Source organism: Lentzea albida (assembly GCF_900111005.1).
Classification (GTDB): domain Bacteria; phylum Actinomycetota; class Actinomycetes; order Mycobacteriales; family Pseudonocardiaceae; genus Lentzea; species Lentzea albida.
Map to the genome: position 1 here is coordinate 115,344 of NZ_FOFV01000018.1, position 54,877 is coordinate 170,220.

Here is a 54,877-nt window from a genome sequence, read left to right on the forward strand (position 1 = left end):
CGTCCTGGCGGCCGATCGCGAGGCCTGCCAGCAAGAGGCCGGCGAGTACGGCAAGGAAGCCGATCCACAGTCCGCGGTGTCGACCACGTGCGTCGTTCGCCGCATCGTCAACTACCCGCTCGATCCGCGTCACAGCTCCTCACCCCCTCGCAGTTCCTTGAGCACATCCGCCAGTTCGTCCGGAGTGATGTCGCCGTCTTCCGATGCGACGGCGAGCTTCTCGATCGCGCGCTCCGCTGCGTCTTTCCGCTCTTTCTTAGAGCTGCGGACCGTCGTCCATACGAGGACGAACGCACCGGCCGCCGCCGTGATGAGGCCGCCGACCGCTTGGAGCAGCGTCGCCACGTCACCCACCCACACCTCCTCGAATCGTCTTGTGCTGCAACGGAATGGGAGGAATGGTTGTGCGCGATGTGGACCGATCAGGGCAGGTATTCGACACTGATCTGCTGGTGGTTGATCGTGCCCGTGCCGCCGGACACCTTGAACTCCATCGTGATCAGGCCTGCCGCGTTCGGCGTGAGGCCGGTGACGATGGTCGGGCGTGCCCTGCTGCCCTCGTCGGTGCCGTTGGCGTAGATCTGTTTGTCGTCGTTGGCGGCGACTCCACCGGCAGCACCGCTGATGCTGTAGCTAGCGACGGTGTAGTTGGCCGCGGAGTTGTCCAGGGCGGCGAAGATGGTCACCCTGATCCGACCGCTTGGCGGTGCTACGAACGCCAGCGTCGCCGCGGTGGTGCCCGTCAGTGTGCTGGTGTACGTCGTGCTGGTCGTCGTACCGGCGACGACGTTGACGGTCGACTGCAGCCTCTCGGTGGCACCCATCAGGCCTGCCGCGGTGAGCGTTTCTCCTGCCAGGAACGGCATTGCCTTACCTCCTCCCCTACAGGGCGATGACGGCGCCGGGGTGCGTGTGCACCTCAGTGCCGGCCGCGTGTGCCTTGGTGAACCCGTTGACGCTGCGGGTCAGCGTGAATTGCTGCACGGTGCGCAAGCCGATCACCGCGCCCCGGCTGATCGCCGCCGCGCCGCCAGTGACGACGAACGACCCGGCAGGGTTGGTGATCGGTCGGTCGGGGTCGACGACGAGGAAGTCCCAGACGATGCCCTGGTCGTTGCCGAGCGTGCTGAATGGCTCGCCGAGCTCGGTGTAGCCGCCGATTGTGGCGACGCTGGTCCAATCGTCCTGCTTCCAGCCCAGCACAATCATGAGCGTGGCCACGGACGGCATCGCCACCTGAGCAGCCGGGTAAGCGATGTTCTGCGCCGAGCCGTTGAGCTGGGTGACGCCGGGTACCGCGATCTGCAGGCTGGTGTTGGTGAACGCGGCCAGCTGCGCCGAGCACGTCGACCCCGCGACGCTCGCAGTGAACGTCACCTGTGGCGCGACCTCCCCCGCCTCGGCGTACTTGCCCATCAGCCGCATGTTGGAGGCGTCGAGCAGAAGCGAGTAGCCCGCTGGGATGTTGGGCTCCAGGCTGCCTGAGGCGCGACCAGCGGCGAACAACAGCAGCAACTGGCCGGCGGCGAGACCGGCCGGCAGGCCGGGCGTCACGGGCGCATTGTCGGCATGCGCCGCCGTGCCGACCGAGACAAGCGCAGGTGTCGCGCTGCCGATCGCCGTGGCGGTGACCCGCTCGCCCCCGATAGCCAGAGGGATTGGCATCTGCGCCGGGGCAGTCGTCCACTTCTCCCGCTGCGACACCACCCACGCTGACGTCACACCCGCACCCAGTGCGCGGTCCAGGGTGGACGACGACGAATCAAGCTTGCCAAGGACGGTGTCGTCGAGCTTCACCACGTTGTACGGCGCAGCAGGCGAGCAGTTGAACGTGATGTCGTGCTCGACGTCTCCCACGACGTGCCCGATCGACTCGGTCCAGCCGCGGGTGATCTGCTCGATGTCGTCGTAGACGTGGATGCGGGTGTTGTTGACCATCACCACGCGGTCGTCCAGTCCCACCGACAGCAGCGAGCCGTGCAGCTGGTAGCTCGAGGCGATGGTGGGGTGGTGGAGCCTGACCGAGATCCGCGGGTAGCGGCCCCGGCGCTGGGTGCCCTCGTTGACCGCCGCGCCGGCGAGCTGCGGCAGCTGCGCGTCGTGCTCGACGTCGAACTCGTCGCTGCTGTCGTAGCGGCCGATACCACCCTGTTGCGGCGGCAGCACGCTCATCGGCCCGGTCTCGCGGATCACCCGGTACGACGAGCCGCCGGCGCGCTTGGCCACGAAGTCGTTCACGGTGAGCTGGTCGTCCGGGGCCTGCTCCGGCGCGTTGCTCACCTGGCCAGCCGACAGGTTCAGCGTCGCCACCGCCGCGGCGTTGTAGAGCGAGGCGCGCGAACGGAACACGAGCTCGTTGTGCCCGCGTGCCTCGCCCAGCGTGCCTCGTTCGGCCTTCGCGCAGCTTTGCAGCAGCCCGAGGAATGTACCGATGCCCTGCGGTCCCATGCGCTGGGTGTTGTCCGGGTTGCCCACATAGGACAACGGCTGCGCCTCCTCGGCAGCCAGTCGGATCGCACGACGACCAGCGGTCTCGCCAGTGTGCGCAGCGAGCTCGTCATCAAGCGTGAACAGGCTCGTGAGCTCGCTCTCCAGCGACACGTGGCCGATCACCACGTCGGTCATCGCCTGCTGCGGGCAGATCTGCACCTGAAGGCATCGGTCAACCAGGACGCCTGCGAGCGTGCCGCTGGTGAACCCGCCCACCGTGGACCCGACCTCCAGCACCGACATCCGCCAATCGACGTCGGCACCGTTCTGGTCGAGCTCGACGCTGACCCGCAACAGCTTGCCGTTGACGTTGAACCCGACCGTGCCGGTGTCGAGGATCGGCGTCCCGCTCGGGTTGTAGGCCTTGAGCTTCAGCCCACCGCCGGTCATGTAGACGAGCTCCCATAGCGACGCGGTGCCCCCGATGCCCATGCGGGCGATGATCCGGTCATCGACCGAACCAGAGGCCGGAACGCGCATCAGGAAACGCAACTGCACCACGCCGGTGCCCTCGTAGGCGGGCACGTCGCCGAACCAGGCGCTGCCGTTCATCTCCGGCAACGGCTGCGAGCACACGAAGTCGTCATTGGTGGCGAAGCGCGGTGAGCCGTAGACGACCATCGACGGGCCGCCCAGTGCTGAGGCGATTGACGTTGACCCGTTGCTGTCCTCGCACGGCCAGTACGCCTGCAGTGACGACCGCGCCGCGGTGGTGATGCCTCGATACAGCGGGGACTTCAGCTGTGGCTGCCCCTGTCCCAGGCGCCGTAGTAGACCCGAGGCGTCGACTTCCACCGTGGCGTCGTTGCCTGACAGGTCCCATCGTGGCGACCACGCCGAGATCTCGCCAGCGAATCGCATCGACCTCATCAGGAAGTTGTCGATCGTGAACACGATCGGCAATGGGTTGGTGTTCGCCGACGCCACGCCGTTGCGGACACCCACCGCGCCGGCGGTGACGATCCGTTCGTCGTGCACGGTGATCGTCCAGTCGTAGGGCTCCGGGCTCGCCGCCGCCCACACCTTGGCGCGCAGCGTGTTGCCCTCGGCTTGCGCACGCACGCGCAGCGTCTGCCCGCTGTGCGTCAGGCCTGCGACGGTGACCGGGGTGGCGAGTTGGCCGGCGCTGGAGTGCCGCCAGGTCACCGTGACCTGCTCGGCGGCGGTGACCACCACCCGACACAGATAGTGCTCATCGGTGACCGGGTTCTGACGCACGATGAGGTTGCCTGGCTCGAGGTCACCGCCGAGCACATTGGACACCGGCAGGGTCACGTCGCACTGGACATCGACGTCGCGGATGAGCGTCGAGGTCTTCAACACGGCCTGCCGGTTCCCGGACACGGTCGGCTGCGACATCGTGCACACGCCACCGCCCACGGCCCAGTTGGCATTGGCCACCGTCCCGCCGGAGCCCGTCAGCACCCACGTCTGACCACTGTCGGTGTTGCCCATACCGGCCGCCACGGTGCGGCTGAACGTGTCGCGCACAAGCAGCACGGCGACCCGCTGCGGGGTGTTGCGTCCGATCAGCCCGTAGTACTGGCCCAGCGGGTTGTCCAGGACGTAGCGGCCGTCCGGGTCGACCAGCGTCAGCGAGCAGTTCGACGGTGCGACCTGCCCGCCCTCGTTGGACCGGCCACCGGTGATCGTGACCTTCGTGGCCAGCTTGACATCGTCGGTGTTGTCGACCCAGCCCAGCCCATCCAGGTAGATCTCACTCGTCACACCCAGTGCGGTCATCGGGCCGTCACCTCCCCAATACCGTCTGCACGTCGCCGCCATTCACCCGGACGTACTTCCGCAGAAGCTCCACCAGGAAGTCGTCCATGCGGGAGCCGCTGGATTCGATGCGCAGCACGACCTGTCCTCCGCCGCCACCAGCACCCACAGGCGCCAGCGGTGCCGGGCCCACCGTTCCCATCTCGCCTTGGAGACCTTCGCGTGTGGAGCTCGCCAACTGGCGGGCTGCCGACACGGCGACTTCGGCACGGGACGTGATGCCCTCACCGAGAGCCGATGCGATGGACTGCCCGGAGTAGGTCACCCAGCCCTTACCGGAGAACGGGCCCTCCTTGGCTGGGCTGAAGGGGAACAGGTTGCGCACTTCCTGCAGCGCGCCCGAGACCTTGTTCTTGACGGTCTGCACCATCGACATGAATCCGTTCACCAGCCCGCGCAGCAGCGAGGCTCCGGATTCGTAGAGCATCGAGCCCAGGTTGCCGAGCGCCGAAAGGATCATGCCTGGGATGCTGCGGGCCTTTTCGACCAGCTCGCCGATCTTCGCTCCGGCAGCGGAGACCAGGCCACCGAACCACGCGGCGGCACGGCCGGGCAGCGAGCCCAGCCACGCTACGGCGTCCAGCACCCAGTTGACCCCAGCGCGGACGGCGGCGACGATCTGGTCCCAGTACGTGACCACGAGCGCGATGATGATCCCGAGCGGCCCTAGAACGATGCTGATCAACAGCTGCCAGTTGTCGCGCACGAACGAGACCACCCAGTCGATCGCTGCCGACACGGCGTCAGACACCCACTGCCAGGCCGCCTTCGTCGCTGCGACGATCTCGTCCCAGTAGACGACGATCAGCGTCACCAGGCCGATCACGGCGGCGATGACCCAGCCGACCGGGCCCATCGCGATGACCCAGGCCAGCGCCATGCGGCCAGCCTGAAGAAGGCTCTGGGTGCCGAGGAGCACCCACTTGCCGATCATCATCAGAATCTGTCCTGAGTGGACGACCGCTGCCGCGATGGCGGAGGCGTTCGACACCGCCCAGGCCGCGACGGACTTGGCCGCGGTGACGGTCTGGGTGACGCCAAGGGCGATGAGGTGCGGGATGAACAGACCCGCGATCAGGCCTGCGACGATCGTGATGGGAACGCGGTTCTCGTTGAGCCACTGAGCGAACGAGGTCACCGCAGGGATGACCTTGCCGGTCAGGATGTCACCGGCCGCCGACAGTGCCGGGCCAAAGTTCGAGGCCAGGAAGGATGCGACGTCGCTGACGATCGGGAGAACCTTGCCGCCGACGATCTCCACGAAGGCCATCTGGACCTGGTTCATGAACGACTGGATGTTGGTGGAGGCGTTGTTGTTCAACGTCTCGCCTAGCCTGCTGACGCTGCCACTCACGTCGCCGAGGCCGCTGCCCACGTTGGCCATGTTCGCCAGGAACGCGGGGATCTCGCCGACGTTCAGGTCCTCCAGCGGGGTACCGAACAGCGCGATCGCCGTGTTGGCCTGAGTCGCAGGGTCCTTGATGGACGTCAGCCCCTGCACGACCTTCTGGTAGGCACCCTGAGCCTTGTCGCCGCCGGCCAGGATGGCGTTCGCCATCTCGCCCGCGTTCAGTCCGAGGACCTTGTACGCCTCCTGGCTCTTGGTGCTCATGTCGGTGGCGCGTAGCGTGAACTCCTTGATCGCGTCACCGGTCTTGTCGATGCCGTACTTGCCCTTTGCGGAGGCGTTCACCAGCAGGCCGAAAGCCTGCTCGCCAGAGAAGCCGAGGGTGTGGAAGAACTGGCTGTACTCGTGAGCAGCCTCGCTCACGTCAGCCCGAAGAGCCGCGGGCACCTTCTGTGAAGCCGCGGTCATCAGGTCGAAGGCGTGAGTCGCGTCCTTCGCCAGGCCGGAACCGATCAACGTGCTCGCATTGGCCACCGACATCGAGACGTCCTCGTCGAACGCCGTGGCGAAGTTGATGGCCTTCGCCGTGACGTCTTCGAGGTCACTGGCGGAGCTGAGCCCCTTGATCGAGGACGCCACCGCCTGCACCGCGTTGGAGGTGTCCGCGAGGCTGGACCCGAGCGCGTCCTTGTACAGCGAGGCCGCGACGCCACCGGCCTCGGCAGCCCACGGCCCTCCGCCCAGCTGAGCGGAGAGCTTCGCGGTCACCTTCTCTTGGTCCAGCGCGCCGGCCACCGACGCGGTCAGCGCCGCGCCGATGCCGATACCTGCGGCGGCTGCGCCCGCCACCATCGAGTCGAAGCCACTGCCTGTCTTGTCCTTGGCCAGCAGGTTGAAGATCAGAGAGGTATCCGACGCCATGACGGCCTCCCCTCACTTGTTGCGCTTGCGGGCCTCGTCGATGTAGGCGCAGGCCTGTTCGAACTCGAGGACTGTCAGCTCGTTCTCCTGCTGGCGTGGCCCCAGGCCGGTCAGCTCGGCGATGGCAAGCCAGTAGCGTCCGAACTTGGCTTCGAGAGCGCTTTTCCCTCGGTGTCACCGGCGGGCGCTTCCTCGATCTCGGAGTCGAGCGCGCCGAGCATCTGCTCCCGGGTGGCCTCGTCCATGCCCTTGGCCTTCGCGACGCGGCTCTTCATCAGTTCCAGCTCACCGCGGGTCATCTCGACCTTGAGTTCAGAGGCCTCGAAGTCCAAGTCCTCATGGCGGAGGGTCGGGTGCGCACGCTTGAGCAGGTGCCACAACAGCACTCGCCGTGCCTTGATGGACCCGGACTGCACCGCGACCTTGAACTTGTCGTAGGTGTCGCCGAACCGCTTCTCGATCAGCTCACCCTCGACAGCGCGGACCTTGTCCGGGTTCCACTCCCATTCCTGCCTGTCTCCGCCGTCAGGCGTGTACGTGACGATCACAGCTACCCCACTCTCGATTTGATTCGCTTCGCGGTCTTCTCCATCGCCGCCAGCACCGCGTCTCGGTAGGCCGCACGACCACGTCTGATCGGGTCGTCGAACCAGTTCGGCTTGCCGAGCTGCGACACCCACCGCTCGACGTCGCCCCACAACGGGTGACGCCACCCCCTGCGCCGGTTGAGGCGCTTCGGTGCGTTGTCGAATCCGCGGATGTTGGGCGTCTTGCGGGTGCGCAGAGTCGCACCGGTCGCCTTGCCCGACATGCGGACTTGAATCGCCACCTTCTGGGCGACGGACTTGCGAAGAGACGGACCCGTGGACATGCCGGCAGAGGACATGCCCATGATCGAGGCCCGGACTGCTGTACGTGCTGGGCCAAGGGCCTCGCGCAGATCCCCTGCGAGGTCTTTCCTTAGCTGCTTGCCGTCCGACTCTTCACGCATCGCGCGGGCCAGAAGCCTCAGGGCTTCCTGGTCCACGCTGAACTCCATCACGCCTCAGCGCGGGTGACTGCGCCGCTGGTCGGGAACTCCACCTCGACCTCGGCCACGTCACCGACGCTGCCGCCGATGGGCTTCCACTCCTTGATGAGCACGCTGCCCGTGTACTTCGGGTTGTTCGCGGACACCGCGGCGTTGGACAGTCGCACCTCGAACGGGACGACCGTGCCGAACAGCGCCCACATGGTGTCGTCCAACGCGGAGTCGGCGACGTCCTGCTTGAAGCCGCACGACAGGGAACCGGACTTGAGTCCACCGAGGAGCTCGACCCAGCCGAGGGAGGCGAACGTGGTCACGTCCTTCTCCTCAACCTCGGTCGCCAGCTCGATCTTGCTCGTAGACGACGAGCGGTCCACACCGTTGAGCGACAGGTAGGACGCCGTCAGAACCATCTTGGGCACGGGGCCCTCCTTTTCAGACACGCCGAAGAGCCCGCACTCCAAGGCGGAGCCGGGTTGTCGGAAGGGGTTGGGTTACTTCACGCCGAAGGCGACGAGGAACAGGAAGCTGGGCGTGGTGCCGGAGATGGTCCAGCTCGCCCGGTACCAGGTGTCGGTGATCGGGCCCACGGCTCGCATGATCTGGCCGCCGCGGGCAGTCGCCGCGTTGAAGGTGATCCGCGTGACCGGCGAGGCGAATCCGGCGCTGTCATCAGAGCCGATCGTCACCGTCAGGGTGGGTGAGGAGGTGCCGGAGACCGACAGCACGTGAAGCGAGGCGTACAGGTACTGGCCGGCGGCAACTGCCGGCAGCTGCACGGCCGTGCCGTTGCCGGTGGCGGTGCGTGCCGTTCCGGGTGGGTGGCCGACCCTGCCGCGTGGCATCGCCCACGAGGAGGACGCTTCCGCCGTCCAGGGGGCGACGTCACCGACGCTGCCGCCGAGCTGGTAGTTGGCGGTGAGTGCGTTCGTCAGCCACGCCACGTCGTTGACGTTGGACCCGTTCGGGCACGCCGTCCACGGGCCGACTCCACCGAGACCCGACCACTGGGCGTTGTCCACCTTGGACGCGTCAGCGGCTTCCCACTGCCCTTCGCCGGAGATCTTCGTGGACGCGAGGCCCCCGATCATTTCCGACCAACCAGCCGAACCGAAGTTCGTGGTGTCCTTCTCCTCGACCTCGGCCGCGACCTCGAGCTTGTTGCTCACGCCCGTCAGGTCAGCGCCACCAGTGAAGAGGCGGACATCCTGCAAGATGAACTTGCCCACGGTTCAATCCCCCTCTCCGATGATGTGGATGTCGAGCTCAGCGCCGTAGAAGGTCACGCCGTTGTGCACATAGAGCCGGTATCCGGCCACACGCCTCACCCTCAGGTCGTCGCACGCCCCGCCGAGGGTGGGGTCTGAATGAAGGGCTGCCTTCAGGGACAGCGGGCCGTCTCCTGCCAGGTAGCCCTTGAGTAGCCGCTGCCCGGAGCGGTCGGATCCGTGGGCCACCAGCACCTGGCACCGCACGGTGAGTTCGTCCATGCCACGCCCGAACGCCCGGTCGAACTCGATCTCGACCTCGACGGGAAAGAAGCACGGTGGGGCGATGCTGTCCGGCACGTACTCGAAGCACCGCAGTTCAGGGATCGTGTTCGCGTTGTCTCGCAGGCCGACAAACACAGCCTCTACGTCCACCTGGCCCTCCTGTTCTAGGCAAAGCCTGGTTTGGCGTAGGGCTGAATGAGGGCCTCGACGTCCGGATCCACGCGAGACACCCGGATCCCTCCCCAGTCGGCAGAGCCCATGACGCCCTCGGGGGAGTCCTTGCGTGCGAACAACCGCGACGCCTGGATCAACGTCGCCTCGACGATCGCGTCCGGCACGGTCGGCCAGCCCCAGCGTGCGGTGACACGCAGGCGGGTGCGCGCACTGGAGATCGGCCAGTTCAGCAACAACAGGCCCTCAATCGGCCAACTGTCCGCCAACGCGTTGTCCGGGTACGTCTCGTAGTTCGAGGCGCTGATCGTCGTCCATGACGAGTCCCTGCCCACCTCGACGACGAGCCCTGTGGCGGAGCCGATGTCCGGCAACAGGAACAGGTCCCCGTCGTCGTGGCGCACCACCCGGTCACGCGGGTTGAACATCTTCGCCGTAGCGCTGGCGTCCAGGTCGAACCTGCGGCCACACCGGTTGTCGATGCCACGTGACGCCGCCGCCAACGCCCGGTTCAGCAGATCATCATCGTCGGTGTCAGTGATGCGTGGCCGATTCTTCAGCTGGATCAGCGTCGCGTAGTCCGCCGCCATCATGACTCCTTGCGGCGACGCTTCGGCGGCTCGACCGGCTCGAACAGCCGGCCTCGACCGTCCTGTGCCACGTGCTCATCGGCCGCGACGAGCTGCCCCGCGGTGTACTCGACACCCTCGAAGGTGAACGTCTCCTTGGCGCGCAGCATGTCCGCCATCGCCGTACCTCCTTCGTGGGTCTTCGTCATCGGGTCTGCTGCTTGGGCTGCGCCTTGGTGTTCTTCGGCGCGTTGCGCGGGTTGAAGTTGCGAAGCTTGAGCTGCTCGTCCACCTGCGACACCCGTTCGTCCAGGCCGCGGGCGACGTAGCCTTCTCGCTCACGCAACAGCGCAGCCACGAAGGGGTCTTCGGTCGCCGACGCCTCAGCGGTCTTGTCGTCCTGCATGGCGTTCTCCTTGGCGGTAAAGAGAAGGGGAGCCGTCCGCCAACGGCTCCCCTCCAGTCAGGAATGGATCAGAACGTCGGCGCGACCAGGCCGGTGCCGCCGACCTTGCCCATGCCGTTGGTGTAGCGACCGAACGTGTAGGCGAAGTAGCCGTAGACCACGAGCAGGACGCCGAGGTTCGCGGCCTTGACCTGCTCCGCCCGGATGTACAGCGGGGCGTTCGGGTCCTCCCACAGGTGGCACTCGTCCTTGGGGGTCACGTAGATCTCGTCCTCGTTGGTGCCCGCACCGAGGTTCGTGGCGATGTTGTTGTCAACGATCACCAGCATGCCGTTGGGGAGAACACCGCGGACGCCCTTGCCGTAGCCAGCACCGGTGTTGACGCCACCGGCCTGGGTCGGGATGGACGGCTGCGAGATGAACGGCCACGTGGACGACACCTGCGACTGCAGCCAGTTCCACCGACGCGAGTGCATCGTGACGTGGGTCGGCATGGCCTGCGCCAGGAGCGCCGCCTCCACGTTCGCGTTCGCGTTGAGGATCTTCGGGTACAGCTCGGCCGCAGTCGGCGACGCGTCGGTGTAGGCCACCGCCTGAGCGATCGCGGACAGACCGGTCGTCGCCTGCGTGATCAGGGTCGAGTCCAGCGTGGTGGCGTACCGCTTGAACAGGTCCTGCAGCGTGACGTCGTCGATGCCAGTACCGCGGTCGATCGCCTGCCGGGAGATCGTCTGCTGACCAGCAGCGGTCTGGACCGGGATCGACAGCGGGGTGTCGTCCATGTTGGTCTCGGACGCCGCGTCGTTCTGGTTGGCCTGCAGCGCCACCGAGGAGGCGGTGGTGATCCGGGAGATCTCCACCGTCATGCCCGACTCGGGCAGCTCGTGCGGGGTGCAAGCCTCGTCCGCGAACGGCCGAACCGCTGCGGTGGCCGGCGCGTACATGTCCGTCAGGTACTGGGGAACCGTGAGGCCGGTGAAGTTGCCCGTGCCGGTGGCGCGCTGCAAGTACTGGGCGCGCTCCACACGCTCCTCCGCCATGTGGCGGTCGAGCCGCTCCCGCGCCTCGTAGTCGCCGTTGGCGTGAGCGCGGGTGACGTCCCACAGGAACTTCTTGCCGTTGCGGTCCTGGTCGGGACGGTAGGTGCGAGCCTCCGCACCGACACGCGCCACCTGGTCGTAGGCCGGCGGACGAGCGGCACCAGGGGCGACCTCACGCTGGAGGCGGTCCGCAGCGTCGTCGCGGGCCTGCTCCTCTTCGAGGCTCTTGACGCGCTCCTGCATGGCGTCAAGCTCGCCGTCGAGCGCGTCCTTCGCGGCACGCAGCTCGGTCACCTTCGCCTCGTCGGGGGCGTCCTGTGCACGAAGCTCGTTGAGCTCCGTCGCCTTCTTGTTGCGCTCCGTCAGCTTCGTGGCCATCTGGCCCCGAATCTGCGCCATGAGCTGGGCGATCGTCATGATCGCTCCTCTCTCCCACGCTGGGCGGGGAATCGGGTTGGGTGATGGCCCTGCGGACAGCAGGCAGCGACGCTCAGGCCAGGCGCATGGCGCGGCGCGAACGTTGTGTGCGCGAAGTAGCAGGGGGTTGCGCGTCAGATGACGCGCAGTCGCGTGTCCTCATCGGTGATGAGCGACCGCGAAGCGGTAGGGGCCAGGCGGGCGCGGAGCGTCTCGAACGCCACACGGGCCTGGTCGTCGTCGAACTGGCGGACCAGGTCGAGCGGGTCTGCGGTGGCACGCAGCCCGGAACCCGTGGTGTGCGGGTTCGCTCCGTAGCCGACGATCGCCACGTCGCCGCGGTGAATGTCGACCTCTTCGATGTGGTACTCCATCCAGTCCGGAGACCAGGAGCCACGTGTGATGGAGAACTTGAACGACATCTCGTCGATCAGTCCACTGCGGAGCTTCGGCACGATGTAGTCGACGTCGCGGTCCTGCGGGTCGAGCTTCGGTGCGAGCACGTGCAAGCCGGTCTCGTCCTCGGCCAGCGTCAGCGAGCCGTTGGTGGTGCGGGCGATTCGGCGAAGGTCCTGGTGCTGCAACACGAGCGGCACGTCCAGGTCCGCACGGGCCAGGGTGGTGGCGAACGCACCGGGGCTGACCTTCTCGACGTACGGGCCGAACATGTCCCACATCTCGTAGGACGCGTCGGTGACCGACGCCCAGCCCTCGTAGGTGAGTAGGCCGCTTGTGTCGTCGGACGCTCGCACGTCCAGGCCGCGCACGCGGGAGGTCACTCGCGCCGGAGCGGTCGAGTCCTCCGCGTTGCGCCGCTGACGAGGACGGTCGGCCGGCGCACGGTAGCCACCCATGCCCTGCACCGGGTTCTTGGACTGGCGTTCCTGTGCGGCTGCTGGGTACATGTCGCGGCGCGACAGGCCAGCGAGCCAAGGTGCATCGGTCACGACGTCGCTCCTGACGCGGTAGTGGGCTGGGTTCGCGTCGGCCAGAACCGATCGAACTCGGCGAGTTGCTCTTCGGTGAACGGAAGGCGGTTGTCGATCGCACGCGCTTCGGACGGGGCGAGCAAGCGATCCTTGACCTGCTGGCCCAGCACCTTCGCCCGCGTCTCCGGGTCCATCCGCAAGATCGCGTCACTGTTGAGCTTCACGAACCGCGGCTTCGGCAGCAGGTCACTCAGCGCCATCTCGCGGCGGAACACCACCGGGCCCAAGTTCATGATGATGAACTGCAGGTTGCGCTGACTGATATTGGCGTAGGTGATGGCCTGGCCGGAGACCGCGGCTTCGATCAGGTCCGCCGGGCAACCGAAGAACCGTGCGATGTCAGTGATGCCGTACTGCAGCATCGACAGGAACGACTCGTCCGCAGTGTCCGCAGACAGGGCGTTGAGCTCCCAGTCCGAGCCGTGCACGAACACGTCACCGGCCGCGACAGTCGCCCTGTACTTCTGCTTGATCGCGTCCGATTCCCTGGGGTTCAGCGTCTTCGCCGTGTTCTTCAGCGACGCCGCGGGGATCGCTCCGCCCTGGAACCAGTCCAAGCTGAACTGCTGTGCGGACAGGTACTGCTGGATCGAGAAGGCCGCGTACTGCAACGGCGACATGCCCAGCGGGTTGCCGGAGTGCGGGTACTGCCGCTCATGCCAAATCTGGTACGGCTCGTACTTCTTGCCGCCGATCGTCCAACCAGTGATCTCGCTGCCGGTGCCCTTCACGGACACCGTGCTCAGGTCCTGCAGCTCAATGCGGGCCGGAAACCCGAGGCCGTCAAAGGCGGTGATGATGCCCACCGCGTTGCCGTGGCCGTCCAAGTCGTTCTGCGACATCCACAGCCACTCGTGCATCTTGACCTTCGCCCCGCCAGGTGCGAGGAGCACCGGAGGCTTGGCCACCTCTACCTGCAGATCACCCATCTTGCGGTAGGCGTCCACGGGCATCGTCGACAGCAGGTCGGCGCGCAACCGGCGGCACGCCCACACGGCGCTGTGCCTGCGCGCCATCTCGTCGTTCACCGCGACACCGCTGGTGCGCGTCGCGGTTCGGTCCGCAACCAGCTGCGACGCATCGGGCATGGGCAGGTTGCGAGAGAACAGGCTCACGTGCCCTCACCTCCACGCAGTCGACGCAACCGCGTCGCAACCCACTCGCCAAGCTGCCCCAGCCACTTCGGGCGCACAGCACCCTTCGAGACCCAGACGATCACCCGCGAACCAGCCAGCAACACGACAGCAGACGCCGTGACACAAGCCAGGCCGACAAGGGGGAACAGTGCGGCGCCGATCCCGAACGCCAGCAGCACCAGCCCCGCCAGGTCGAGAACGGTCGTCACCCTTTCCAGGGACATGCGGCCCTCCTCACCCGATGCTGTCCATCACGTCGTATTCCTCTTCGACCAGCAGCGGTGCGCGGGTCTTGTACGCCCATTGGGCTTCCGTGATCACCACGAGCGGGCAGGTGTCCGCCTCTGCGTTCTTGCGCGCCCAGGCCACCGTGTCGCCGGACTCCCGGGTCTTCGCGCCAGACACCGAGGCGTCCAGCGGTGGCTGTCCTTTGTGTCGGAGGGTGCCGTCGCGCACCGCGTCGAGAAGTTGGCCGCATGCTGCCGACATGTCCGCCGCTGACAGCACGATCAGGTCACCGCGTTCAGGCTTGTTCGGGTCCTCCGGAACCGTCATGCCAGCAGCGGTCAGTTCAGGCTTCATCGACTTGTAGGTGCCGGTCGCCATCGCGATCGCGATCGGGTTCAACTCCCGCTTCAGTTCCGCGAGGCGCTCGACCATCCACCCGGTGCCGGGCCGGTAGTCGGCAAGCTGCGTGTGCCCGAGGCCGTCAGCCCGCGGGCCGTACACACCGATCGCCGCGTAGTCGCGCTTCGGCGAGATGTCCACCGCCAGCGCCACATCACCGGCACGGTGTGAGTCCTGGTCAAGCAGCTTCGCCCACTGGCCCACGTCGATCGCCCTACCGCCAAGGTCAGGCACCCGAACACAGAGGTGCTCGGTCAGGAACGTCTCGTCGGGGTCGGAGTCCAAGAACCCTTGCAGCGTCTCGACGCTGATCGTGTACCCGAGGGCCGGGTTCGCCTGCGCCCATGCCTCAGGGTCACGCATCCGGCAGTCCGGACCGTGGAGCTCGCCAGGCTTCCGCTCGCAGTCACAGCGGATGTCGTCTGGTGCAGACCACTCGAACATCCCTGTGCCAGGACTGGCGATCTGCGGGTTCAGGGCAGCCGCACGGCCCTTTGCCTGGAGGTCGTTCAGCACCACGGAGCGGTTGTCGCCGGCGTTCGAGTACGCCCAGATCTGCGCGTGTGGCCGGGCGGTCGTCGTCTTCGTGACCGCGGCCCACGAGTCCCAGTTCAGGTGTTCCCGGAGCTCGTCCAGGCCGACATCGTCACCGGAGAGGCCACGACCACCGCGCCGTGAAGCCGCACGAACCTTCCAGCGGGATCCGCTGGTGAGCTTCAGTGTCTTCTTGCCGTTGACGAGGACGACGTCCTCAAGCTCCGGAGCCAGTTCCTCGTGGGCCTCGATGATGTCCTTCGCCGACGCCCAGGTCTCCTCTGCGGTGTCGAGATCCTGCGCCGTGGTGAGCACCAAGGGCACACCGAGCACGAACATCTTGAACAGGTTCTTGATTTCGACGATCTTCGTCTTGCCGTTCTGTCTCGCGACCATCACCAACACGGTGCGGAAGCGGAACCGGCCGTCCGGCAACAGTTCGAGCGCGTGGATGAACAGCCAGCGCTGCCACGGCAACGGCGGGATGCCCAGCGTCTCCGTAGCGAACTCCGTAGCCAGGAAGCCCTTGGAGGTAGCCGGCGTCAACGCGCATCCACACCCGCACGGACCGGGAGGACCGGTGACGAGCGGAGGGGTGAAGAGCCTAGGAGTCGTCTTCCCCAGCAGTGGATGCTGCGGCGGCAGCTGCGCGGATGCGAGCAAGGCTGCCCCCGATCGGCTCTTCGGCCTTCATCGCCTTCCGGGCAACCGGGGTGCCGCCGAGGTCACGCAAGACCCCTTGCAGCTGCTGGCCCAACCAGCCGATCGTCTTCGTGGCGTTGCAGTCCGCTTCGAGCTTCTGGAGACGCTTGTAGGCGGAGGGGTCCTCGATCAGCTCACGGCGCAGCGCGGCGAACTCCTCCGCCCTGTCCACTGCCTGCTCGATCTCGTCGGCGTACTTCAGTGCCAGCGCCTTGATGGCCTCGTCTGACGGCTTGAGCCAGGCCATGCCGCCGATCGCGTCGGCGACCGCGTCCCTCAGGTCGGGAGCCTTCTTGCGAGCCCTAGACGGGACGCTGCGGAGCTTGCGCTCAGCCATCAGCCCTCCCCTCCACCTGCTCGACCCCCCGGGGCAGCCTCGGGGGGAGATACAGGAAGCGTTGGCGCGAGGTGCGTCAGGGCCCCTGCCCTAAAAGAAAACCGCAGGTCAGAGGCTTGCGACTCGGTCATAGGTGATCACTGCGTTTGCGCAGGTCAGAGGCTTGCAGTTGCGTTCACTCGTGTGCCTCGTCATCGCTTGAGCCTCAGGCAGCGGCGAGGGGAGGCGGAGGTGGCTCGTCGGCAGGTGGTGTCCACCCGAAGCGCTGCAGCAGTTCGGCCACATCGGGCGCGAGGTACAGCTGGGTGTCGCCTTCCCATCCGGTCTCCAGGGCGACGAGCGTCAGCTCTGCCCGTGTCTTCGCGGGGCTGGGATCGAGGTGGACCGTTGCCCTTGTGACCAGGTGGCTGATGTCCTGGCCGTCCAGGATCACGCTCTTGGCCGTGAGCTGTAGGTGTCCGCGTGGTGCTGGCATGGCGGTGCCCTCTCAGATGGTGCTGATGTCGACGCTGAGCGTCGTGTGGGTCCTGTTGCCGCGGGCCTGGTTGGTGCGGGCCGTGTTGCAGCCGCGGTGTGCCAGCCGGCAGTTGTTGCGGTCGAGTGGTGGGCCGCCATCACGCAGGGCTTGGACGTGGTCGACCGTGCGGGACTTGGCGTGTTCCTGCGGGAGGTCTTGGTTGACCCACGTGCCGCAGATCCAGCAGTGGGATTCCTCGGCGAACACGGTGTGCTTGAGGCGTTCCCACGGGCGTCCGCTTCGGAGTCGGGCGCAGCAGGTCTTGCAGCGGACGCTGATGGCGGGGAGGCCGCAGTCCATGCAGGGCACGGTGAGCGTGACGTCACAGGACATGTGTCACGCTCCTGTCGCGTGACGTGTTTGGTGGTCCCGGCGGGGTTCGAACCCGCATACCTCCCGGCGTCATGACGGGTGCTCCATCGCACTCTTGCGAGCCTTGTTGAGCTACGGGACCTGGGTGGCTGTTCGAACACCGGCCGGATGCCCAGGTTGCCGTCCTAGCCGCGCTTAGCGTCCCCCGCGACCAAAGGGACCTCTGTCAGTAGATGACCAGGCGGTCCGGGGACTTGACGACCGGAGTCTCTGGTGAGGCGCTGACCTTCGCCCACAGCTTGTAGTTGCCGGGGGCGAGGGTGCCAACCGATGAGCCTGGGCCGACGAGCAGGACGGCGAAGGTGCCTCGTGCGCCTGTCTGCCACGTCGCCACCTTGTAGTCGCCCGAGGTCGGCGTGACCGTGGATTCAGGAACGACGGCGACCGTGACCGTGTAGCCGGTGGGGTTGACGGCTGTGCCGGCGACCGTGGTGGCGGTGACGCGCACCCCGACGAGTTCGGCGGAGTCGCGGGCGACGTACCTGTCCGGCATGTCGGGCTCCCTCAGATCAGTTCTCCGGCCGTCCAGCCAGTCCGGGTGTCTCCAGGCGTCCATCCGCTGTTGAGCCCGCTAGCAGCCCAGCCAGAGGCGATACGGCCTGCCGTGAACACCTCGTCCGGCGGATCCGGTTCGGGGAGCTCGTCGTTGGGGTCGACATCAGTCACTACGACGTCGGCCCAGTAGTTGCCGCCGTTGAAGCTCCCGTCCGGGAAGGCAGGCGGGCCGGTCTTGAACGTGCCCTGACCCCCGCCGTTCGCGTTCGCGGTATTGGGGGCGGTCAGGATGCCGTTGACCACGCCGCCTGCGCCAGGGCCGCCGTTCCAGTAGCCGCCCGTGGCTGTGTAGTGCCCGGGCACGTGCACGACGGTCTTGTAGCGGATGCCCGCGGCGATCTGGACCGGTGTGATCGCGGAGACCTGCCAGCCCGTGCCGGACGCCGCCGGGGCGATGACCTCTGCGAGCACCGTGCCCGTGCTCGAGGAGTCGACACGGTACAGGCGCAGGTTGTCCGGACTGACGTCGATGGTTCCGCGCCACCAACGCAGGTGCGTGACCCACGCTGTGGTGGAGACGAGGAACTCCGTGCCGACGTTGAGTGGAATGCCGTCGTCGAACGATACGAGTGGGCCATCGGAGGCGGGCCAGATCGAGTAATCGGCCACCGTGCCTCCCTGGACCCGGTAGCTCACTCTAACTAGAGGTGTGAGGGTAGTTGCTGTACGCCAAAGAGCCCCGATCGACCTCAGTGGATCGTCGGGGCTCTGGACACAGCTCTGCTACCGGCTTTCAGTCTACGTTCCACTAGATCAGCAAGCAACTCGCCCCTAGCGCGGCTCGAGTGCGAAGCGCAACGCTGTGGGGTCATGGCCATCAACCTGCTCGGTATCGTCACCGAGCTGTGCAAACGAGACCCTCGCCCCGAAGCGATCACCGCCTCGATTCTGGGCGACCTTTCCTCCGACGAGCAGCGCGAACAGGCCTATGCCGGCTTCACGGAGCTCGTCCGCCTCACCCTCGACGGATCACGCAGGCGTGGCCTGAGCGTAGTCGAGGTCGCGGCGACCCTCGGTGTCTCCGATGAGCAGGTGTACGCCCTGGTCGCCAAGGGCGAGATCGGGCACGTGCGGATCGGCAAGTTGATCCGCATTCCCGATCACGAGCTGGAGCGCTTCCTGAGGACCGCGGGGGTGGGCGCATGACCACCCGCGAGGAAGCGATCCGAGCAGCAGGGACGGTGCTGGCCCACATCAGGCACTTGATCGCTACCCGCACCCCGCGTGAGTCCGCAGAGGCCGCGTGGGTGCCCGGCGGGCCGTCACTGGACGAGTTGGAACGCCGGATCCGCGTGCTTCGCGGCGAGCTCCCCGAGAGCGAAGAGGACAAGCAGAGAGATCAGGCCGCTTTGCGGCGTGCCGGGCGTTCTGCCAGCGCACGCTGAACCTCGGCGAGGTCGAACAGGCCATCATCACCACGCGGGATGACGCCCCTGTTCGCCCACGCCCACACCGTGCCTGTCTTCTGCCCTAAAGCCTCCGCGATCTCGCTCAGGCGGAGCCGTGGGGCGTCCGTCGTCACGAGCGGCGGGATGACCCACTGGTGCCCAAGTTCCTTCGCCGCACTGTCGAGCGCGGCACAGCGATCCGGGGCGACTGCGAGTAGCTCGTTGCGGTACGAGCGGGCAACCGCACGGGCGATCTGCAAAGGTGTGTCATTCCAACGCTTCTCGCCGCTCATTGGCACTTGCCCTCTCGCCCGCCTCTACGCTTCGACAACAGCATGACGGACGTTCGAGCAGATGCAAGTAGACCTGGTCAGAGCAGGTCACCGATCACGACGCCTCCTCCAGCCGGGCCAGCGGATCGGTCCGACGCCGGAAGTCATCCCAGACGAACCGCACGCCGCAGTCTCGGCAATCGACGATGTCCGCCCCATCCGCGTGCTCGACAGCCGACACGCCACATGCGGGACACGGTTCCGGCAGTCGGTAGATCTTCCGGTCGACAGCGAGCACTCGCCCCGCACGGTGGTGGAGGTCGAGTAGCCGCAGGGCACCGTCCACGCCGTCACGCTCGAGGACCGTCCGCTGGTGGTCGACGTCCCAGACGAGTTGCGGTACATCCCGCAGGGCCAGCAGCACCGGCAGTCGGTCGGCGAGCAGCGTGCACGCCTGGGTCAGCAGCGGCCCCGGTCGGGAGTCGCGGGCATGCTGGGTATCCCACGGCACGCCGCAGGCCTCGGCGACAGGCTCAGACCAGCGCACGGCCTCCTCCACGATCTCCCGCTGCAAGCCCTCCACGTCCAGTCGGAGCGGCACCGGCAACTCCTTCGTGCCCGTGGCGAACTCCGCGGTGCCCGAGGTAGCTCGACCAATGTGGAGGTGTAGCCGGACGTAGTCCTCGGGAAGGCGCGTGATGGCCTGCCGGACGTGCCGCTCGTCGGCGAGACACAGGCCGGCGGACGTGTTCACCGCAGCCCCGACACGGACGCCGTCAACCGTGGCGGCATCGGCGCACCGGTCCGCCCTCACACAACGTGGTTCGGTCAACGTCCACTCCCCTCGTTCCTGTACCGGGCGTACGCCTTCGCGGTATCGCTGCGGTCGTCGATACCGATCAACTGCGGCACGTCGGGCTTCTTCTCGCGATCGATGGCGAGAAGGTTCCCGATGGCCTCCTCGATCTCCTCAGAGATCTCCAGCTCGTCTCCGGTCAAGGACCGTTCGAGCAGAGCCACCAGCCGCCTGCGGCCCTCGTCGGTGCGAAAGCGGCGCAACTGCTCGAATCGCCAGCGGGTGCGGAGACGCTTCTTGTCGCGCTTGTCGGCGTAGCTCTCCTCTCCGAGGAGCCTGGCCGCGTCGCGGGGCGTGATGCCCTGCAGGTCGTCGTCGTCCATCCTGGCGATGTCCTCGGCCGGGGCGTTCAACTGCCGGGCAGCACGCTCCTTGGCGTTCTGGGGACGCTTGGGCCTGCGGCTGGCAGGGGGTTGGCTGTAGCCACCACCGAACGGGTTCACCCCCGGTCGCGGCGCCTTGGGCTTCGGCTTGGGCTTCGGCTCATCGGTCACGCTGCTGCCTCCCGGCCTCGCTCGGGGTGCCGTTCCGCCCACAGGCGGGCGTCGCCTCGGATCTGGGTAAGTACTGCATCGAGCGCCTCGACGGTGGGGTTACGCCACTGCTCGCACCACGCCTTGATGCTTCCGCCGATGGGGTGTCTGCCGCGTTCGAGCGGCGTGCCGTCCACGTCCCAGCCTCCGCCGTCCTGGATGGGCAGTGAGCCGTTGTGCTCCCTGACGACCGCACACCAGATCGCGGTCAACTTCTGCGTCAAGGCCTTCGGGTCCAGGCCTACGAGGTGCTGGCCGTGGATTGGGGTTCTCGGATCGGCCTGCGCGTCAGCGTGGGCCCCCACGGGAGTGCCGCCTTGAAAACCCGTCTTCAGATCAGTCTTCTCACCCCCGTCTTCTTCTTTTATCGACTGACTTTCCGTCGACGGAGTTTCAGTTGATGGTGCGACCTGCGGTGATGCACTGTTTCCGCTGGTCGCGTCCATCGACTGACTTTCAGGGGATGGTGGAGCAGCGTCACGCCCGTTGTCACGCTGCCCGTCACGTGACCTGTCACGCTTCAGCGGCTGCGCAATCGGGTCCGCTGTCACGCTCCACGACCACGACCAGGCACCGTGACGACCGCGGACCTTGCTGCGCGACAGATAACCCTTGGCCTCCAGTCCAGCCAAGGCCTTAGTCACCGCGTCGCGTCCCTCCACCACGGACTCATCCAGCTGACGCCGGTTCATCCGCCACCCGTCAGGCAGCGAGATGAAGTAGCCCAAGAGCACACGCTCCAGAGCCTTCAGTGGGACGGGCAGGCGCCCGCGCAGGAAGTCGTTCGAGACGATCCTGAACTTGTCCGCCGGAGCGGGCGCCTGCCTGATGGTGAAGTCACTCACGGCTCGGGGGTCCAGAGGTCGGGCGAAGCACTTGCTGTAGCACTTGCTTTAGCAGGTGCTACAGCACTTGCTATGCGGTTGCCATCGCGTTTGCCATTCCTTGGGGACTCCGGCTGCGATCGCACCTGCGACGCTTCTGCGAGTCCCTGGGGTAGCCCCCCGTCCGTCTCCTCGGGGCACGAGTCGACTACCTGCGGCGCAACGGATCCCTGGCCTTCGCGTTCGCGCTGCCGGCGCTTCCGCTCCCGGGCCCCTTCGCGCTGCCGCTCCTCGGGTGTCTTGTCGACGCCCTGGGCTCGCTCGAGCAGCCACGCGACCGCGATCCGCTGGGCGTTCATCCACGTGCCGCACGGCCAATCAGCGGAGAAGTCCGGATCGGACCAGCACTCGCAGCCACGGGCGGCACACTTCACGCCACCCTCGTCCGGCTTGTGTTCCCTGTGGATGTCGTTCAGCAGGTCGATGACGGCGAGCATGAACGGGCGTCCGTCAAGCTCCTCCATCATGTGCAAGGCGGTCTCGAAGTCCTCGTCAAATCGGGTACCCATCAGGCACCGCCCGTCAGCAGCGTGCGGTACAGCAGGGGCCGGAGCGGGCGCGGCCCGTCCTCGATCACCTCGTCGATCAGCTTCACCGCATCCGGGTTCTCGGACAGCTGCGCCAAGCCCATCAGCGCCACCTCGCCGACAGAGAGGAACACCTCACCGTCCAGCTCGGACACGCCCCACCACGAGGACGGGAACACCTCCTCGGCACGCATCCCGAACACCGCGGCGAACTCGTCGAGCACGGCCGCGTATCGCGGGTCCTCCGGGGCGACCTCGGCCACCCGCACCTTGATGTCAGCCACGGTCGCCTCCGGTCTCCTCGGCGCGAACCACCGACAGGGGGTTGCGGGCGCGTCGGTCTTCGTCGATCACGTGCTGCAGCAGCACCGGCATCACGAGCACCAGGACGTCAGTCCACACGTCACTAGGCATCCGGTCGCCGATGGTGGCCGCGATCTCCCGGCGCTCCTCCGCGCTGAACATCTCCCAGCCCTCGACGGTGGGCACCACGCCGCAATCCGACAGGAAGTAGCCGATCAGTTCAGAGGAGATGGTCGGCACCGCCGGTGCGGCCAGGCTGCCGACCTCCTGGTACATCCGGTGCACCCACGCGTCGGCCATCTCCACGCTCAGCTCGTCGCAGGGCATACCCAGCCGCTGCAACGCCATCTTGGCCGCCGTGCGGTTGTCGACTCCCCCGCGGAGTTCCTCGGTGATCGGGACGTCGTGAGAGTTGTGCTCCTTGACGATCGCGTCGTACTCCCCCAGCAGCGGGTGGTCAGCGCAGTAAGAGGCGAGCACCTCGCCGTATGAGCGCTTGCTGGGGACGTCGTAGTCCAGGGTGTCGGTCACGCCGCACGCTCCTGCTGTTCGAGGTACTGGTTGACGATGTCGAGGTCGAGGCGGACGCCGAAGTGGTCGGCGAGGCGCTCAAGCCCCTTGCCGGTGATGCGCGTCCGGGCGGACCCGTCCTCTTCCTCACCGGTCTTCGGGTTGGTGTGCGGCTTGTCCAAGGCGAGGCGCACGTAGCCCCTCTCCACGGCGGAGCCCATCGGCTCACGGGAGCGCTGGAACACCCAGCGCCACTCCCGCAGCAGCGAGTACAGACGGGTGCGGCCGGTGTCCACGCCGTGCGCTGCAAGGCACTTCGCCGCCGCGCCCACTTCCATGGATCGGCCGGCGTCGAGGAACGCCGCCCACGCGTTCGCAGCTGGAGTCAGTGCGCGGACGTTCGACTCTGCGGACTCGGCGCGCTTCCGCTCGGCGAGCGCCAGGGCGACCGAGCGCGACAGGCTCTCGCTCGCCCTCTGCAACTCGAGCAGCGGATCCGACAGATCCGGTCGCATGTCCACTACACCGGTCTCACGCAGCTGCCGCAAGATCGCCTTCACCCGCGCCTTGATGGCCTTGGCGGTCGGTGTCCGGCTGACGAAGATGAGCTCCCAGATCCCGTCCTCCAGGATCACGTTCTCTCGAACTGCGGTCCCGTCTGCCCGCACAATGTGCGGGCACCACTCGTCAGCGTCGAGCAGTCGAAGGGCGTCGTGTGCGTCCCGCTTGCCGAGTGCCCGTGCGAACGGCAAGGCGAGGACGAAGCCCGTGCCATCGCGAGTGAGACCGAAGTGCTCCGGCTCGAGACCCATGTTGGACGTGAAGAGGTTGATCTCGGTCACTTCTTGCCCCCGTTCGCGATGCGGGCACCACACAGACCCATCCGCCAGAACTCGTTGCGCTCAGGCAGCTCGGAATACGGCTGTCCCTCGAACGCGGTAGCCAGGCGGATCACGTTCGCCACGGTCGCGCCCATAGCGCGGAGCGCGCCGTCCTTATCCGCGGGCAGCCGGTAGCCGTGCTTACGCAGCACGGCCACGAGATCCGCCAGCAGGCCCACTGTGAGGCGGGCCTGACCGGTCTGCTTCCTCATCGCCCACCGTCCTTGATCTCTTCAAGGCGAGCGGCGGCAGCGAGGAGTTCAGCAGCCAGGCGCATCGCCTTCGCCGCGGCCTCTCGCGCCTCGTCCGGCGAGCAGCCGTCGAGGAAGAACCGCTCGTCGGCCTCGATCGCCAACGTGCCGACGACGTCCTCGTCCGGCGAACCCGGACGACGCAACTCGCCGATGCAGTACTCGTCCATCGCGGTCAGCGTCACCATCGGCTCCGACCCAGCGGGGCGAGTGAACGCCACCGAGTGCAAGCGCGTGAGGCTCCACTCGCAGCCCTTGTCCGGGATGTACTTGTGCCCCGGCTCCGCGCAGAAGTCCGGACACGGGCGGTTCTCGATCTCGATGGGCAGCGTCATCACTCGCCCCCGATCTCGTCGAGCTGGGCAGCCGCCACGAGCAGGGCAGCGGCGAGGCCGCGCGCCTCGTCGGCCGTGAAGCCACGGCCGTCGGGGTCTTCGATGCTCAGCTTCGGCCCCTCCAGCGTTACGCCCTCGTCGCCCAAGTGCTCCAGGGCGTACAGCGAGACCGACAGCGGCGAGTCGCCCTTGAGGGTCCGCTCGTGAAAGCGCTCGAGGCCGTCACCCGGACGCATCGCGTGACTCGTGTAGTCGTGCACCTCGCCCAGCTCACACCAGGAGTGGGCGCAGGGCGCGGGGGTCTGGGTGTCCGGGGCCAAGACGGCCTCCAAGAAGCCCGGCGTCAGTTCCCCTGCGGGGACCGCCGGAGTCGCGGTACGGTGTTCGTCGTCGAACATGGACCCATCCATTCGTTCGTCAGACCCGTTCCCGGTGGCAGCCGTGGAGCGGGTCGTCTTGTTTCTGGGGTGTGACCTGCGGTCATGACGTCCTCCGCAGGATCAGGCAGCCGGGTTGTCCTTCTCGTACGCCTCGCGCAGGTAAGCCGCGACGTCCTCTTCCAGGTACGCGATTCGTCGGCCAACCTTGAACGACTTGGGGCCCCGACCAACCGATCTCATCCACCTGAGCGTCGCCTTCTCGATGCCTGTCCAGGCATGCACGTCATCGACGTAGAGCACCTTCTTCAGTGCCTCGTTGGACTTCGTCATGTAGTTCGTCTCCTTCTCAGTCCAGACGTCACGGGTGGAGCGACTCGCCCTCATCACCCTGTTGGCGTCATCCACAAGGTGTTGACGCTTGACGGACAAACTGTGTGTGAGGCGTTTCTAACACGCCCCAGCACGCCAACGCAAGCGTGGTGTTGCAGTGGCATCCACAAACTGATTACGCTCCTGCCGTGACTAGCCAACGGCAGCCAACAGGACCCGCCTACCCCTGGGAGGCGCGCTTCGTCGCGAACATGCAGCGCCTGCGGGAGGCGCGCTCGATGACACAGACCGACCTGGCGAGAGCGCTGAAGGCGGAAGGCCTGCCGTACTACCAGCAGACGATCCAGAGGATCGAGAGTGGCGAGAGGCCCGTGCGACTGAATGAGGCGCACGTGATCGCGCGGTTCTTCGAAGTCGACATGGAGACCATGGCCGAGTCTCTATTGGCGACTGGTCACGAAGTTTTGTGGACCATGGACCGGGTGTCTTCGTACGCCACACAGGTGGCCATGGACGCTATCGAGGCATACGAAGCCTGGCTCGAGAGGGTCGCTTCCTTCGCAGCCAGCCTAATGGATCTGATCGATCGCGAACAGGTCAACACGTTCGCAGACCTTTCACCTGGAGGTCAGGTAGGGCTGGCTTTTTGTCGACATGTCTTGAGCAGCTCAGAAATTCTACGCCAGGGCCACGAGTCGCTTCTCAAGACATTCGGAGATGACTCAAGCGAGACACGCGAGGACAAGTGGGAGTTCGCGCTGCCGGATGACCAAGTCCTTCACGACATTGAGGAGTACCAACGAAGGTTCGATTGCCCGGAGTTGACGGCCATGTCAAGCCGCTCCGTGGTTTCTCTGCTCGTCCACCTTCGGGTCGAACTTGACCGCGCAAGTAATTCAAGCACCGAGGCGGAGTAGGACTTTGGGATTCACTAAAGATTTGTGGACGCAGCCAGAGAAGCCGTCAAAGGCCATTTCCGAACGAGCTGCTGTCCGGGGTGAGATGTGCAGATGCGGCAAGCCAGCGCTGAAGGTCTGCACCATCAAGAGCGGCGAGGAGATCCCCTGGTGCGGCGAGAACGGCCGCATCCGCAACACCCGATGGGGAACTGGAAAGAGATGGCTCGCCGTATGGCTCGACCCGGAGGGGCGTGAACGGTCAAAGGCGTTCAAGACCAAGACGCCTGCGGACTTGCACTGGGCTGCCCAGGAGACTGACGTCGAACGCGGCCAGTACCTCGACCCGAAGGCAGGGAAGGAACTGTTCTCAGATGTCGCTGAACGCTTCCTCGCGTCCCGCTCCGTCGATCCGTCGACCGCGATCAAGTACCGGGGCGTATACGAGTCGCACATTAAGCCGGTGCTCGGGCAGAGGTCCGTCAAGGCCATCCGGCCGTCTGACATCTCCGGCTTCCAGACGAAGCTCGGCGAGACCCGAGGGGCGTCCACTGTGGCGTTGGCGCGGCTCGTCGTCGTCGGGGTTCTGGACATCGCGGTCGCGGACGACTCGATCAAGAAGAACCCAGCGCTGAACAAGATCGTGCAGAGCGTCAACAACCAGAGCCGTTCCAAGATCAGGGCCTGGGGCGACGCCACGGTGTTCGCGGTCATCGACGCGCACCCCGAGTACCTGCGAGCCATGCCAACACTGGGTGCGTCATGCGGCTTGCGGGAAGGTGAGCTCTTCGGGCTGGCGGAGGAGGACGTCGACTTCGAGGCCGGCGTGATCCATGTGCGCCGACAGATCAAGAAGCTGGGTGCAGACCACATCTTCGGCTTGCCGAAGAACGACTCGGAACGAGAGGTGCCGATGGCTGAAGGCACCGCGCAGGTCCTACGGGAGCACATGAGGAAGTACCCGCCACGACCGCTCACCCTTCCCTGGGAGAAGCTGACCGGCAAGCCGACCACTCACAAGATCCTGTTCCGCTGGAAGGACGGCGGGCACCTCAAGGCGCGCAACTATTCGCAGTACGTGTGGAAGCCAGCGATCGTCGCCGCGGGCGTGATCCCCAAGCCGGAGAAGGGTGCGGACGGCAAGCCGAAGTACGTCACCACGCGGAAGGAAGGCACGCACGCGTTGAGGCACTACTACGCCAGCGTCGTTCTGCAGGACGGCGTGAACGTGCGGGAGCTAGCGGAGTACCTCGGGCATCACGATGCGGGCTACACGCTGCGCCAGTACGCGCACCTGCTGCCGGACAGCCACGACCGCGCCCGCAAGGCGATCAACGCCCGCCTGTTCCGTCCTCGGGCCGTGAGCTGACACGCTCCGCCAGCGCCTGACGGAACAGTCACGGAACACCGGTCAGAACGATGATCAAAAGTGCGTTTGTCAGCTGACGAACCCGCGGATGGCGCTAGGCCTCTGATCAGGCATCTTCTGACTCAACAGCCCGAAGCCGGTACTCGCACCCGTACTCGACCGCGTACGAGAGGTCGTAGACGTGCACGATCTTCGGCCCGCCGTGCAGGTGCACGTACGTGACCGTCTGCTTCGGGTCGTCCGGCGTGGACGGCAGCGAGTCGACCCTGCCGTCGAGGGGACCGCCGACGTACCGCACGACATAAGGCTGGGACATGACGACCTCCTCTCACGTGCAGTCTACGAGGTCGCGGAGTCGATCCGTTCCCGATACATCCGGTTGGCTCACGCCTGTACCGCTTCTGTTGCCGCTCAACGCTTGTGTCAGCGGTCGGGGTCGACGAACGCCACATCGCCGCGTCCCCAGCGCTCCAGCAGGTCCCGGACCGGACCCAGCTCGTCGAACTGCGCGCAGTACTCGACCAGTTGCTGGGCACGTGCGGGAGTGGGCACCGACGCCGCGGCCTCGACGATCGCGGCGAAGGCGAGCGACCCGCTGCTGTGCGACGCGGACAACCCGTGCACGTTGAGGTTGCGGCGGTCCTCGATGATCGCGGGCAGGACCGAGGCCGGGATCGGCAACACCTCCTCCCAGTGCGAGATGAGGTGCCTGAACGCCTCGTTGCCGAGCCAGCCGTCCCTCATCGACCTGGACGCCGGCCCCGGCACGTACCCGTCCACGCCCGGCAACCGCGCATAGACCAGATCCTTGACGTCGTGGGTCTCCAGGAACTCCGCCACGAGGAGGATTCCGTGCCGCATTTCGCCCAACGCCACCTCGCGTTCGAGAGCCGGCGGCCGGACCACCATTCCGGCGCCGAGCCGGAGATCATCACCGGGCTCGGTGTGCGCGAACACCGCCTGTGCGACGGCGGCGACACTCGTGGGCTTCGCCTGGTGGACCGCCTCGAGAGCCGCGAACAGGTCGGGGTGACCGCTCCCTCCCAGCAGCCCGAAAGCATTCTCCAGCAACTCTTCTGCCGTGGCACGGCGGAGGTTGTTGTGCTCCAGGAAGGTCAGGCAGAAAATGATGATCTGGTGGTCTTCGGTCTTCTTCAGCAGCAGTCGAATGCAAGCGTCACCGCCATCCGCCCGGTACATGTCGTACAGCTGCAAGGCGATCTGCGGCACGACCAGGCTCTTGCCCGTCGTGATCATCGGCAGCACGCGCTCGACGATCTGCTCGGCCGTATCGCACGTCCGCAACACGTGACAGGCCGTGTAGTACTCCATGAACGTCCGGTGCGTGAACCCGAACCGGCGCTCCCCCTCCGCCGACGTGTCGACCTGCGTCAGCACCCACGCGCGTTCGGCGCAGTAGTCGAGGAACTCCCGCGCCTGCTGGTGGTAGGACCGCGCACCTTCTTCCTCGCGCTCGCTCAGGTGCGCGACCACCAGCCGTTCCAACGTCTTCTCGCCCTCGTCACCCCCGCCGTCGAGCGTGAAGAAGAAGTGCTGCGCCAGTTCCTGCACGAGGACCTTGGCGAGCTTCACCGAGCGGATCACCGACGGCACCTGGCTGACGGCGTCCCACCGCACCAGCATCAGCTCGGAGCACTCGCGGTACACGTCGGCGGTGTTCTCCGGGATGTAGCCCTCGCTCTGGTAGAGCATGCACAGCAACGAAAGCATCAACGGGTTCGAGCGCAGGTCAGCCAGGTGCCCGCTGTCGCGCAGGAACGCCTCCACCCGCCCCGGCGCGTGCACGAGACCGAACCAGGTGCGCACGTAGTGCTCGACCTGTCCGGGTTCGAAGTCGGGCAGCCGGCACACCGCGAACGTCGAGTCGAGCTTCGCCACCGGATAGCTCTCCTGGCGGCACGTCACCACGATGCGCGCCAACGGGAAGCGCGCAGCGAACGCCTCGATCGCGGCCACCGCCGAACGCCGCGACTGGATGTCGCCGACCTCGTCCAGCCCGTCGAACACGACCACGGCCTCGCCCGCGTCGAGCAGGTCCGCCACGTGCCGGCGGTCCTCCAGCCGCTGGGTCAGAGTGCGCAGCTCCCGCGCGATGATCGTGACGAAGTCCTCGGTGAGCTTCTGGTGCTGCTTGAGCTGCACCAGCAACGGCACCAGTTCCGCGCGGTGCAGGAGGCGGCGGATGAAGGTGCTCTTGCCCGCGCCGGGATTGCCCACCACCACGAACCGGCGGGCGGGCACCTCGTCCTCGCCGACCGGCCCGTCGTCGAACAGGAGCGTGCGCGGCACGTAGATCCGGTCGACCGGGAAGCGGAAGTCCGCCTTCGAGTGCGGCATCACCATGCGGTCGTGCGCACGCGCCGTCGCCGCGCGGATCACCTCACCCGTGGCCCGGGCTTCACCACGTCGACCCGTGTCCAGGGCCAGCGCAAGGCGTTCGGCGATCGGGCGTTCCGGCCCCGTCACCTTGATCCTGATCCGGTCCCGCACGCCCGCGGCCCGGAAAGGCGCGTTCTGCTCGATCACACCCCACAACGAGGACGCGAAGTCGGCGGACTCCGAGGTCTCGATCCGCACCGCCCGCTGGAACTCGCGGCGGAACGCCTCGGCGAGCTCGGCCCGTTCCGCGGCCTGCTGGAACCCGCCCTGCTCGGTGTGTTCGAGCTGGCACAGCAGTTCGAGCAACGAGGCGCAGTCCGGGCCCGAGAGGTACGTGGAGATCCGGCGCCGCACGAGCGCGGACATCGGCACCGGCGAATCGCGCACCCACGAGAGAGCGGTCTCGGCCAAGCCCCCGACGACGGTCGCGATCGCGGTCACGCACACAAGATCGGCACCGGGCGAGCGGCCGTTACTCCTGCTTGCGGGCACGGGAGGGCTGCACCCGCATCGGCTCGCCCGGCATCTTCGGGTAGTCCGGCGGGTACGGCATCTCACCGCGCGGGTCGGCCGCGTACCACTCCAGCAGCGTCTCGATCCCGAACGCCTCGGAGTCGAGCCCCGCGTGCGGGTCACCGCGCTCCCGCAGGTACTTCGGCACGGTCAGCACGTCGAAGTCGTCCGGGTCCACAGTGGACAGCTCGTCCCACTGGACCGGGGTCGACACGGTCGCGCGGGGCGTTCCGCGCACGGACCAGGCCGAGGCGATCGTGCGGTCGCGGGCGGCCTGGTTGAAGTCGATGAAGACGCGCTCACCGCGTTCTTCCTTCCACCACGCCGAGGTGGCCAGGGACGGCGCGCGCTTCTCGACCTCGCGGGCCAGTGCGATGACGGCGTGCCGGACGTCGACGAAGTCCCACTCCGGGCGGATGCGCACGGCCACGTGGATGCCGCGGCCGCCGGAGGTCTTGGGGTAGCCGGTCAGGCCGGCGTCGGCGAGCACCTCGCGCAGCACCGACGCCACGCGGGCGGCGTCGGAGAAGTCCGTGCCCGGCTGCGGGTCCAGGTCGATGCGCAGCTCGTCCGGGTGGTCGACGTCGGGGCGGCGGACCGGCCACGGGTGGAAGTCGAACGTGCCGAGGTTCGCGGCCCAGACGATCACCGCCTCGGAGGTCGGGCAGATCTCGTCGGCGGGGCGGCCGGAGGGGAAGCGGACCTGCACGGTCTCCACGTACGACGGGGCGCCCTTGGGCACGCGCTTCTGGTAGAACGCTTCGCCCTCGACGCCGTCGACGTAGCGCTTCAGCACCACGGGACGGTCCCGCAGCACCGAGAGCAGCACAGGCGCGACGGTGCGGTAGTACTCGACCACCTGCCCCTTGGTGATGCCCCGCGCGGGGAAGTACGGCTTGTCCGGGTTGGACACCCGGACGAGCTGGTCGCCCACCTCTAGCTCGATCGCCTTCGAAGCCACGCCAGCACACTAAAGGCCGCGGACGAACGCCGCGAGCGCCAGTTCGAAGCTGTCGCGGTCGAGCTCGCGGGCCACGCCCGGCAGCAGGTGCGCGCGGTCGAGGTGCGGGTAGCGGTCGACGTAGTCCGCCGGGTCCGACGAGAACCCGCTCGAGAACGAGCTCAGCGCCGAACCGAACACGATGTACATCAGGCCCGCGGCGATCATCGTGGCCTCGCGCCGCGACCAGCCGGCGTCGACCAGGGCGCCGTGCAGCAGGTCGAGGCGTTGCAGTGACTCCTCGCGCCCCGCGGGACCGTACGCGAGGAACGGCACGATGTTCGGGTGTGTCGACAGGGCCGCGCGGTACGAGCGCGCGCAGCGGATCAGGCCCTCGCGCCAGTCGACCGAGAACCCCGAGACGTCGACCGCCGACAGGATCGACTGCGCGATGTCGTTCAGCAGCTGGTCCTTGGTGCGGACGTGCCCGTACAGCGACGCGGCCTGCACGCCGAGCTCGGCGGCGAGCTTGCGCATGGACAGGCCGTCGAGGCCGTCGCGGTCGATGATGGCCAGCGCGACCGACCGGATGCGGTCGGGGCTCAGCAGGGGGGTGCTCGGCCGGGGCATGTGAGTTAACCTAACACTGTTCGGTTAGTCGGGAGGGTTCGTGGATCTAACGCTTTCGGACGAACACCGGCAGCTCAGGGAGCTGGCCCGGCGGTTCACTGACGAGCGCATCGTGCCGCACGCCACGCGCTGGGACCGCGACGAGGCGATCGACCGGGACCTGGTCCCGGCGCTCGGCGAGGTCGGGTTCCTCGGGCTCGGCATCGACGAGGAGCACGGCGGCAGCGGGGGCGACAACCTCGCCTACTGCCTGGTCCTCGAGGAGGTCGCCCGTGGGGACAGCGCGGTCAGGGGCATCATCTCCGTCTCGCTCGGGCTGGTCGCGAAGTCGATCGCGAAGCACGGCACGGAGGAGCAGAAGAAGCGCTGGCTGCCCGGCCTGACCGCGGGCACGCAGGTCGGCTGCTTCGCGCTCACCGAACCCGGCACCGGCAGCGACGCGGGCAACCTCGCGACCAAGGCCACGAAGACGGCAGACGGCTACCGCATCAACGGCCGCAAGGTCTTCATCACCAACGGCACGTGGGCCGACGTCGCACTCGTGTTCGCCCGCACCGGCGGACCGGGTCCCAAGGGCATCAGCGCCTTCCTCGTCCCCACGGACACCGACGGCTTCGAGGCCACGGAGATCAAGGGCAAGCTCGGCATGCGCGGCCAGGCCACCGCCGAGATCACCCTCGACGACGTCGACGTGCCGGAGGACGCGCTGCTCAGCACCGAGGGCTTCAAGCTCGCGATGGGCGCGCTCGACAAGGGCCGCATGTCCGTCGCGGCGGGCTGCGTCGGTGCCGCGCGGGGCGCTCTCGAAGCCGCGCTGCAGTACGCGAAGGAGCGCGAGCAGTTCGGCAAGCCCATCGCGGGCTTCCAGCTCGTGCAGGAACTCCTCGCCGACATGGCCGTGGAAACGGACGCCGCCCGCCTGCTGACGTGGCGCGTGGCCGACCTCGCCGACCGCGGCGAACCGTTCGGCACCGAGGCCAGCATGGCGAAGCTGTTCGCCAGCGAGGCCGCGGTGAAGGTCGCCAACAGCGCCATCCAGGTCTTCGGCGGCTACGGCTACATCGACGAGTACCCCGTGGGCAAGTACCTGCGGGACGCCAGGGTCACCACCCTCTACGAGGGCACCAGCCAGATCCAGAAACTGCTCATCGGTCGCGCGCTCACGGGCGTGAACGCGTTCATCTGAGAGGAAAGCAATGGACTTCACGCTCGACGACGAGCAGAAGGAGATCCGCGACTGGGTGCGGACCTTCGTGCGCAAGGAGATCATCCCGCTGGAGCCCGAGGTCCTGCGCCGCGAGCGCGCCGGGCAGCCCGGTCTCACCCGCGACGAGCTCAAGGCGTTGCAGGACAAGGCGAAGCAGGCCGGGTTCTTCGGCGTGCTGACGCCGCAGGAGTACGGCGGCATGGGCCTCGGCGGCACGATGACCGCGCTCATCGAGGCGGAGCTCGGACGCTCGTTCGTCCCGTTCCGCTTCGGCGGCTACGCGGACAACATCCTGTTCCACGGCAACGAGGAGCAGAAGCAGCGCTACCTCCTGCCGACGATCTCCGGCGAACGCGTCTCGTGCTTCGCGATCACCGAGCCCGGCGCCGGCAGTGACGCGAAGGCCATCCGCACGACGGCCGTGCGGGACGGCGACGAGTGGGTGATCAACGGCGAGAAGACGTTCATCACCCAGGGCAACGAGGCCGACTTCGTCATGGTGTTCGCCGTGACGGACAAGGAGAAGGGCGCCGACGGCGGCGTCACGTGCTTCCTGGTCGACCGCGACATGGGCTGGAAGTCCGAGCCCATCCCGACCATGGGCCAGTGGGGTCCGGCGGCGCTCGTGTTCGACAACGTGCGCGTGCCGCACGAGAACATCCTCGGCGAGGAGGGCAAGGGCTTCCACCTCGCGATGCAGTGGATCGGCCAGGGCCGCTACCTGCTGCCCGCCCGCGCGCTCGGCAGCGTCGAGCGGCTCGTCGAGATGGCGATCGAGCAGGCCAAGAACCGCGTCACGTTCGGCCAGCCCATCGCCGAGTACCAGGCCATCCAGTGGATGATCGCCGACTCCGCCGTCGAGATCGAGGCGCTGCGCTGGCTCGTGTTGCACGCCGCGTGGCTCGTCGACCAGAAGAAGGACTCGCGGCAGGCGCAGTCGATCGCGAAGCTCTACGGCGGCATCAAGGCCAACGAGATCGTCGACCGCGTGCTGCAGATCCACGGCGGCATGGGCTACACCCGCGAGCTGCCGATCGAGCGCTGGTACCGCGAACTGCGGCTGCTGCGCATCTACGAGGGCACCGACGAGATCCAGCGCCGCACGATCGCCCGCAACCTGCTCAAGGGCCACGCGAGCGTGCGGGGCACGCTCGGTTAGCCCTATCTTGGGCTGGTGCTCGACCACGACATCCTCGGCGTCGTCGAACGACAGGTCCGCACCTGGTCGTCCGGCGACGCCGAGGTGTACGCGGCGGCGACCGGCGGCCTGTCCCCCGCGTTCGCCATCCCCCTGCTGCAGCACGGCGGCCCGCAGCTCGGGCTGACCGGCGCCGACATGACCCGGGTGCTGCACGCCGAGCAGTCGTTGTGGCTGCACGGCAGGCTTCCGGCGGAGGGTTCGGCGGTCGTCACCAAGACGGTGGAGCACATCTACGACAAGGGGTCCGGCGCTCTCGTCGTCAGCACGTGGGAGTCGGAGTACGCGAGCACGCGCTCGTCCTGCTTCATCAAGGGCGAGGGCGGTTTCGGCGGCGACCGCGGCGAGACCCGCACCTTCACCGTGCCCGAGAGGCTGCACGAGGTCAGCCACTTCCGGACGACACCGGACCAGGCGCTGCGCTACCGCGAGACCGGCGACGTCAACCCGATGCACCACGACCCGGAGTTCGCGCGGCGGGCCGGGTTCGAGCGGCCCATCCTGCACGGCCTGTGCACGCTCGGGATCACCGTGAGCGGCCTGGACTTCACCGAGCTGCACGCCCGGTTCACCGCGCCCGTGACCCCCGGCGACGAGCTGCGGATCGAGCGCTGGCCGACCGGCGAGTTCCGCACGTTCGCGAACGGCAGGCAGGTGCTGATCGGATCGGTTCGGTTTTCCGAAGTGGACGGCCGCTGAGAACCCGCACGATCGGGTCATGAGTGGTGCCCTGGCAACCGTGGACCCCGGCATCGAACCGGTGCGCGTGGCGGTGGAGTCCCGAGACCTGATCAGCGCGGCCGGTGTGACCCACCTGCTGAAGAGCTCACCGCGCGTGCGGGTGGTGCAGGACCGCTCGGACGCGCACGTGCTGCTGGCCCTGGTGAACGAGCTGTGCGCGCAGCAGGCCGCGCGGCTGCGGGCGTGCGGCTCGTCCAGAATCGTGGTGATCGCGGCGCGCGTGCACGACCTCACCCCGTCGATCGCGGCCCAGGCCGGTCTCGCGGTCCCGCTGCGGCGGGCCGACGTCAACGCCGAACGCCTGGTCAAGCTGCTCGTCGGCGGTCAGGCGGTGCAGGAGCGCGCCCCCGTGCTCAGCGACCGCGACCTGCAGCTGCTGAGACTGCTGGCCGACGGGGCGACGATCGCGGAGGTCGCCGTGCGCCTGTTCTGCTCGGAGCGGACCGTCAAGTACGCGCTGCACCAGTTGCTGGAGCGGTTCGGGCTGCGCAACCGGGTGCACGCGGTGGCGTGGGCGCTGCGGTCCGGTCTGCTCTAGGCGGTGCCGAAGACGGACGAGAGCTGCACCCGCCTGCTGATGCCGACCTTGCGGTAGACGCGGGTGAGGTGCAGCTCGACCGCCCGTTGCGTGACGCCGAACCGCGCGGCGATCGCCCGGTTCGTCTCGCCTTCGAGCACCAGCGAGACGATTCGCGACTCGTGCGGCGTCAGCCCGTCCCACGCCGCACAGCGCGCCGGCCGCCGTCGCCTGGTGAGTGCCGCCCTCGCCTGGTCCGCCAGCTCGGCGGCTCCCGCCCGTTCGGCATCGGCCAGCGCGGCACGGGCACTGCCGAGCGCGAGGTGCAGGCGGGCACGCTGGTGCAGCAGCAGCGTGCACGTCCACACCGGCGGCAGCGTTCCCGTGTACCCGAGGCGCACCAACATCTCGCGGGCCTCGCCAGGACGTCCGGCGTCCACACAGGACGCGACGAACGCCGCCGCGCCCAGCGCCACGCAGCCGCGCAGCGGTGACGCCTGGGCGAGATCGCGCATCAACGCGGAGACCGCGGCGTGGTCGTCGCGCCGCGCCCACATCTCCAGCGCGGTCAGCCAGTCCCGTTCCGCGCCGACGAGCCTCGGCCGCAGCTGTGGCGCGAGCTCCAGCACCACCTTCTCGGAACCCCGTCGCAGCAGGCCGAATCCGGCCAGCGCCAGCTGCGGGACCACTCGCGGCCCGCTCTCCGGGAGTTCCCGCAGCACCCGTTCGGGATCGTCGGGAACCGAAGGGGCGCCGGCGAAACCGAGCAGGTCCTCGTCGCACTGCCAGTCGAGGACGACGGCGTCGAACCACTCCCCGGCGGCCGCGCGCTGCCGGGCGAGCTCGTCCGCCCTGGGCGCGATCCCGCAGCGCAGGTGGAGCTCCGCCATCGCCACCGCGACCCGCTGCGCCACCTCGGTCCGGGGTTCGCGCAGAGCGGCGCGCAGGCACCTCGCCGCCTGCTCCGGCCGTCCGGCGGCCCGGTGGACGCGTGCCGCGTCGTGCAGCGCCGGCGCCACCCACAGCGCCCCGACGGGTCGCGCGCACGCCACCACGTGGTCGGCGGCGGACGGGTCGCACCGCCGGTGCAGGACCTGGGCGGCGGCGCGGTGCAGGCGTTCGCGGACCTCGGGCGCCATCTCGTGCCGGATCGCGTGACGCAGGGCCGGTGACCGCACGCGCATCGGTTCGGCGACGGCGAGACGCGCGTCGACGAGTCGTTCGAACGCCGCCAGCGTCCGGAACGACCCCGTTCCCGCGACCTCGCCCAGCACGTCCAGCGGCGCACTCCCCAGCACGGCGAGGGCTCGGCCGACCGCCACCGCGTCGGCGTCCAGCGCCTCCCAGCTCCGCCGCACGGCCCGCAGGAGCCGCGGCAGCCGCAGTCCGGGAAGCACGTGGCGCACCGACTCCAGGTCGGTGACCAGGTCCAGCACGTCGCTCAGCACGCCCGGCGCTCCCCCGCTGTACTCCAGGCACAGCGCGACCACCTCTGGCGGGACCTCCGCGTCGAACCGGCGCCGGACCATCTCCGCCACCGCCTCGGCGCCGATCGGCCGCAACGGCACCCGCACGGCGTCCACGACCGCCAGGACGTCCGGATCGCAGTCCCCCGCGAGCAGCACCGCGCCCCGGAACCGCTCGAGTCGCTCGGCCTCGTCCCCGGAAAGCCGTTCGACGTCGTCAACGACGAGCACGGTGTGGCGGTCGACCCCGCTCAACGCGCGCAATCCGCGCACCGGCCGCAACCCGCTGCGCACCGCGATCGAGGAAGCAACGGACAGCAATGCGCTTTTGCCCATACCAGTTGCACCATGCACAACGCAGGACCGGGCGCCACCGCCGAGCGCGTCCGTGAGGACGGCGATCTCCCGTTCCCGACCCACGAGCAGGCCGCCCGCGTGGCGCACGGCGCTGCCGACGAGGCCGGGACGAAGTGGGGAGACCATGCCCACCAGCAAATCGCGGGTCAGCGCGCGGGACCATGCAGAAGCACCAGCAGAAGTTCCGCAGGTCTGCCCCTTCGCACAGCGCCCGCCGCGGCCGTGCGGACGAGGAACGCGGAAAGTGTTCGACCAATCAATTGGTAATCGACAACGCGAGACGTGAACCATTTAGCCGCCCATTACGTGATGTTCTTTGTAGGCAACACGAAACTTCAGGGAGTTCCGATGCGGGTCGCGTCACGCACCGTCTTCGACTTCGTCCGGCCCGGCGGCACCACGGCACCGGTCGAGACCGAGCTGGTCTACCAGGCGGAGGACCCGTTCGCCGTGACGATGCTGTTCCACTCGGGCGGCAAGGTCGCCACCTGGATCATGAGCAGGGACCTGCTCTCCGAGGGCCTGAGCATGAAGGCGGGCGAGGGCGACGTGCGGTTGCGCCCGCTGTCGAGCCGCGTGCTGCTGCTGGAGCTGATCTCCGACCAGCACGTCACGGTGTTCCGGCTGCCCTGGGACACGCTGCGGAACTTCCTCGACGCCAGCTACCGGCTCGTGCCGCCCGGTTCCGAGCGGTTCGACGCCGACGCGTTCCTGAGCACCGTCCTGCGCTGACCCGCTGCCATACGCTCCCGCACCTCCGCCGCGATCTCGCGGGTCGCGTCCGTGTCCCACCGTTCGCACGCCACGAGAGAGTCGCGCAGGTATCGCAGGTTCGCGTTGTCGTCGTCTCGTGTTTGAGCGTTGTCCGCGAGCGCTCGCAGGACCTCGATCTCCCCGAGGACGTCTCCGAGCGCACGGAACCCCGTGAGCGCCTGCTCCAGGTCCCCGTCGGACTCCTCGAGCCGTCCCGCCGCGCGGTGGGCCAGGGCGCGGTGCCACAACGTGCGCGCGAGCCATGAGGCCATCTGTGCGCGCTCGTAGACGTCTTCGGCCTCGGTCAGCGCCTCCACAGCTTCGTCGGGCCTGTCGACGTCTATCAGGGCGAGGCCGAGCCATCCGAGCGTGCGGCCCAGTGCGGAGAGTTCGTAGATGGTGCCGGCGTAGGCGCGTTGTTCCTTCGCTACTTCTTCGTGGGCGGTGACGGCGGCGATCGGGCGGTCCATCAACCGCCACAGCACGCCGAGCACAGACCTCGCGTAGTGCTCGTCGGCCGGTTCGCGCATCAGCTCGATCGCCTCCAGGCACACGCGTTCGGCCTCGTCGAAGTGGCCGAGCCCGCTGTGCGCGGCGGACGCGATCAGCCACACCCAGCCGAGGTGCCCGGTCTCCCCCGACTCCCCGGCGACCCGTGCCGCGCGGGTCAGCACCTCCAGCGCGGGACCCGGCCTGTTCGCCACGTCGAACAGCACCCAGCCGAGCTGACCCAGCACCACGACCTCCTGCCACGGCAGGCGCGCGGAGGTGAGCGCGAGGCGGTAGACGCGTTCCCAGACGAGGCCCGGTTCGATGGCCGCGTAGTGCGAGAGTGCGATCACCGCCCGGGTCACGTCGTCGTGCAGGCCCCTGGCCTGGGCGCGCGTGACGATCTCGGGCAGCAGGTCGCGGTGCTCGTCCAGCCAGCGCCGTCCCGTCGTCACGTCGGAGAAGGGTGCTTTTCGGGGGCTCACGCGACGCGCGTCACCCGTCTGTCCGAAGAGGACGCCCGCGGCGACCGTCGTCTCCAGCAGCCAGGAGAGCATCCTGCGGTCCGCGTCGTCGTCGGTGGCGTCGATCAGGCCCTTGGCGGACGTGCGGACGAGGCCGTGCATCGCGTAGCCGCGGTCGTCGGGGTCGAGGAGGCTGACGTCGGTGAGCTCCTCCAGCGCCTGTCCGGCCTCGCCGGCGGTGACGCCGGCCAGTTCGGCGGCGAGCTCCGGGGTGACGTGGGTGCCGATCAGCAGGCCGAGCCGCCGGAACACCAGGCGCGCGGTGTCCGGCAGGTGCGCCAGGGACACCTCGAACGCACCGCGCACGTCGAGGTCGCCCGCGGTGAGCGCGGCCAGGCGCCGTTCCTCGATCTGCTCCACGAGGTGGCTCAGCGGCCAGCGCGGGCGGCTGGCGAGGCGGTTGCCCGCGATCCGCAGGGCGAGCGGCGACGTGCCGCACAGCCGGACGAGCCGCAGTGCGGTCTCCGGGTCGGCCTCGACGCGGTGCGTTCCGACGATCGACGCCAGCAGCTCGACGGCGCACGGTTCGGTGAGCCCGCCGAGCCGGAGCCACGTGGCGCCCTCCAGGCCCGCGAGGCGGCGCTGGGACGTGACGATCGTGAGGCAGCCCGGGTCCGCTCTGAGCGTGCGGATCTCCTGCTCCGTGCGCGCACCGTCCAGCACGAGCAGCAAGCGCTTGCCCGCGAGCAACGACCGGTAGAGGCGCATCTGGCCGTTGGCGTCCTCGGGCACGTGTTCGGCAGGCACGCCCAGGTCTTTCAGCAACCGTTGCAGTGGCTGTGCGGAGCCCTCCAGGTCGATGAACAGCTGTCCGTCCGGAAAGCGGTCCTCCAGCAGATGAGCGGCCCTCACAGCGAGGCTCGTCTTACCGGTTCCCGCGGCCCCATGGACGACCACGAGTCCGTTCGGCTTCTTCGCGATGGCCTCTAGTTCGGCTTCACGGCCGACGAGGTCCGCCACGTACAGCGGCAGCGACCAGACGGGGCTGCTCGGCGCGACCCGGCCGGTCCGCGCGAGGCGGCGCAACTCGGCGCGGGCGCGTTCGTCGAGGTCGAGCGCGTCGAGGAGGGCTTCGGTGGTGCGGCGCTGCGGGGAACGGGCCCGGCCGCGTTCCATGTCGCTGATGGCGCGGACGCTGACACCGGACCGTTCGCTGAGCTCCTCCTGGCTGAGCCCGGCGCTCTTGCGGTGCTGCAGGAGGCGGGCGCCGAACATCATGTCACCGAAGTTAGTGGGTCGAACTCGTCAACATCTGCGCGCACACCCGCGAGAGGTGCCGGCGCATCACCGTCGACGCCTTGGCCGCGTCGCCGTCCGCGATGACCTCGACGAGCTCGTCGTGGTCGTCCAGTGACGCCTGCTGGTGCGGCGGGTCGTCGGCCAGCGCGCTGCGCAGGAGCACCACGCGTTGCTGCACGAGCCGCACCTGCTCGGCGATGTACGGGCTGCGGGCAGCGTCGAGCAGCGCCTGGTGGAACGCGAGGTCGAGCCGGTACGGGAACGGCTGCCCGGTCCGGTAGTTGCGGCGGCTCTCCGCGCACACGTCCCGCAACCGCACCAGGTCGACGTCGGTCCGCCGCGACGCCGCCAGCTCGGCCGCCGCGCACTCCAGCGCGGTGCGCAGCTCGAACAGCGCCCGGACGTCCTCGGGAGTCGCGGCCGGCACGAACGCGCCGCGGTGCGGCACGAGCGTCAGCAGCCCCTCGGAGGCCAGGTGCCGGATCGCCTCGCGCAGCGGCCCGCGGCTGATGCCGAGCTTCTGCGCCACCTCGACCTCGTTGACCCGCGACCCGGCGGGGATCTCCCCGGTGAGCACCTGCTCGCGCAGCACGTCGACGGCCTGCCCGGCGAGGCTGAGGTGCAGTGGGGTCGGGGGTGTCACCTTCGTCTCCTGATCTGGACGGCACCGGCCGTCCTCCCGCTAAACTAGCGAACATGTCAACTGTCGACAGTTGGCAGTTTGAGGTGTTGTTCTCGGCGATGTCGATCAGCGGCGTCGATCAGGGACGTCGACACAGGGATGTCATTCAGGACTGGAGGGGCGGCATGGGACACGAAGTGGTGGCAGAGGTCTGGCGAGGCGACTTCCTGGAGTCCGTGCACCACGGCACGGTCGTCGCCACCGACGCATCCGGCGCCCCGGTGCTGTCGGTCGGCCGCCCCGGCGACGTCGCGTTCCCCCGGTCGTCGAACAAGCCGCTCCAGGCACTCGCAATGCTGCGCAGCGGCCTCGACCTCGACGGCGAACTGCTCGCCCTGGCCTGCTCGTCCCACTCCGGCGAGGACTTCCACGTCGCCGGCGCCCTGCGGATCCTGGCCGCCGCAGGCCTGACCGAGGACGCCCTGCAGTGCACCCCGGACCTGCCCATCGGCGAGGCCGCCCGCACCCGGCACCTCGCCGCCGGCCTGCCCGCCGCCCCGAAGTACATGAACTGCTCGGGCAAGCACGCCGCCATGCTCGCCACCTGCGTGGCCAACGGCTGGTCCACCGCCGACTACCTCGACCCGGCGCACCCGTTGCAGGTAGCGACCCGCGAGACCATCGAGGACGTGACCGGCGAGCCCGTCACCGAGGTGGGCGTGGACGGCTGCGGCGCCCCGATCTTCGCCCTCACCCTCACCGGCCTGGCCCGCGCGTTCGGCCGCCTGGCCAGCGCACCCGAGGGCACCCTCGAACACCGCGTGGCCGCCGCCATGAACGCCCACCCGCAGTGGGTCGGCGGCACCGGCCGCGACGTCACCGAACTCATGAACGCCCTGCCCGGCGTCATCGCCAAGGACGGCGCCGAAGGCGTCTACGCCGTGGGCCTGCCCACCGGCGAGGGCGTGGCCCTGAAGATCGCCGACGGCTCGTCCCGCGCCCGCGCCGTGGTCGTCATCGCGGTGCTCAAGCGCCTGGGCGTGGACGTCAGCGCCGTCGAGGGCCTCGCCACCGTGCCGGTACTCGGCCACGGCCGTGCGGTCGGCGCCGTCAAGCCGTCACTCGCCCTCGCAAGCTGAACTTGACGACCGAGGTTGATCCGACGTTGACGCGTCCACCTACACATGGACGCGTCAACATGTCGATCCGGTCAACGTTGCGGATCAACACGTCAACCTGCAAGTCAACGTTGACGGTCACCCCCGCCGTCAACGCACGGCACACGGGAATCCCCCACCCAAGCCACTAGGCTGGGGCTTATGGGCGATTCGAAGGACGAGAGCGAGAAGTTCCAGGAGGAGCTGATCGGCCTCGACCCACACGACCCCGAGACGAAGGCGTTCGCCGACCACCTGGACCGGATGCAGCGGCAACGCCCCGGTTTCACCGTCGAGGGCTACCTGCAGGGCGTGCAGGACTTCGCCGACTCGGCGAACCGCACGACGGGCCACCAGCGGCTCGTCGCCGTCATCGTGGTGGGGCTCATCCTGCTCGGCGTGATCCTGACGATCTGGTTCGCGCTGGGCGACATCATCGCCATCATCTTCTGAGCCGCGGCCGCGGCCGGGGGGCTCTCGGGCCACGCCACGTGGCCCGCGCCATGTGGGCCGCGCTCGGTTCGCGTCGCGTAGGCGCGCTCGGTCCGCGCCGCTTCAGCTTCGCCACCTGGGCCCGCGCCCCTCGGGCCGCGCTGCCAAAGGCCGCGCCGCCGCGGCCGGTCCCGCCGGGCGGAACTCGCGCCACCTGGCTTTCGCCCGACGCTTCGACCACAGGTTCCCCAGCCTGCCCGCCCTGCTCGGCCGCCTCGGCACCGAGTCGCCGCCTGCCCGCGTCAGCCAGTCCGCCTCGGCCCGCCTCACCTCAGCCCGACCGTCCCACAACTCACACCCGGCCCTCGCCCCCACCCCTTCCAGGCCAAACGGGCCCGACTCCTTAACGGGGTCTTACGACCGCCCCCGCAGATCCCCGCCCGGGAAGCTCCACAGCCCCCGCGGAGTTATAAAGAGACATGGAACCTGTTGTCGGCGCCACCCCGAAAGTCGTGCGTTCCGAAGAGGAATGGCGCGCCCAGCTCAACCCCGCCGAGTACGCGGTGCTGCGGCAGGCAGGCACCGAGCGTCCGTGGACCGGCGAGTACACCGAGACCAAGACAGAGGGCCTCTACGAGTGTCGTGCGTGCGGAGCGGAGCTGTTCCGCAGCGACACCAAGTTCGACTCGCATTGCGGGTGGCCGTCGTTCTTCTCGCCGTTGGCCGGTGACTCGGTCATCCTGCGTGAGGACCGCACGCTCGGCATGAAGCGCGTGGAGGTGCTCTGCGCCACGTGCCACAGCCACCTCGGGCACGTCTTCGAGGGCGAGGGCTACCCCACTCCGACCGACCAGCGCTACTGCATCAACTCCGTCTCCTTGAAACTCGTTCCGTCCGAATAGGAGACTGGGCTCGGTCCGGTCAGCAGCGATCGGACGGACCTGGGAGGCATCATGATCTTCTTCGGCACCGACGGTGAAGGCTCCAGCGGAGTTGACGGCGGTTCGTCGAGCTAGCCCGCCGAGCGAGTCATAACCGGGAAACACAGGAGAAAGGCCGGCAACCCTAAGGCTTCGTCAACAAGCCTTGTGGGCCTGTGGCGCGGGCCACACCATTGACGCACCGAAGCACTTTCGGGGCAGTCAGGGGGTGGGTCGCATGGAGCCTTGGGGGTTGTCCGGGCCGGAGTTCCTCCAGCTGTACTGGGTCGGGCTGGCGCTGGCCGTGCTGGTCTCGATCGTCGTTCGGGTACGCGTGCGGGCGGGTCACAGCACCCAGCCCGTGCGCTCCCTGGACATGGACGAGCTCGCCTATCTTGCAGGCGGTCCAAGGCGCGTGGTCGAAACGTCCATCGCGCGGCTGCTCACCGCGGGTGAGCTCAGGACTTCACGGCGTGGCACCGTTCAGGTCACGTCCACCACCCAGTCGCTCAACGCGGTGGACCGCGCCGTCATCACCGACAGCCAGCGCTACACCAACCGCACCGTCAACCTCATGATCCCGGCCGTCGCCAAGGAAGGCGTGGTCACGGGCATCGGCCGGCGGCTCGAGGACATGGGTCTCCTGGTCAACCCGGACGTCGTGAAAAGCGCGGTGCGCAAGGGATCCATCGCGCTGTGGGTGTTGCTCGCGATCGGGATCGCGCGCTGGGTCAACGGCATCGCGATCGGTGCCGCGGTCGGCTGGCTCACCCTCCAACTCGTCCTCACCGGCCTTCTCATCCTGCTGCTGACGCGCCGCGGCAAGAACGTCATGCGCACCGGCAAGGGCAACGACGTGCTCGCGGCCGCCCGCACCAGCAACAGCTCCAAGGCGCGGGCGGGAACCCTGGACGAGGTCATGTACACGGGCGCGGCCGGTGCGGTGCTGTTCGGCGGGCTCGTCGTCTACCCGGACCTCGCGGTGCGCAGCTCGCTGCTCGCCTCGTCCGGATCCGGCACGTACAGCACCAGCACTTACAGCTCGTGTTCATCCAGTTCTTCTTCGTGTTCGAGCGGAAGCAGTTGTGGCGGTGGCGGCGGCTGCGGTGGTGGCTGCGGCGGCGGCAGCTGATCCGGAGTTCGGTCCTTTTCAGGTAACGACAGGAACCCAGGGGTAGATCTCACGTCGAAGATGCACTGACACCAGTGAGGGGAGTGCTGATGTCCCAGTCTTCGGCACCGCACCGGGCCACGTGGTCCGCTGAGGAGATCGGGTTCCTGTCGGGGGGACCGGGCAGGGCGGCGGAGGCCGTCCTCGCCCGGCTGCTGGACGGCGGTCTCGTGCGCATCTCCCGCGAGGGTCTCGTGACCGCCGTCCACCAGAACGGTTACGGCGCATCGAGTCCGCTGGAGGCGTACGTCCTCGCCGGACTCCGCGGTGCCGCACGTCCGATCAACCAGGTCGTGCAGGTGGCGATGGCGAGCCACGAGATGGGCGCGTTGCACGCGAGCCTCGTGCAACGCGGGATGGTGCAACGCCAGTGGGGCCGGCCTCGCGGCGGCAAGATCGCGTTGCGGGTGCTGCTGTTCCTGCTGGCGTTCGTCTCGGTCTTCGTCGCGTTCGCGATCGACACCAGGCTGTTCCTGGTGACGGCGCTGCTGGTGTTCCTGGCCGTCCTGTTGCGGAAACCGGGCAGGCTCACCAGGAACGGCAAGACCGTGTGGCTGCACGCGCTGAGGAATCCGCGCAGCAGTGCCGACTCGGTGGCGCTGTTCGGGTTGCGCAGGGGCAAACAGCGCATGAACACCGCAACGTCCACTTCGTACATCGCGAGCAGCAGCTGCAGCTCCTACGACTGGAGCCACCACAACTGCGGCGGCTCGTCGAGCTGTTCCGGCAGCAGCTGCAACAGTTCGAGCAGTTGCGGTAGTTCAAGCAGTTGTTCGAGCAGTGGCAGCAGCTGCAGCAGCTCGAGTTGCAGCAGCAGTAGCAGCAGCTGCGGAAGTTCCAGCAGCTGAGGGGGAAGCAGATGGGAACACCGGCAGCGGCGCGGGGGCCGTGGCTGTCCGCGGAGGAGGCCGGCTACCTGGCGGCCGGTCCCGGACGGGCGGCGGAGACGGTGCTGGCCCGGTTGATCGACACCGGCCTGGTGCGGGTGTCCCGCGACGGACTCGTGTCCGCGGTGCAACAGAACGGCCAAGGTGCCACCACGTCGGTGGAGGCGCGGATGCTGAACCACGCGCGGACACCCGTGCGCTTCGGCGCGGTCATCCTGTCGGCGACGCACAGCGCCGAGATGACGCAGCTGCACCGGCACCTGCTCGACCGGAACCTGATGCAACGGGGCCGCCGGCGCAACGAGGGCTGGTGGTTCTCCCTCGCGGTCGCGGGCCTGCTGGTCCTGGCGGGCATCCCGACACCGGCGTTCCTCCTCGGCGTGCCGATCGCACTCGGATTTTTCGTCTGGCAGTACGGCCGCAGCCCGGTCACCCAAGCGGGAACGGACGCGCTGAGGCAGGTGACCGCGCACGACAGGGTGCACGCGGTGGCGCTGTACGGGTTCTCCGGCACGGTGGGCGACCAACGCGTCGGCGCGCTGTTCGACCTCCCCGAGTCCGTGGCGAGAATGGTCCCGCCCACCGACGAGCGGCGGTCGTCGCCCGCGGTGGGGCGGCGGCCGTCCCCGAAAGGCCGCCGGACCGACCGGGCGGGCGACACCGGCGGGTGTGGCAGCAGTTGCGGCAGTGCAAGCGGTTGTAGTGGTTCGAGCGGTTCCAGTTGCGGCGGCGGGAGCGGCTGCGGCGGTGGTGGAGGCGGAGGAGACTGATGGCGACACCGGCGACGGAAAGGGGAACGCGGGTTCCCCCGGAGCGGATCGGCTACCTGGCGGACGGGCCCGGCAGGGCGGCGGAGACGGCGCTGGCCAGGTTGCTCGACGCCGGCCTGGTCCGGGTCTCGCGCGACGGGCTGGTCTCGGCCGTGCACCAGGGCACCTACGACACCACCACACCGGTCGAGGTGTGCATCCTCACCGGCCTCACCAGGCCGGTGAGGTTCGACGCGGTCATGCGCAACGCCGCGAAGAGCAAGGAGATGCGCGATCTGCACGACCGGCTGCGCGCCGAGGGGCTGACCCGCAGGGCCCGTCCCCGGCTCGCGGTGTGGTGGATCTTCCTCGTGATCGGGGGCGTCCTCGCTCTCGCCTCGCTGACGGAGCCGTGGCTGCTCATCGGCACGGTGGGCTTCCTGGGGTCAGCCTGGTGGACGTATGGCGCGAAACCGCTCACCAGGGCGGGCAGGGCGGCGCTGGAGGGCGCGAGCACGAGCGACCGCGTCATCGCGGTCGCCCTGGAGGGCTTCCGCGGCAAGGTCAGCGGCCGTCCGGTCGGTGACCTCTTCGACCTGCCGCAGAGCGTCGTCAAGACCCTGCCCCGCAAGAGGAAGAGACGGGGCACGGGCGGCGGCACCGCGTCGGGCAGCGCGGGCTGTGGCAGCGGGTGTGGCAGCAGCAGCTGTGGTAGCAGTTGTTCGTCGGGCGGCAGCAGTTGCGGCGGCGGTGGCGGCGGCGGCTGTGGCGGCGGAGGAGGAGGCGACTGATGGTGGGGATCAAGGACTTGGGCGTCGGCATCGGCTGGCGCTCGGAGATCGACCTGACCGTGGAACGGCTGCCCGGCGTGGACTTCGTCGAGGTCGTCGCCGAGAACCTCCACATCGGACACCTGCCGGAGTCGGTGACGCTGCTGCTGGAACGCGGCGTCCCGGTGCTCCCCCACGCCGTGTCGCTGTCGCTGGGCGGAGCGGACCCCGTCGACCTGCACCGCGTCGAGCACCTGGGCGCGGTCGCCGAGGCGGTCGGCGCGCCGATGGTCAGCGACCACGTGTGCTTCGTGCGGGCGGGCGGCCTCGACTCGGGCCACCTGATGCCGGTGCCGCGCACCAGGGACGCGCTCGACGTGCTCGTCGCGAACGTCGAGCTGGCCCAGGCGAACCTGCCGGTCCCGCTGGCGCTGGAGAACGTCGCCGCGCTGCTGGAGTGGCCGGACGGCGAACTGTCCGAGGGCCAGTTCCTCGCCGAACTCGTCGAGCGCACGGACTGCTGGCTGCTCGTGGACGTCGCGAACCTCTACGCGAACGCCCGCAACATCGGCACGGACCCCGAGCGGTTCCTGGACGAGATCCCGCTGGAACGCCTGGCTTACGTGCACGTGGCCGGCGGCGAGCAGCACGGCGACATCTACCACGACACGCACGCCCACGCGGTTCTGCCCGAAGTGCTGGAAGTGCTCGACGAACTGTGTTCCCGCGTCGCGCCGCCCGGCGTCCTGCTGGAACGCGACGACAACTACCCGTCCGACACCGAAATCGCGAGCGAACTGGCCGCGATCCGCGCCGTCGTGGACAAGCACCGTGGCTGAAATCGTGAACGAGAATGAACTTTTGGTTGCACGCGAAAGGCTTGCCGCGCAGCAGGCGGAGCTGCTAAAAGCATTGCTCGCGAACGGACCGGCACCGGCGGGATTCGACGAACAACGCCTCGGCGTCGAACGCCGCGCTTTGCTGTCGAAACGGCGCGGCATCGTGCGAATGCTCGGTCCGGCGGTCGCGGACGAGCTCGGCGACCGGTTCCGGCCGCTCTTCGACGCGTACGCCGTCGAAAACCCACGTCGTGCGGGCTCACGCGCCCGTGAGGACGCTGCGGCGTTCGCGGAATGGTGCCGCGCTCGCGGAGAACTGCCGGAGAAGCGCAAGGCCCGCTGGAAGTTCTGGCAGTCGAACTGACGGGCGAGTGGTTCAGGGGCCAGAATCCCCCGTTCGGCCCTGTGTGGCCCAGATCGCCATCGATACGTTCGAAAGGGTCGGGGGGCACTTTTTCCATTGCGTCAACATTGCCGCAAAGGCCTTCCGGCCTGCGCGGACCACAGCGCGCAGGAATTCGAACCGTCGAGGGGATTCGAATGCGCGGAAAAACGAAAGTGCTGGGCGCCGTCGCGGCGCTCGCCCTGACAGCGGCACCGGCCGTCGCCACGGCGGCACCGGTGGACGCACCCGGCAAGGCCGTCGACGAGGTCACGCTCGTCACGGGGGACAAGGTCCTGCTGGGCCACGACCGGCAGGTCGTCGCGATCCAGCCCGGCGAGGGCCGCCAGAAGATGGTCTTCAGGACCGCCCGCACCGCGGACGGCCACACGATGGTGGTGCCGAAGGACGCCTTCGAGCCCCTGGCGGCGGGCCGGCTCGACCGCAGGCTCTTCGACGTCACCACGCTGCTGGAGTTCGGCTACCGCGACCGCATGCCGTTGATCGTGGATGGTCGGGCGAGAGTCGGCGCCAGGTCGTCGAACGACTGGACGGCGCTGCGCTCCACGGCGGAGCGGGGCGAGAAGGTCTGGCTCGACGGCATCCGCAAGCCGAGCCTCGACCGCAGCGTCGCCCAGATCGGCGCGCCGGCCGCGCACCAGAAGGGCATCACCGGCAAGGGGATCAAGGTCGCCGTCGTCGACACGGGCGTCGACGAGAAGCACCCCGACCTCGCGGGTCAGCAGATCGCGGAGAAGAACTTCACGACCGACCCCGACAACACCGACAACGTCGGCCACGGCACGCACGTCGGGGCGACCGTCGCGAGCCACGACGCGAAGTACGGCGGTGTCGCGCCGGGCGCACAGCTGATCGACGCGAAGGTCTGCGTCGAGTACGGCTGCCAGGAGTCCTGGATCCTCGACGGCATGCGCTGGGCCGCCGAGCAGGGCGCCCAGGTGATCAACATGAGCCTCGGCGGCACCGACACCCCGGAGGTCGACCCGCTGGAACAGGCGGTCAACGACCTGACGGCCCGGTACGGCACGCTGTTCGTCATCGCGGCGGGCAACTCCGGCTCGCCGGGCTCGGTGGGCTCACCGGGGTCGGCCGACGCGGCTCTTACGGTCGGCGCCGTCGACCGCGACGACAAGCTCGCCAACTTCTCCAGCAGAGGCCCTCGCACCGGAGACAGCGGCCTCAAGCCGGAGGTGACCGCGCCGGGTGTCGAGATCGTCGCCGCCAAGGCCGGCACCTCCGACCACGTCGCGTTCAGCGGCACGTCGATGGCGACCCCGCACGTGGCGGGCGCGGCGGCGTTGCTCAGGCAGCAGCACCCGGAGTGGACGCCCGCGCAGCTCAAGTCGGTGCTCGCGACCACGGCCAAGCCTGCCGAGGGCGTCAGCGCGTTCGACCAGGGGGCGGGCCGCGTCAACGTCGCCAAGGCGATCGACCAGGTGCTGACCGGCGACGTGACCGTCAACCTCGGCCTGCACGAGTGGCCGCACGGCGACGACAAGCCGGTGACCAAGCCCGTCACCTACTCCAACCCGACGGACGCGGCCATCACGCTCGACCTGGCGCTCAAGACCACCGCGCCGGCCGGGATGTTCACCCTGGGGGCCACGAAGGTCACCGTGCCGGCCAAGGGCACCGCGTCGGTCGACGTCACCGGTGACACCCGCGCCGGCACGCAGGACGCCGCCTACTCGGGCGAGGTCGTCGCCACCTCCGGCTCGCACACCGTCCGCACGCTCGTCGGCATCGACCGCGAGGTCGAGAGCTACACGCTCACGATCGACTCGATCGGCCGTGACGGCGCGGATCCGGCCGAGTCGTCCTCGCTCCTCGTCGGCCTGGACAACAGCGTGTTCAAGCCCATCGGTGGCGCGGGGGACCTGAAGGTGCGCCTGCCCAAGGGCAGGTACTTCGTCGAGACCTCCCTGGCCAACGGTCAGCGTGGCTTCGACCTGCTGTACCAGCCGAACGTGGAACTCACCCGCGACCTGACGATCACGCAGGACGCCCGCCAGGCCCAGCCGGTGTCGGTGAAGGCGCCGGAGGAGACCGGTGACTTCACGCTGGGCATCATCAGCTTCCGCCGCTCGGTGGACGGACAGGACCGCCTGGGAGGCACGCTGTTCATGTTCGGCGGCTTCGACGGCCTCGCGATCGCCCAGGCCGGTGGGCCGCTGCCACCCGCCGACCTGTCCTCGATCGCGATGCTCCAAGCCAACACCACGGCCGACCCGCACACGTTCTACCGGCTCGCCTACCCGGCTCCCGGCGGCTTCCCCGTGGGCCTGGACAAGGCGCCGGCCAAGAAGGACCTGGCCAGGGTCGAGTCCACGATCGGTGGCCTGAAGCCGGACAGCCTCGCCCAGAAGGGCGAGATCCCGGTCACCGCGCTCGGGGTGAGCAGCGGCACCGCGCTCTACCCGGTGGCTGTCGGCGCCACCTCGGTCGACTACGTGTCGACCGAGGACGTGCTCTGGCAGTCCGCGGTGATGACGCGGCACGCCAACGGCGCGCAGGAACGCATCACCTCGTCGAACCGCAAGTACGCGGCGGGCAAGACCTATCGGGAGAGGGAAGTCCGGCCGGTGTTCTCGCCGGGTCTGCCCGAGTCGCCGTACGGTTTCGTCGAGCGGTACGGCACGCAGCTCTACGTCAGCCCGCCGATGACGAGCGACGGCACGCACGGCACCGGCGCGTCCACTGTGGACAGCGCCAGGGCCGCCCTGTACCGCAACGGCGTGCTGCTCGGGGAGACCACCACCCCCGGCGGCCTGTTCTCGGACGTGCCGCTGCCGCAGGGGGACTTCCGGGCCGAGGTGAGCCTCGACCGGAGCTCGCAGTTCGAGTTCAGCACCAAGGTGTCCGCGGTGTGGACGTTCAAGTCCCAGGGCGTCGAGGGCCGGGTCGAGTCACCGCCGCTGTCGGTCGTGCGCTTCGACCCGAAGCTCGACGACAACGGCGCGGTGCGCGCGGGCACGTTGCAGCGCATCGGGTTGCTCACGCAGACGCAGGGCGACGCGGGCAAGGTGCGCGTCACCGGTGTCGAGTACTCGCACGACGACGGCAAGACGTGGCGCCGTGCGGGTGTCGTCGGCAACAGCGCGCTGGTCTACAACCCGGCGAACGCGCAGTGGACTTCACTGAAGGCCACTGCGACGGACGCCAGGGGTGGAACCGTTGAGGTGACCGTGATCCGGGCTTACAAGGTCACCTCTCAGCACTAGGGCAAGTTGAGCACGAGTTCGGACGCCGGGACGCGGGTGCCCGTGTAGAAGGGGATCTCCTCTCGCACGTGCAGCCGCGCCTCGGTGCCGCGCAGGTGCCGCATGAGGTCGACGATGCGGTGCAGCTCGTCGGCCTCGAACGCGAGCAGCCACTCGTAGTCGCCGAGGGCGAACGACGCGACGGTGTTCGCGCGCACGTCCGGGTAGTCGCGGGCCTCCTTGCCGTGGTCCGCCAGCATCTTGCGGCGGTCCTCCTCCGGCAGCAGGTACCACTCGTAGGACCGCACGAACGGGTAGACGCAGATGTACTTGCGCGCCTCCTCGCCCGCGAGGAACGCGGGGATGTGGCTGCGGTTGAACTCCGCGGGGCGGTGCAGGGCGACCTGCGACCAGACCGGCGTGGAGACCTTGCCGAGCGGCGTGCGGCGGAAGCCCGTGTAGGCCTGCTGCACCTGCTCGATCTCCTCGGCGTGCCACCAGATCATGAAGTCCGCGTCGGCGCGCAGGCCGGCGACGTCGTACACGCCGCGGACGACGACGCCCTTGCCCTCCAACGCGTCCAGGTAGTTCTGGGTCTCGCTGGCGGCCGCCGAGCGGTCGTCCGGGAGCTTGCCGGGTTCGACCCGGAACACCGACCACATCGTGTAGCGGATGGTGTCGTTGAGCTCGTTGTAGTTCAAGCGCGCCATACGTCCATCTTGGCACGCGCCCCTCAACGGCGAACGCGGCCCAGCAGGTGTGCTGCGACACGGGCGGCGGCCGCGTCGCCGGACGCGATGCAGGCCGGCACGCCCACGCCGTGCAGCGTGGCGCCCGCCACGGAGAGGCCCGGCACGTCCGCGATGCCGCGTTCGATCGTGTCCACCAGGTCGACGTGACCGACGCCGTACTGCGGCAGCCCGCCGCCCCAGCGCTGCACCACGGAGTCGATCGGCGCGGCCTTGATGCCCGTCAGCTCGTGCAGGTCGTTGCGCACGGCCTTGACCAGGTCGGCGTCGCTGCGCTGCAGCAGCGCCGTCTCGCCGTGCCGCCCGACCGAGCCGCGCAGGATCACGGGGTCGCCGTAGTGCGACCACTTGCGGCTGGAGAACGTGAACGCCTTGGCGGTGAACGGGGTGATGCGGTCGGAGTACCGCTCCCCCTCCGCGATCAGGATGCCGGAGCGCTGCGGCAGTTCCGTGCCCGGCGGCAGCGCCAGCGCGACGACGGCCATCGAGGCGACCTCGACCTTGCCGTACGCGGCGGACACCTGGGGGGCGAGCTCGTGCAGCAGCTTGCGGGCGGACGGCGCCGGGACCGCGAGCACGACGCCGTCGCACTCCAGGTACTCCGGGGTCGCCGCCGAGCCGATCTCCAGGCGCCAGCCGTGACCGAGCCACGACAGCACGCGGACCGGCAGACCCAGCCTGACCTCGGGACGGGCGACCTCGGCGAGCCGGTCGACGAGCGACGACACGCCGTTCGCGAGCGACGCGAACACCGGCGGGCGGGCGACGCGGGGCTGCGGCGGCGCGGGCATCATCATCGCGGCGGCCGCGAGCAGCGAGCCGACGCCCTTGTCCAGCAGCGTCGCGATCTGCGGCATCGTGGCGCGCAGGCCCAGCTCGTCCGCGCGGCCCGCGTAGACGCCGCCCAGCAGCGGGCCGACCAGGCGGTCGGCGACCTCGGAACCGAACCTGTCCTTCATCAGCGCGCCGACGGCCACGTCGCCGCCCTGGAGCTCGACCGGCGGCAGCGTCGGTTCCATCTCCACGCGCAGCGCGCCCTCGGACGACAGCATGTGCCGCACCGTCTCGACGCTCGCCGGGACGCCCATGAACGTGTGCGCGGGCAGCTGGTGCGTGCGCCCGGCCGCGTGGACCGAGGCCTTCGCGCCCGTGGGGTGCACGACGTGGTCCTGCAGGCCGACCTCGTTGATCAGCTCCTGCGCCTCGGGCTTGCGGTGCAGGAACGCCTCGGCGCCCACGTCGAACCGCACCCCGGCGAGCTCGGTCGTGCGCAGCTTGCCGCCGAGGCGGTCGGCCTGCTCGACCACCGTGATCCTGGCGTCGGGGCCGAGCAGCATGCGCAACCGGTGTGCGGCGGCGAGGCCGGAGACTCCTCCCCCGACCACGGCGACGTGCGGCGCTCTGGCGTGCATTACAAGCTGTGGATCAGTTCGACGGTCCGGGTGATGATCTCCGGATCGGTGTCGGGCAGCACGCCGTGGCCGAGGTTGAAGATGTGGCCGGCGGCGGCCTTGCCCTCGGCGTGGATGCGGCGCACCTCGCGTTCGACGGCCTCGAAGCCCGCGAAGAACAGCGCCGGGTCGAGGTTGCCCTGCACGACCGGCTTCGGCAGCTCGGGGTGCGCCCGCTGCAGGCGCTCGACCGCCACGTCGAGCGGCAGGCGCCAGTCGACGCCGACGACGTCCGCGCCGGCCTCGCGCATGGCGGGCAGCAGCTCGCCCGTGCCGACGCCGAAGTGGATGCGCGGAACGGTGCTGATCGTCTCCAGGACGCGCTTCGAGTGCGGCAGGACGAACTCGCGGTAGTCGCGTTCGGACAGCGCGCCCGCCCACGAGTCGAACAGCTGGACCGCCTGGACGCCCGCGTCGAGCTGCGCGTGCAGGAAGGCCGCCGTGACGTCGGCGATCTTCGCGAGCAGTGCGTGCCACAGCTCGGGGTTGCCGTGCATGAGCGCCTTGGTGCGCTCGTGGTTCTTGCTCGGCCCGCCCTCGACGAGGTACGAGGCGAGCGTGAACGGCGCGCCCGCGAACCCGATCAGGGCGACTTCCTGCGGCAGTTCCTTGAGGAGCAGCCCGATCGCGTCCTGCACCGGCTGGACCTGTTCGGCGTGCAGCTCGGGCAGCGCCTTCACGTCGTCGAGCGTGCGGACCGGGTTCGCGACCACTGGACCGGTGCCCGCAACGATGTCGAGGTCGACGCCCGCGGCCTTGAGCGGCACGACGATGTCGGAGAAGAGGATCGCGCCGTCGACCCCGTGCCGCCGGATCGGCTGCATGGTGATCTCGCAGACCATCTCCGGGTCCATGCACGCGTCGAGCATCGCGGTGCCCTGGCGCAGGGCCCGGTACTCCGGCAGCGACCGTCCCGCCTGCCTCATGAACCAGACAGGGGTGTGCGACGGGGTGCCGCCACTTGCGGCCACGAGGAGGGGGACTTGAGTGCTCATATCTCTTTCATGGTCCCACGTCCCGGCGTGCCGCCGTCACTCGGCCGGATTGCGAGGCATACAGTCAGTTGCGTGACCGAGCCGGAAATCTTCCGCCGGGCGGTGGGGACGCTCAAGTCGGTTCGCCACAGGCCCGAGATCGAACTCACCGAAGTTCGCCCACCGCAGCGGCTCGCTCCGTGGGCGTACGCGCTGACGGCTGAGGTCACCGGCCCGTCGGACGAACTGTCGACAGGAAGGCTCGTGCTGCTGCACGACCCGGACGGCGACGAGGCGTGGGGCGGTGTCCTCCGCGTCGTGGCGTACGTGCGGGTCGAACTGGACCACGAACTGGCGTCGGACCCGCTGCTGCCCGAGGTCGGGTGGTCGTGGCTGACCGAGGCGCTGGAGCAGTCCGGGGCCGGGTTCAC

64 protein-coding genes and 1 tRNA gene (2 of these 65 only partly in view) are annotated in these 54,877 nt (G+C 68.5%); 19 read left to right on the top strand and 46 right to left on the bottom strand.

Annotated features, from left to right (window positions below):
- The 24 genes from BMY74_RS45415 to BMY74_RS34880 form a co-directional block, all read right to left on the bottom strand.
- Positions 1-133: the 5' portion of a hypothetical protein gene (locus BMY74_RS45415; protein ID WP_177230075.1), read on the bottom strand. Its footprint begins 647 nt before the window's first position; the window shows 133 of its 780 coding nt (coding positions 1-133); its start codon is at positions 131-133; its stop codon lies beyond the left edge, outside the window.
- Entirely contained in the window at positions 130-354 is a 225-nt protein-coding gene (locus BMY74_RS34780) for a hypothetical protein (protein ID WP_089923069.1), read from the bottom strand. The genes BMY74_RS45415 and BMY74_RS34780 overlap by 4 nt, the downstream gene beginning before the upstream one ends.
- 68 nt (positions 355-422) lie before the next feature.
- Positions 423-866, bottom strand: a complete 444-nt coding sequence (locus BMY74_RS34785) for a hypothetical protein (RefSeq protein ID WP_089923071.1) — start codon at positions 864-866, stop codon at positions 423-425.
- Positions 867-882: 16 nt separating this feature from the next.
- A complete protein-coding gene (locus tag BMY74_RS34790) occupies positions 883-4,233 on the bottom strand; it encodes a hypothetical protein (RefSeq protein WP_089923073.1) in 3,351 nt (1,116 codons plus the stop codon).
- Positions 4,234-4,240: 7 nt separating this feature from the next.
- A complete protein-coding gene (locus tag BMY74_RS34795) occupies positions 4,241-6,541 on the bottom strand; it encodes a phage tail tape measure protein (protein WP_089923076.1) in 2,301 nt (766 codons plus the stop codon).
- Between the two features lie 110 nt (positions 6,542-6,651).
- Positions 6,652-7,089, bottom strand: a complete 438-nt coding sequence (locus BMY74_RS34800; protein ID WP_089923078.1) for a hypothetical protein — start codon at positions 7,087-7,089, stop codon at positions 6,652-6,654.
- A 2-nt stretch (positions 7,090-7,091) separates the two neighbouring features.
- Complete coding sequence (locus tag BMY74_RS34805) at positions 7,092-7,568, bottom strand: hypothetical protein (protein WP_218159841.1); 477 nt, start codon at positions 7,566-7,568, stop codon at positions 7,092-7,094.
- Between the two features lie 11 nt (positions 7,569-7,579).
- The gene (locus BMY74_RS34810) at positions 7,580-7,981 is read right to left on the bottom strand and encodes a phage tail tube protein (RefSeq protein WP_245786533.1); all 402 of its coding nucleotides are present in this window, start codon (positions 7,979-7,981) and stop codon (positions 7,580-7,582) included.
- 81 nt (positions 7,982-8,062) lie between these two features.
- Positions 8,063-8,737 (bottom strand): hypothetical protein, encoded by a 675-nt coding sequence (locus BMY74_RS34815; protein WP_245786523.1) that lies wholly within the window; start codon positions 8,735-8,737, stop codon positions 8,063-8,065.
- A gap of 63 nt (positions 8,738-8,800) precedes the next feature.
- Positions 8,801-9,211, bottom strand: coding sequence for a hypothetical protein (locus BMY74_RS34820; protein WP_245786524.1), 411 nt, complete (start codon positions 9,209-9,211; stop codon positions 8,801-8,803).
- A 14-nt stretch (positions 9,212-9,225) separates the two neighbouring features.
- On the bottom strand, positions 9,226-9,822 hold the full coding sequence (locus BMY74_RS34825; RefSeq protein ID WP_089923085.1) for a phage head-tail connector protein: 597 nt from the start codon (positions 9,820-9,822) through the stop codon (positions 9,226-9,228).
- On the bottom strand, positions 9,822-10,010 hold the full coding sequence (locus tag BMY74_RS44425; RefSeq protein ID WP_143091817.1) for a hypothetical protein: 189 nt from the start codon (positions 10,008-10,010) through the stop codon (positions 9,822-9,824). Before BMY74_RS44425 ends, BMY74_RS34825 begins: the two co-directional genes overlap by 1 nt.
- On the bottom strand, positions 10,007-10,207 hold the full coding sequence (locus BMY74_RS34830; protein WP_089923087.1) for a hypothetical protein: 201 nt from the start codon (positions 10,205-10,207) through the stop codon (positions 10,007-10,009). Before BMY74_RS34830 ends, BMY74_RS44425 begins: the two co-directional genes overlap by 4 nt.
- Positions 10,208-10,275: 68 nt before the next feature.
- Entirely contained in the window at positions 10,276-11,664 is a 1,389-nt protein-coding gene (locus BMY74_RS34835; protein ID WP_089923090.1) for a hypothetical protein, read from the bottom strand.
- A gap of 134 nt (positions 11,665-11,798) precedes the next feature.
- Positions 11,799-12,611 carry an HK97 family phage prohead protease gene (locus BMY74_RS34840; RefSeq protein WP_218159842.1) on the bottom strand — a complete coding sequence of 271 codons (813 nt, stop codon included), beginning with the start codon at positions 12,609-12,611 and terminating at the stop codon, positions 11,799-11,801.
- Entirely contained in the window at positions 12,608-13,681 is a 1,074-nt protein-coding gene (locus tag BMY74_RS34845; protein ID WP_218159843.1) for a phage portal protein, read from the bottom strand. The genes BMY74_RS34840 and BMY74_RS34845 overlap by 4 nt, the downstream gene beginning before the upstream one ends.
- An 83-nt stretch (positions 13,682-13,764) precedes the next feature.
- Positions 13,765-14,013: a hypothetical protein gene (locus BMY74_RS34850; RefSeq protein WP_089923092.1), complete on the bottom strand. Its 249-nt coding sequence runs from the start codon at positions 14,011-14,013 to the stop codon at positions 13,765-13,767.
- A gap of 10 nt (positions 14,014-14,023) precedes the next feature.
- The gene (locus BMY74_RS34855; RefSeq protein ID WP_143091818.1) at positions 14,024-15,427 is read right to left on the bottom strand and encodes a hypothetical protein; all 1,404 of its coding nucleotides are present in this window, start codon (positions 15,425-15,427) and stop codon (positions 14,024-14,026) included.
- 127 nt (positions 15,428-15,554) lie between these two features.
- Entirely contained in the window at positions 15,555-15,989 is a 435-nt protein-coding gene (locus BMY74_RS34860; protein WP_218159844.1) for a terminase small subunit, read from the bottom strand.
- A gap of 205 nt (positions 15,990-16,194) precedes the next feature.
- A complete protein-coding gene (locus BMY74_RS34865; protein WP_143091819.1) occupies positions 16,195-16,464 on the bottom strand; it encodes a hypothetical protein in 270 nt (89 codons plus the stop codon).
- Positions 16,465-16,476: 12 nt separating this feature from the next.
- On the bottom strand, positions 16,477-16,839 hold the full coding sequence (locus tag BMY74_RS34870; RefSeq protein WP_218159845.1) for an HNH endonuclease: 363 nt from the start codon (positions 16,837-16,839) through the stop codon (positions 16,477-16,479).
- A gap of 28 nt (positions 16,840-16,867) precedes the next feature.
- Positions 16,868-16,960: transfer RNA gene (locus tag BMY74_RS45420), tRNA-OTHER, on the bottom strand.
- An 84-nt stretch (positions 16,961-17,044) separates the two neighbouring features.
- The gene (locus BMY74_RS34875; protein ID WP_089923097.1) at positions 17,045-17,371 is read right to left on the bottom strand and encodes a hypothetical protein; all 327 of its coding nucleotides are present in this window, start codon (positions 17,369-17,371) and stop codon (positions 17,045-17,047) included.
- Between the two features lie 11 nt (positions 17,372-17,382).
- Entirely contained in the window at positions 17,383-18,042 is a 660-nt protein-coding gene (locus BMY74_RS34880) for a DUF4082 domain-containing protein (protein ID WP_177230076.1), read from the bottom strand.
- A gap of 201 nt (positions 18,043-18,243) precedes the next feature.
- On the opposite strand from BMY74_RS34880, the gene BMY74_RS34885 reads away from it, so the two are divergent.
- Complete coding sequence (locus BMY74_RS34885) at positions 18,244-18,579, top strand: helix-turn-helix domain-containing protein (RefSeq protein WP_089923100.1); 336 nt, start codon at positions 18,244-18,246, stop codon at positions 18,577-18,579.
- 193 nt (positions 18,580-18,772) lie between these two features.
- Here the strand turns inward: BMY74_RS34885 and BMY74_RS34890 are convergent, their stop codons facing one another.
- From BMY74_RS34890 to BMY74_RS34945, 12 genes are all read right to left on the bottom strand, one after another.
- Complete coding sequence (locus BMY74_RS34890; RefSeq protein ID WP_143091820.1) at positions 18,773-19,114, bottom strand: hypothetical protein; 342 nt, start codon at positions 19,112-19,114, stop codon at positions 18,773-18,775.
- Positions 19,115-19,208: 94 nt separating this feature from the next.
- Positions 19,209-19,847 carry a hypothetical protein gene (locus BMY74_RS34895; protein WP_143091821.1) on the bottom strand — a complete coding sequence of 213 codons (639 nt, stop codon included), beginning with the start codon at positions 19,845-19,847 and terminating at the stop codon, positions 19,209-19,211.
- 74 nt (positions 19,848-19,921) lie between these two features.
- Positions 19,922-20,443, bottom strand: coding sequence for a hypothetical protein (locus tag BMY74_RS34900; RefSeq protein WP_143091822.1), 522 nt, complete (start codon positions 20,441-20,443; stop codon positions 19,922-19,924).
- Complete coding sequence (locus tag BMY74_RS44430) at positions 20,440-21,327, bottom strand: hypothetical protein (protein ID WP_143091823.1); 888 nt, start codon at positions 21,325-21,327, stop codon at positions 20,440-20,442. The genes BMY74_RS34900 and BMY74_RS44430 overlap by 4 nt, the downstream gene beginning before the upstream one ends.
- Positions 21,324-21,875, bottom strand: coding sequence for a hypothetical protein (locus tag BMY74_RS34910; RefSeq protein ID WP_089923110.1), 552 nt, complete (start codon positions 21,873-21,875; stop codon positions 21,324-21,326). The genes BMY74_RS44430 and BMY74_RS34910 overlap by 4 nt, the downstream gene beginning before the upstream one ends.
- A complete protein-coding gene (locus tag BMY74_RS34915; protein ID WP_089923112.1) occupies positions 21,875-22,177 on the bottom strand; it encodes a hypothetical protein in 303 nt (100 codons plus the stop codon). The genes BMY74_RS34910 and BMY74_RS34915 overlap by 1 nt, the downstream gene beginning before the upstream one ends.
- Positions 22,170-22,727 (bottom strand): hypothetical protein, encoded by a 558-nt coding sequence (locus tag BMY74_RS34920; RefSeq protein ID WP_089923114.1) that lies wholly within the window; start codon positions 22,725-22,727, stop codon positions 22,170-22,172. The genes BMY74_RS34915 and BMY74_RS34920 overlap by 8 nt, the downstream gene beginning before the upstream one ends.
- Complete coding sequence (locus BMY74_RS34925) at positions 22,724-23,548, bottom strand: phage antirepressor KilAC domain-containing protein (protein ID WP_089923116.1); 825 nt, start codon at positions 23,546-23,548, stop codon at positions 22,724-22,726. The genes BMY74_RS34920 and BMY74_RS34925 overlap by 4 nt, the downstream gene beginning before the upstream one ends.
- Positions 23,545-23,799, bottom strand: a complete 255-nt coding sequence (locus BMY74_RS34930; protein WP_089923117.1) for a hypothetical protein — start codon at positions 23,797-23,799, stop codon at positions 23,545-23,547. Before BMY74_RS34930 ends, BMY74_RS34925 begins: the two co-directional genes overlap by 4 nt.
- A complete protein-coding gene (locus BMY74_RS34935) occupies positions 23,796-24,173 on the bottom strand; it encodes a hypothetical protein (protein WP_089923119.1) in 378 nt (125 codons plus the stop codon). Before BMY74_RS34935 ends, BMY74_RS34930 begins: the two co-directional genes overlap by 4 nt.
- Positions 24,173-24,571, bottom strand: a complete 399-nt coding sequence (locus tag BMY74_RS34940; protein ID WP_143091824.1) for a hypothetical protein — start codon at positions 24,569-24,571, stop codon at positions 24,173-24,175. The genes BMY74_RS34935 and BMY74_RS34940 overlap by 1 nt, the downstream gene beginning before the upstream one ends.
- Positions 24,572-24,673: 102 nt before the next feature.
- Positions 24,674-24,883: a helix-turn-helix transcriptional regulator gene (locus tag BMY74_RS34945; protein WP_218159846.1), complete on the bottom strand. Its 210-nt coding sequence runs from the start codon at positions 24,881-24,883 to the stop codon at positions 24,674-24,676.
- A 188-nt stretch (positions 24,884-25,071) separates the two neighbouring features.
- Here BMY74_RS34945 and BMY74_RS34950 point away from each other — a divergent pair, with 188 nt between their 5' ends.
- Both BMY74_RS34950 and BMY74_RS34955 read left to right on the top strand, forming a co-directional pair.
- Positions 25,072-25,800: a helix-turn-helix transcriptional regulator gene (locus tag BMY74_RS34950; protein WP_143091825.1), complete on the top strand. Its 729-nt coding sequence runs from the start codon at positions 25,072-25,074 to the stop codon at positions 25,798-25,800.
- A 4-nt stretch (positions 25,801-25,804) separates the two neighbouring features.
- Positions 25,805-27,148, top strand: coding sequence for a tyrosine-type recombinase/integrase (locus tag BMY74_RS34955; protein ID WP_143091826.1), 1,344 nt, complete (start codon positions 25,805-25,807; stop codon positions 27,146-27,148).
- 106 nt (positions 27,149-27,254) lie between these two features.
- Here the strand turns inward: BMY74_RS34955 and BMY74_RS34960 are convergent, their stop codons facing one another.
- From BMY74_RS34960 to BMY74_RS34975, 4 genes are all read right to left on the bottom strand, one after another.
- A complete protein-coding gene (locus BMY74_RS34960) occupies positions 27,255-27,464 on the bottom strand; it encodes a hypothetical protein (RefSeq protein ID WP_089923128.1) in 210 nt (69 codons plus the stop codon).
- Between the two features lie 107 nt (positions 27,465-27,571).
- On the bottom strand, positions 27,572-29,989 hold the full coding sequence (locus BMY74_RS34965) for an NACHT domain-containing protein (protein ID WP_089923131.1): 2,418 nt from the start codon (positions 29,987-29,989) through the stop codon (positions 27,572-27,574).
- A 31-nt stretch (positions 29,990-30,020) separates the two neighbouring features.
- Complete coding sequence (gene ligD, locus BMY74_RS34970; RefSeq protein ID WP_089923133.1) at positions 30,021-31,022, bottom strand: non-homologous end-joining DNA ligase; 1,002 nt, start codon at positions 31,020-31,022, stop codon at positions 30,021-30,023.
- A 9-nt stretch (positions 31,023-31,031) separates the two neighbouring features.
- Positions 31,032-31,631, bottom strand: a complete 600-nt coding sequence (locus tag BMY74_RS34975) for a TetR/AcrR family transcriptional regulator (RefSeq protein ID WP_089923136.1) — start codon at positions 31,629-31,631, stop codon at positions 31,032-31,034.
- A gap of 40 nt (positions 31,632-31,671) precedes the next feature.
- Between BMY74_RS34975 and BMY74_RS34980 the strand changes: the two genes are divergently transcribed.
- From BMY74_RS34980 to BMY74_RS34995, 4 genes are read left to right on the top strand one after another with little or no spacing between them, the layout of a single operon-like run.
- A complete protein-coding gene (locus BMY74_RS34980) occupies positions 31,672-32,817 on the top strand; it encodes an acyl-CoA dehydrogenase family protein (RefSeq protein ID WP_089923138.1) in 1,146 nt (381 codons plus the stop codon).
- A 10-nt stretch (positions 32,818-32,827) separates the two neighbouring features.
- The gene (locus tag BMY74_RS34985; RefSeq protein WP_089923140.1) at positions 32,828-33,997 is read left to right on the top strand and encodes an acyl-CoA dehydrogenase family protein; all 1,170 of its coding nucleotides are present in this window, start codon (positions 32,828-32,830) and stop codon (positions 33,995-33,997) included.
- Between the two features lie 15 nt (positions 33,998-34,012).
- Positions 34,013-34,735 carry a MaoC/PaaZ C-terminal domain-containing protein gene (locus BMY74_RS34990; RefSeq protein WP_245786525.1) on the top strand — a complete coding sequence of 241 codons (723 nt, stop codon included), beginning with the start codon at positions 34,013-34,015 and terminating at the stop codon, positions 34,733-34,735.
- A 19-nt stretch (positions 34,736-34,754) separates the two neighbouring features.
- On the top strand, positions 34,755-35,315 hold the full coding sequence (locus BMY74_RS34995; protein WP_089923144.1) for a helix-turn-helix transcriptional regulator: 561 nt from the start codon (positions 34,755-34,757) through the stop codon (positions 35,313-35,315).
- Here the strand turns inward: BMY74_RS34995 and BMY74_RS46390 are convergent.
- Positions 35,312-37,096: a helix-turn-helix transcriptional regulator gene (locus tag BMY74_RS46390; protein WP_143091827.1), complete on the bottom strand. Its 1,785-nt coding sequence runs from the start codon at positions 37,094-37,096 to the stop codon at positions 35,312-35,314. The two genes, BMY74_RS34995 and BMY74_RS46390, sit on opposite strands and share 4 nt — an antisense overlap.
- 369 nt (positions 37,097-37,465) lie before the next feature.
- Here BMY74_RS46390 and BMY74_RS35005 point away from each other — a divergent pair, with 369 nt between their 5' ends.
- Complete coding sequence (locus BMY74_RS35005; RefSeq protein ID WP_177230078.1) at positions 37,466-37,849, top strand: SsgA family sporulation/cell division regulator; 384 nt, start codon at positions 37,466-37,468, stop codon at positions 37,847-37,849.
- Here BMY74_RS35005 and BMY74_RS35010 read toward each other — a convergent pair.
- Together BMY74_RS35010 and BMY74_RS35015 are read right to left on the bottom strand one after the other, a co-directional pair.
- The gene (locus BMY74_RS35010; protein WP_089923150.1) at positions 37,780-40,101 is read right to left on the bottom strand and encodes a helix-turn-helix domain-containing protein; all 2,322 of its coding nucleotides are present in this window, start codon (positions 40,099-40,101) and stop codon (positions 37,780-37,782) included. The genes BMY74_RS35005 and BMY74_RS35010 overlap by 70 nt on opposite strands.
- 10 nt (positions 40,102-40,111) lie before the next feature.
- Positions 40,112-40,765 (bottom strand): GntR family transcriptional regulator, encoded by a 654-nt coding sequence (locus BMY74_RS35015; protein ID WP_089923152.1) that lies wholly within the window; start codon positions 40,763-40,765, stop codon positions 40,112-40,114.
- A gap of 164 nt (positions 40,766-40,929) precedes the next feature.
- On the opposite strand from BMY74_RS35015, the gene BMY74_RS35020 reads away from it, so the two are divergent.
- The 10 genes from BMY74_RS35020 to BMY74_RS35065 all read left to right on the top strand — a co-directional run bounded on the left by BMY74_RS35020 (position 40,930) and on the right by BMY74_RS35065 (position 51,293).
- Positions 40,930-41,883, top strand: a complete 954-nt coding sequence (locus tag BMY74_RS35020) for an asparaginase (protein ID WP_089923154.1) — start codon at positions 40,930-40,932, stop codon at positions 41,881-41,883.
- Between the two features lie 180 nt (positions 41,884-42,063).
- A complete protein-coding gene (locus BMY74_RS35025) occupies positions 42,064-42,354 on the top strand; it encodes a hypothetical protein (RefSeq protein ID WP_089923157.1) in 291 nt (96 codons plus the stop codon).
- Between the two features lie 458 nt (positions 42,355-42,812).
- Complete coding sequence (msrB, locus tag BMY74_RS35030; protein WP_089923159.1) at positions 42,813-43,235, top strand: peptide-methionine (R)-S-oxide reductase MsrB; 423 nt, start codon at positions 42,813-42,815, stop codon at positions 43,233-43,235.
- A 256-nt stretch (positions 43,236-43,491) separates the two neighbouring features.
- Positions 43,492-44,385 carry a TIGR04222 domain-containing membrane protein gene (locus BMY74_RS35035; protein ID WP_089923161.1) on the top strand — a complete coding sequence of 298 codons (894 nt, stop codon included), beginning with the start codon at positions 43,492-43,494 and terminating at the stop codon, positions 44,383-44,385.
- An 89-nt stretch (positions 44,386-44,474) separates the two neighbouring features.
- Positions 44,475-45,272, top strand: coding sequence for a TIGR04222 domain-containing membrane protein (locus BMY74_RS35040; RefSeq protein ID WP_143091829.1), 798 nt, complete (start codon positions 44,475-44,477; stop codon positions 45,270-45,272).
- 11 nt (positions 45,273-45,283) lie between these two features.
- Positions 45,284-46,081: a TIGR04222 domain-containing membrane protein gene (locus BMY74_RS35045; protein ID WP_089923166.1), complete on the top strand. Its 798-nt coding sequence runs from the start codon at positions 45,284-45,286 to the stop codon at positions 46,079-46,081.
- Entirely contained in the window at positions 46,081-46,851 is a 771-nt protein-coding gene (locus BMY74_RS35050; protein WP_089923168.1) for a TIGR04222 domain-containing membrane protein, read from the top strand. Before BMY74_RS35045 ends, BMY74_RS35050 begins: the two co-directional genes overlap by 1 nt.
- The gene (locus BMY74_RS35055; RefSeq protein WP_089923171.1) at positions 46,851-47,669 is read left to right on the top strand and encodes an MbnB/TglH/ChrH family RiPP precursor modification enzyme; all 819 of its coding nucleotides are present in this window, start codon (positions 46,851-46,853) and stop codon (positions 47,667-47,669) included. Before BMY74_RS35050 ends, BMY74_RS35055 begins: the two co-directional genes overlap by 1 nt.
- Positions 47,662-48,033, top strand: a complete 372-nt coding sequence (locus BMY74_RS35060) for an SCO6045 C-terminal-like domain-containing protein (protein WP_245786526.1) — start codon at positions 47,662-47,664, stop codon at positions 48,031-48,033. Before BMY74_RS35055 ends, BMY74_RS35060 begins: the two co-directional genes overlap by 8 nt.
- Before the next feature lie 176 nt (positions 48,034-48,209).
- A complete protein-coding gene (locus BMY74_RS35065; protein WP_089923175.1) occupies positions 48,210-51,293 on the top strand; it encodes a S8 family peptidase in 3,084 nt (1,027 codons plus the stop codon).
- On the opposite strand, the gene hemQ is transcribed toward BMY74_RS35065, so the two are convergent.
- The 3 genes from hemQ to hemE are packed head-to-tail and all read right to left on the bottom strand — an operon-like array spanning position 51,290 to position 54,467.
- Positions 51,290-51,982, bottom strand: a complete 693-nt coding sequence (gene hemQ / locus BMY74_RS35070) for a hydrogen peroxide-dependent heme synthase (protein WP_089923177.1) — start codon at positions 51,980-51,982, stop codon at positions 51,290-51,292. The two genes, BMY74_RS35065 and hemQ, sit on opposite strands and share 4 nt — an antisense overlap.
- Positions 51,983-52,005: 23 nt before the next feature.
- Positions 52,006-53,433: a protoporphyrinogen oxidase gene (hemG, locus tag BMY74_RS35075; protein WP_089923179.1), complete on the bottom strand. Its 1,428-nt coding sequence runs from the start codon at positions 53,431-53,433 to the stop codon at positions 52,006-52,008.
- Positions 53,433-54,467 carry a uroporphyrinogen decarboxylase gene (hemE, locus tag BMY74_RS35080; protein ID WP_089923182.1) on the bottom strand — a complete coding sequence of 345 codons (1,035 nt, stop codon included), beginning with the start codon at positions 54,465-54,467 and terminating at the stop codon, positions 53,433-53,435. The genes hemG and hemE overlap by 1 nt, the downstream gene beginning before the upstream one ends.
- A gap of 72 nt (positions 54,468-54,539) precedes the next feature.
- On the opposite strand from hemE, the gene BMY74_RS35085 reads away from it, so the two are divergent.
- Positions 54,540-54,877 carry the 5' portion of a DUF3000 domain-containing protein gene (locus BMY74_RS35085; protein ID WP_030479951.1) on the top strand. Its footprint extends 205 nt past the window's final position, so the window shows 338 of its 543 coding nt (coding positions 1-338); the start codon lies at positions 54,540-54,542; its stop codon lies off the right edge, out of view.

Excerpts from the sequence above, each read along its gene's own strand:
- BMY74_RS34785 (WP_089923071.1), bottom strand. The coding sequence starts at position 866 with ATGCCGTTCCTGGCAGGAGAAACGCTCACCGCGGCAGGCCTGATGGGT.
- BMY74_RS34790 (WP_089923073.1), bottom strand. The coding sequence starts at position 4,233 with ATGACCGCACTGGGTGTGACGAGTGAGATCTACCTGGATGGGCTGGGC.
- BMY74_RS34795 (WP_089923076.1), bottom strand. The coding sequence starts at position 6,541 with ATGGCGTCGGATACCTCTCTGATCTTCAACCTGCTGGCCAAGGACAAG.
- BMY74_RS34810 (WP_245786533.1), bottom strand. The coding sequence starts at position 7,981 with ATGGTTCTGACGGCGTCCTACCTGTCGCTCAACGGTGTGGACCGCTCG.
- BMY74_RS34825 (WP_089923085.1), bottom strand. The coding sequence starts at position 9,822 with ATGGCGGCGGACTACGCGACGCTGATCCAGCTGAAGAATCGGCCACGC.
- BMY74_RS44425 (WP_143091817.1), bottom strand. The coding sequence starts at position 10,010 with ATGACGAAGACCCACGAAGGAGGTACGGCGATGGCGGACATGCTGCGC.
- BMY74_RS34830 (WP_089923087.1), bottom strand. The coding sequence starts at position 10,207 with ATGCAGGACGACAAGACCGCTGAGGCGTCGGCGACCGAAGACCCCTTC.
- BMY74_RS34835 (WP_089923090.1), bottom strand. The coding sequence starts at position 11,664 with ATGACGATCGCCCAGCTCATGGCGCAGATTCGGGGCCAGATGGCCACG.
- BMY74_RS34850 (WP_089923092.1), bottom strand. The coding sequence starts at position 14,013 with ATGTCCCTGGAAAGGGTGACGACCGTTCTCGACCTGGCGGGGCTGGTG.
- BMY74_RS34860 (WP_218159844.1), bottom strand. The coding sequence starts at position 15,989 with ATGGCTGAGCGCAAGCTCCGCAGCGTCCCGTCTAGGGCTCGCAAGAAG.
- BMY74_RS34865 (WP_143091819.1), bottom strand. The coding sequence starts at position 16,464 with ATGCCAGCACCACGCGGACACCTACAGCTCACGGCCAAGAGCGTGATC.
- BMY74_RS34870 (WP_218159845.1), bottom strand. The coding sequence starts at position 16,839 with ATGTCCTGTGACGTCACGCTCACCGTGCCCTGCATGGACTGCGGCCTC.
- BMY74_RS34875 (WP_089923097.1), bottom strand. The coding sequence starts at position 17,371 with ATGCCGGACAGGTACGTCGCCCGCGACTCCGCCGAACTCGTCGGGGTG.
- BMY74_RS34885 (WP_089923100.1), top strand. The coding sequence starts at position 18,244 with ATGGCCATCAACCTGCTCGGTATCGTCACCGAGCTGTGCAAACGAGAC.
- BMY74_RS34890 (WP_143091820.1), bottom strand. The coding sequence starts at position 19,114 with ATGAGCGGCGAGAAGCGTTGGAATGACACACCTTTGCAGATCGCCCGT.
- BMY74_RS34910 (WP_089923110.1), bottom strand. The coding sequence starts at position 21,875 with ATGGGTACCCGATTTGACGAGGACTTCGAGACCGCCTTGCACATGATG.
- BMY74_RS34930 (WP_089923117.1), bottom strand. The coding sequence starts at position 23,799 with ATGAGGAAGCAGACCGGTCAGGCCCGCCTCACAGTGGGCCTGCTGGCG.
- BMY74_RS34935 (WP_089923119.1), bottom strand. The coding sequence starts at position 24,173 with ATGACGCTGCCCATCGAGATCGAGAACCGCCCGTGTCCGGACTTCTGC.
- BMY74_RS34940 (WP_143091824.1), bottom strand. The coding sequence starts at position 24,571 with ATGTTCGACGACGAACACCGTACCGCGACTCCGGCGGTCCCCGCAGGG.
- BMY74_RS34945 (WP_218159846.1), bottom strand. The coding sequence starts at position 24,883 with ATGACGAAGTCCAACGAGGCACTGAAGAAGGTGCTCTACGTCGATGAC.
- BMY74_RS34960 (WP_089923128.1), bottom strand. The coding sequence starts at position 27,464 with ATGTCCCAGCCTTATGTCGTGCGGTACGTCGGCGGTCCCCTCGACGGC.
- BMY74_RS34975 (WP_089923136.1), bottom strand. The coding sequence starts at position 31,631 with ATGCCCCGGCCGAGCACCCCCCTGCTGAGCCCCGACCGCATCCGGTCG.
- BMY74_RS34985 (WP_089923140.1), top strand. The coding sequence starts at position 32,828 with ATGGACTTCACGCTCGACGACGAGCAGAAGGAGATCCGCGACTGGGTG.
- BMY74_RS34995 (WP_089923144.1), top strand. The coding sequence starts at position 34,755 with ATGAGTGGTGCCCTGGCAACCGTGGACCCCGGCATCGAACCGGTGCGC.
- BMY74_RS46390 (WP_143091827.1), bottom strand. The coding sequence starts at position 37,096 with ATGGGCAAAAGCGCATTGCTGTCCGTTGCTTCCTCGATCGCGGTGCGC.
- BMY74_RS35005 (WP_177230078.1), top strand. The coding sequence starts at position 37,466 with ATGCGGGTCGCGTCACGCACCGTCTTCGACTTCGTCCGGCCCGGCGGC.
- BMY74_RS35010 (WP_089923150.1), bottom strand. The coding sequence starts at position 40,101 with ATGATGTTCGGCGCCCGCCTCCTGCAGCACCGCAAGAGCGCCGGGCTC.
- BMY74_RS35020 (WP_089923154.1), top strand. The coding sequence starts at position 40,930 with ATGGGACACGAAGTGGTGGCAGAGGTCTGGCGAGGCGACTTCCTGGAG.
- BMY74_RS35025 (WP_089923157.1), top strand. The coding sequence starts at position 42,064 with ATGGGCGATTCGAAGGACGAGAGCGAGAAGTTCCAGGAGGAGCTGATC.
- msrB (WP_089923159.1), top strand. The coding sequence starts at position 42,813 with ATGGAACCTGTTGTCGGCGCCACCCCGAAAGTCGTGCGTTCCGAAGAG.
- BMY74_RS35035 (WP_089923161.1), top strand. The coding sequence starts at position 43,492 with ATGGAGCCTTGGGGGTTGTCCGGGCCGGAGTTCCTCCAGCTGTACTGG.
- BMY74_RS35040 (WP_143091829.1), top strand. The coding sequence starts at position 44,475 with ATGTCCCAGTCTTCGGCACCGCACCGGGCCACGTGGTCCGCTGAGGAG.
- BMY74_RS35045 (WP_089923166.1), top strand. The coding sequence starts at position 45,284 with ATGGGAACACCGGCAGCGGCGCGGGGGCCGTGGCTGTCCGCGGAGGAG.
- BMY74_RS35050 (WP_089923168.1), top strand. The coding sequence starts at position 46,081 with ATGGCGACACCGGCGACGGAAAGGGGAACGCGGGTTCCCCCGGAGCGG.
- BMY74_RS35055 (WP_089923171.1), top strand. The coding sequence starts at position 46,851 with ATGGTGGGGATCAAGGACTTGGGCGTCGGCATCGGCTGGCGCTCGGAG.
- BMY74_RS35065 (WP_089923175.1), top strand. The coding sequence starts at position 48,210 with ATGCGCGGAAAAACGAAAGTGCTGGGCGCCGTCGCGGCGCTCGCCCTG.
- hemQ (WP_089923177.1), bottom strand. The coding sequence starts at position 51,982 with ATGGCGCGCTTGAACTACAACGAGCTCAACGACACCATCCGCTACACG.
- hemG (WP_089923179.1), bottom strand. The coding sequence starts at position 53,433 with ATGCACGCCAGAGCGCCGCACGTCGCCGTGGTCGGGGGAGGAGTCTCC.
- hemE (WP_089923182.1), bottom strand. The coding sequence starts at position 54,467 with ATGAGCACTCAAGTCCCCCTCCTCGTGGCCGCAAGTGGCGGCACCCCG.